Raw genomic sequence first — 56,897 nt, 5'->3', positions numbered from 1 at the left:
TGGTGCTGCTGCACGACGTTGCCGATGCTGCCCACCAGCGCAGTGTCGGCCAGGCGCAGGCTGGCGTGCGCATCACCGCGCAGGGCTCCGGCCTGCTGTGCGATTACGTCGCGATCAGCGAACTGCAGTGCACCGAGCAGCGACTTCAGGCCTTTGTCCTGGCGATCGGAGGCGGTTGCCAATGCGCGGCCCAGGCCATCGCCCGAAGTGCCGTTGGCGAACAGACCCACCTGGTCGAAGCCGGGGTTGGCGGTCAACCACAGACCATCGGCGGTCTGCTTCACATTGAAGCTCAACAGCGAGTTGTGACGCGGGCGGAACACATCACCACCAGTGATGCTGGCACTGTAGCCGGTATCCCCCAAGCGCACGGCTTCTTCGAAACCACCTTGGTAGATCGGTCCTTCCACCAGATCGCGACGGAAGTCCTGGCCGTAGTAGCCCTGTGCCACGTTCAGTTCGAGGAAGGCGCCCTTGGAGATCACCAGCGCGCCGTCGGTCTGTTCGTCATCGAAGAAGGTGCCCACGCGCAGGCGGCCAGTGGCCGTGCCGCCGCCCTCGGTCACATCGAACAGCACCTTGCCGCCCGGCATGATATTGACGTAACCATGGGTGACCAGATCGCCACCGCGCGGCATCAGTGTGCCGAACACGCGCAGGCGATTGAAGCCGTCTTCACGGTAGGAAGGGCCAGTGCCTTCGCCCAGTGCATTGAGATCCATCGCCGTGCCGGCAACGTCGCCGTGGCCAACCAGCATGCCAGCCCCGAGCACGCGCACTTCCGAGGCGCGCAGGGCACCGCCTTCCAGGGCGATGGTGCCGTTGTCCACCAGCATGAAGTCCGCACCCGTGGTAGCGGACGTGCGCCAGGTGGCGCCATTGGTCACGCGGATCACACCCATGGCGTTGTCCAGCGTAGAGGCATCCAGATCCGCCAGACGCAGTTTGGACAGCAGCAGGTCCTGGATATCCGGGTCATTCAGGTAACCCTGCACCGACAGCGGGCCGATGCCCTGCGGGCCGCGGCTCGAGGCGTTGTAGATGCTCTGCGCAAGGTTGATGTAGGTGGATTGCCAGTCGGTATTCCAGCGCGCGAAATCATCATCGACGAAGGCTTGCAGCTGGCGTCCGGTACGCAGGTAGCCTGGATTGATATCGCCGCTCACGTTCGCGCTCACATTCAACGTGTCGCCCGGATCGCGGTACCCGTTGGCGCTGATGATCCTGTTGCTGTAGATGTCCTGGCCCGGGAATGATTCCAGCTTGCTGCCGCTGCCATCCGGATCAAAGGTGATGGAGGCCCCCGTGCTGCGGGCTGGATCGCGGAACACCAGCAGCCCGTTCGGCTGTACCACTTCATACATGGCCTTGTGCAGCAGGCCGGCATCCATGCCGCCGCCATAGTTGCCGGTGTAGATCTGGGTCATGCGCGGCGACGGCGTGTAGATCACCTTGCCACCGCTGCTGGCCGCGTGGATCTGCACCGAGTCGATGATCGGCAGGTCGCCGGCCAGATAGCGCTCGACACCACCGGACTGCATGATCGAGCAGGATGAAATGCAGTTGCCGGACACGATGGTGTTGAGGCCGGATGTGCGGATCACTCCCTGCAGCCACTCGCCGGCGATCAACGCGCCACCATTGGAGGTGCGCAATACCACTTCGCGGATCGGCCGGCCTTCGGCCTGCGCTTTGGCCAGCAGTGCCGGCAGGGACACCACGTCGGCGTAGGTCACATCGCCACTCAGGAAGATGCGATCGCCCAGCACGTGATAATTCATTGCCATGACGTCATCAGCCACGGACATGGTGGCGACACCCATCAGCCCGGCCAGGGCCAGGCTCAACTTCGAATACTTCATGTGTTCTCTCTCCACCCGCAACACGCGGGTAGAACGATCAACGCCGCAGCGGGGCGATCTCCCCCAGTGGATCCGGCGCCGAAAGATGAATATATTCACAATGAGAATTCGATCGATGCACACTCTTCCCCATCCGGTCATCGTCGCGTAAAACTCGATGACGCATCTGCCACCGACACGCGAGGCCTGCCCTGTCCACCCCGTCCCCCCTGCTCCATCGCGCGCCGCAGCTGCCCGCGCCTGCGGATGCCTTCATCGCGTTCGTACGCGAAGAACGCGCGCCGCTGTGCGCGTTCCTGCGCACGCGAGGGGTCGGGCCGGAAGATGCGGAGGACATCGCACAGGACTGCATGGAGCGGTTGATCCGCTATCGCGCGCAGGGCCCGGACGAACTGCGCCTGCTGCTGTATCGTATCGCCCGCAACCGCCTGGCAGACCGCGGCCGTTCGCCGCAGTCGCGGCCGCACCTGCCGCTGGCCGAGCACGATGGCAGCGACGAGCCTTCCAGTACCTCGCCCGATCCATTGCGCCAGGCCGAGTCCGGGCAGATGCTTTCCCTGCTGCGGCAGGCCCTGTTCAAACTGCCCGAGCGCGCGCGCGAGGTGTACCTGCTCAACCGGATCACCGGCATGAGCTATACACAGATTGCGCGGCACTGTGGAATCACTGCCAAGACCGTGGAAAAACATATTGCCCGCGCCCTGCAGGGCCTGCGCCAGGAACTGGGGCCGGATCCACTGCACAACGACAGGGACGCTGAATGAGCCGCCACCGGCACATGGAAGACGCCTCGGTGTTCGAACGCGCCAGCACCTGGGTGGCGCGGCTGGAAGCCCCGGACTGCACAGCGGACGAGCGTGAAGCGTTCGAAGACTGGCTGGCTGAGGACCCTGCCCATGTCAAAGCCTGGGTACAGGCCGAGACCCTGTTCCAGCAGGGCGAAGGGCTGGCCACCGACCCCTGGTTGCGGACCGCCGCAGCGCGCGCCGCGCGACCTGCCCGCCGTCGCCTGCTGCCCGGCCTGGCCGCGGCCGCCGGCATCTGCCTGGCCATCGGCATCGGCTGGATGGTTGCGGTGGATGGCAATCCGACACCGCAGCTGTACGCCAATGACACCCGCCTGCCGCGCCAGTTGACCCTGGCCGATGGCAGCGTGGCCACGCTTGATGCTGGCACCACGCTGCGCGCCAGCTTTGGCTGGCGACATCGCGAACTGGATCTGGAGCGCGGACGCCTGCAGCTGCAGGTGGCGCCATCGAGCAAGGCACTGCGGCTGCAGGCTGGCAACAGCACGATCCGCGACATCGGCACCACCTTCCAGGTCGAGCGCCTGCACGATGGCCTGGTCGAGGTCGCACTGCTGGAGGGCGCAGTGGAAGTCAGCAGCGGCACGGCCCAGCACATGCTGGCACCTGGCCAGCAGCTGCAGGTGCTGCCCTCCGGGCGCATCCAGCCTGGCCCGGCGCTGTCATCCAACGCGGCCGCCGAAGGGTGGCTGCACGGGCAACTGGTCTTTGATGCCACGCCACTGTCCATCGTGGTCGAGCGCATGAACCGCTATGGCCGCACGCCGCTGGTGATCGCCGATCCGGAGATCGCCGATCTGGCGGTAAGTGGCACGTTCCGCGCGGGGGATGCACAGGAGCTGCTGTCCGCACTGGAACTGGGCTGGTCCGTTGCTGGCCAGACGCGCCCGGATGGCGCGCTGGAACTGCGCCGCACGTACTGAGGAGGCCGGCAGTGAAGGCAGGTCCGGGTGCGCTGCAGTGGGGGCTGCTCCGCGCCTTGCTTTATCTGGCAGTGGGTATAGCGGCATTACCGGTGGCCGATGCCAGCGAGCCTGCCGGCACGCTGGAGATCGATGTGGGCGCCGGACCATTGGTCCCGGCGTTGCAGCAATGGGCACGGCAGAGCGGTACCGCCCTGCTGTTCGACGCACGTGAGCTGGAGGGGCTGCGCACCAACGGTAGCCATGGCCAGCGTGATACGGCAACCGCGCTGAAACAGCTGGTCGGCGGCCTGCCGGTGAACATCCTGCGCACATCCTCAGGCGCCTTTGTCATCCGCCGCGTTCACGCCGAACTACCGGCCAAGGTATCGAAAGCCCCGGCAGCGGCCCACGCCATACGCACCGTGCCCAACGCGCCCGATGCAGCACCGCAGGTGGAACTGGCACCGATCCACGTCACCGGCAGCCGCCTGCCGCGCACCTCGGTGCAGACAACGCTGCCGGTCACCACCATCGACCGCGACGACATCCTGCGCAGCGGCTACGGCAACCTGTTCGACCTGTTGCGGCACCTGCCGGGCATGAACGGCCATCCGGCCATGAGCACCTCGCGCAGCGGCGATTCGCAGTACCTGCCAGTAGGAGCGGCCGCGACAACCAGTCTCGACGGCATGGGACCGCGAGCGACGCTGTTCCTGGTCAATGGCCGGCGCCTGCCCCGCTATCCAATGGTGTCGCTGGAACAAGGCGGACTGACCGATCTGGGCGGCATTCCGCTGAGCTTCGTCGATCGCATCGAACTGGTCCGCGGTGGTGCCTCCGCCATCTACGGTGCCGACGCGATGTCCGGCGTGGTCAACATCATCCTGCGCGACCAGGCCGATGGTCCCGAAGCCATGCTGCAGACCGGGCTCAGCAGCCGCGGCGATGCCGGGCAGTACCGGGTGCAGGCAGCCACCGGTAGCCTGCGCGAGAACGGCGACCGCTGGTTTGCGGGCCTTGACCTGCATCGTGTCGAACATGTGGCCGGTGATCGCCGCGACTGGCATGCGGAAACCTCGCTGTATCCGATCGGCGCGATCTTCGGCAACTGGTACGTGCCGGCCCGGCGCTGCGAGCCCCCGTTGAAGCGCCGCGAGGATGGCTGCTGGTTCGACAGTGCCCGCCCGCGCTCGCTGCAACCGGCCTCGGATACCGCATCGGCCTACCTGCATTACCGGCACGAACGCGGTGAAGGACGCTATGCCTATGTCGAAGCACGCGCCAGCCACAACCGGCAGCGCTTCGACCTGGGTCCAACCGCCATCGCCGTGGTCGCGCGCGGAATCACCTTCAACAGCGTCATGCATGAAGCCGGCAATGTGCGCCCCAGCGTTCGCGCCACCGATACGGATGTCACCTTCGGCATCGGCCGCGACCAGGGCCGGCGCAGCTGGGAAGCGGGAATCAGCGGCCAACGCAGCGGAGTCACGCTGTCCACCGCAGGCACCGTACGTGCGACCCGGTTGCTGGAAGCCACGCAGTCGCGACGGTTCCTGCCCGGCTTCGACGCACCACCTGCCGCCGAAGCAGAGACATTGTTCCCATCGATCCGCAACCGCGGCAGTACCGAACAATGGCAGGGCTGGTGGGGTATGCAGCGCGAACTGATGCCGCTGCCCGGTGGCCCTGCGCAGCTGGCCACCGGCATCGACCTGCGCCATGAGCGCTGGACATCGCGTCCCGACGCGCTGCTCAGCCAGGGTGACCTCGCATTGGGGCTGCCACAGCAGCAACGTCGCCTGTCGCGGCAGAGCAGCGGCGTCTACGCCGAGCTCGGCCTGCCGCTTGCGCCCACGCTGCGCGCGGATCTGGCCGCTCGCTGGGATCGTGATGGCGGTTTCATGGCGTTCTCGCCCCGGGCCGGCCTGCGCTGGAGCCCGACGCCGCAGTGGTCGTTCCTGCTGGCCAGCGGACGCGGCTATCGCGCTCCCAGCCTGTTTGAACAGCGGCGACCGCCCGGCTACTTCGGCTCGATCACGCTGCCCGCCTCCAGCGCGCTGCCGGAATGCGCGATGACCATCAGTGATGGTCGTTGCAGCGTCACCGCCGAGGTGGTGGAGAACGACGCGCTGAAAGCCGAGCGCTCGCGCAGTCATTCGCTGGCCGCCACCTGGACACCCAACGACACCTTCTCACTGTCGCTGACCCACAACATCGTCGAGCTGCGCAACGAGATCCTGGCCCTGCAGCCATCCGACGCAGTCTGGAACCGCAGCACCTGGCAGCTGGACGAAGACGGCCAGCTGCGCAGCCTGCGCCTGTCCTTCGACAACATCGGGCGCACCACGTCCCGCAACTGGGTGCTGCGCGGCGAGTACCGTATCGATGCAGGCAGCAACGGCCAGTGGCTGTTCTCGCTCGATGCATTGAAGCAGCAGGAACTGCGTCGGCGCCGCGACCATGAGCCTGCGGTGGACCTGCGCGGCCATGTGACGCCGGAGATCGCCGCCGTACTGAACGTGCAATGGCAGAACAGCAATTGGGATATCGCGCTGCGTGGCAACCAGACCGGACGCACGCGTGCGTGGCTGCCCGGTGCCGAGTGCCCGCAGGAGCAGATCGAACTGAGCCACTGCATGAACCCGCGGCAGCTGCGCTGGAACCTGCACCTCGCACGCCGGTTGGGCCCCCGCATTGTCGCCGCGATGGATGTGCACAACGTGCTCGACACGCAGCCGGTGAACTATCTGGTCGGCAACGGCGGACAGATGCCGGGGCTGGACGACCCACTCGGCCGATACTATCTGCTGACCCTGCAATTCCGCTGAAGCGTAGTAACCTACGCGCCCTGTTCCACCGGTCTGCCACCTCCACCCCATGAAGGCCTATCTCTGGTTCTGGGGCGCGTTCCTGCTGTTCTTCGCGTTGCCTTTTCCCTGCATCCTCTATTTCGGCACGTCATGGCCGGTGGCGCTGGCTGATCGCAGTGCACCGTGGCTGGCAGTGCTGCTGCTGGCGTTGTCGCTGGCCTTGTGGCTGGTCCTGCTGCTCGCCTTCCTGCACTACCTGCTGCTCGGCCCACCACGTGCCCTGCATCGGGTGCGCTCGATCCTCGCCAACGGTGAGCCACGCACTACACTGATCAAGCAGGCCGAACAGACCGGCGTGCATGTGCGTGGCTTCGCGCAGTGGAAGCTGCAGTTGGCCTTCCAGAACCTGTCCGGCACGCCGATCAGCGAGCAGATGCTGGTGGTCGACAGCAAACCCCAGCTGCAGCGCTTCGTCGTCGGCAATCACCTCGATGCACGCCTGAGCCGCACGCCAGGCGAATTCCCCAACATGGTGCTCGACGGCGCCCATGCCGAGCTGGATGTTGCCAGCCTGTGGCGGCGTGGGATCGGCGGTGGCATCGCCATCGTGGTGGTTGCCAGTGCCTATGTATTCACCTACCGGCTGCAGAGCGAAGGCCTGGGCTGGACCTTCCTGTCGTTCGGCCACCCGTTGCTGGTGTGCCCGCTGGTGCTGTGCGGCTACGCACTGGGCCTGCGCCTGCTCGGCCGACTGCTGCACGCCGATGCACGTGGCGATGCGCTGAAGTACCGTGGCATCGGTGTGGAGGCCAGGGTGCTGAAGGTGCGCCAGACCGGCACCTATCTCAACGAACAGCCGCAGGTGGAATTCCAGCTGGAGTACACCGACCGCGAAGGCGCTGTGCGGCAGGCCAGCGTGCGTCGCTTCATCCCGCTGATCGAACTGGCCAACATCCCGCGCGAACAGGTGACGCTGCTGTACGACCCGGATGATCGTGGAAACGTGCGCATGGAGGAGGTATGAAACAGCCTCCCTCCACCCGCCTGGTGTTCTCGCTGGTGCTGCTGGTACTGGCGGGCGCGGCCGTTGCTGGCGGCGGATTGCAGACGATCAGCGAAACGCTGGGGTATTCGGTGCAGCGCGACCGGTTGCCAGCCCCCACCGGTACGCAGCCGTCGCGCGAGAATCCCGCATCGCTTGCGCCGATTCCCGATCCACGGCCGATTTCCATTCCCGAACGCAACAACCGGCTGTTCGATGCGGACTACCTGCAGGCCGCACGCCAGGCACTGGAGCAGCTGCCGTCGCTGGCCGGACAGCGATTGACCGTGTTCCACAGCATCCACTTCTACGACGACGGGCGCATCAACCTCGATCTGGTCGACCCCCAACAGCCAACCCACGTCGACAGCTACCATTTCGAACGCGGCCAGTGGCGCAAGGGCAATCCCGTGAACCCACAACAGTTCGCTCCCACCATCAGCCTGCAGCGCAGCAGCACGCCTCTGGCCAACATCGATTTCGATGCCGTGCCACGCGTGGCCAAAGCGCTGCAGGAACAGCGCAATGCGCTGCAGAACCCCACATCCCAAGTCGGCCACGTCTACGTGATCGTGCGCAAAGCCGGCAAACTGGTATGGCTGCCGGACGAAGTGGCCGGTGATCGCGAATCGGTGCGACTGCAGTTCGATACGCAGGGTGCTCTGCGCGATGTGATCCGCCGGTAGCCGACGCAAAAAAAGGGGACGGAGGGGATTAAGTCGCATACGACCTGATGCCACATACGACTTAATCCCCTCCGTCCCCTTTCTGCTACTTCACCGAGCGCGCGATGGCGTACTGCGCGCCGTAGTACGTGGACAACACCAGCAGGCTGGCCAGCGGCAGGCCGCCGGCGAAGCGGTCCCAGGCCAGCAGTGAATCGCTGGCCACGAACAGCAATGCACCTGCCGCGGCCCAGCGGGCGCTTCGGGCTTCCACAGCATCGGGCTGCGGGCTGCGCCACTGCCGTGCCAGGGCCAGCACCGCCATCGACGCCAGCACCACCACATACGCCAGTACCGGAATGCGCATCGGCGCCGGCAGGTGCGGCCACAGGCCCAGCACGTTGAGCACGGCAAACGCACCGAGCAGTGCACTGGCGCCGACCAGCCCACGCCCGGCACGCAGGCCATCGCGGAAGGCGACGATGTAGCAGAGGTGCGCCAGCAGGAACGCGACCAGCCCCGGCACGAACGCGTCCATCGGCAGCATCAGCGCGATATCGCCCACGCACGAGAGCAGCATGCCGGCCAGCACCGCGCGGCGGTAGAACGGCTGTGCGGGATCGTGCACGCGCCAGGCGATGGCAGCGATCAGCAGCGTGGTGGCCGGCTTGGCCAGCCAGTGCAGCCAGCGCCCGTCACCGTGCAGGAACGCGCCGATGATGGCGAGGATCGCCATCAGCAGGATCAGACCATCGCGGGCGCGCGGTTTCATCGCGCCTTCCACAGCTCTGCGAGGCGGTCAGGCTTGCCGGCAATGCGCTCCAGCACCGGGTACTGCAGGCCACCGTGGTAGGCGATGCTCATCGTTTCGATGCGATCGAACTGCTTCACCAGCAACACGATCGGCGCCTTGTCCTTTGCTGCGGCCGCCACTGCATCCTTCAAGCGCTGGCTGCTGTATTCGCGGCCACCAACCGCGATCACCTTCATGCCGGGTGCAAGACCGGCGTTGAACGCCGGGCTGTCCCAGATCACGTCACCGACCGTGCCGTTGTCGAGCACGGTCGCGCCCAGCGAATAGGCCAGCAACGCGGCCTTGGCGCGCTTCTCCTGCGCCTTGTAGGCATCGTTCGGGGCATCGCGATAGACCAGCTTCCAGCCCGCCAGTTCGAGGCCGCCGGTCAACGAACCATGGCCGTCCAGGCGCCCGCGCAGGAACGTGGCCCAGTCATACGGCGCGATGCCGTTCAAGGTCGCGACCACATCATCGAAGGTGTACGGATTGACGTCCCAATCGCCATTACCGACGCCGAAAAACGCACGTGCGAAGTCGTCCAGGCTGCGCCGGTTGCCACTCAGTTCGCGCAGCTTGCCCTCCACTTCCAGCCACAGCATCTGGCCGCCGGAGTAGTAGTCCTCGCTCATCTGGTAGTTGCGATAAGGCAGCGTACGGCGCTGAGCAATGGTCGGGTCGTTGGTGGTGTCCTGCAGCGGGCGCCAGGCCAGGCCCGGACGGCCACGGTCGTAGGTCGCGGCCACGTTGGCCAGCATGTCGCGTGCCTGGTCGGTTGACCACAGCCCCGAGCGTGCGGCCAGCACCTGTCCCCAGAACTGGGTCTGCCCCTCATACACCCACAGCAGGCTGTCGCCCATCGGCACGTTGAAGTTGGCAGTGGCCAAGTCCGCGCCGCGGCGGTACTTGCCGTTCCAGGAGTGGGTGTATTCGTGCGGCAGCAGATCGCGCATCCACGCGCTCTTTTCCCACTCGGTGAAGTAGCCCGGCTCGGCGCTGTTTTCGCTGGAACGGTGGTGTTCCAGACCGATGCCGCCGAGGCGGTCGGTCAACGCCAGCAGGAACTCGTAGTGGTTGTAATGGCGCGCGCCATAGAGCTTGTCGGCCTGCTGCACCAGCGCGCGGTGCAGCTTGATCTGTTCGTCGGTCGGCTTCAGCGACTTGGCGTCGTCGGCGAACACGTTCAGATGCACCGGCACCTTCGCGCCGGGGTCGAGGTCGATGCGCTGGTGGTGCTCGCCGGCAAACAGCGGCGAATCGACCAGGTGGTCATAGGAGATCGGCTTGAACACCACGGTGTCACCGTCGCGGCGCGCGGTCTCCAACGCGGTGGCGAACGACCAGCCCTTGGGCAGGGTCACGCTGGCCTGCGCCTGCAGCTGCCGCGCATCGACACCGGCCGGATACAGCGAGTTGGCGTTCCACTGCAGGTTGAGCATTTCCGGGGTCATCACCACCCGGCCCTGGCTGCCGCCCTGCGAGGACAGGAAATCGAAGTGGGCGACAATCTCGCTCACGCCCTCGGGCACGTTCACCTTGAACGCATAGACGTTGAACTGGTCGCGCTGCCAGGCCAGCGGCTTGCCGTTGGCAGTCACACGCAGGCCGGCCAGCTTGTCGATCGGGCCGGTCGGCGAATGGTTGCCTGGAATCCACTGCGGGTACAGCAGGGTCATCGGGCCGGGCTTGGCCGGCACCGTGGCAGTCACCTTGAAGATGCGCCGGGCCAGATCGCGCGCGTCCACATCGATGCGCAGCAGGCCGGGGGCCGCGGCATCGCCCGGCGGCGAGGTCTGCGCCAGCGCAGGCGTGGCCGCCAGCGCGAACAGCACGGACATCACCAGGGCACGGGTCTTCATCGGGCAGGTTCCAGCAGCGGTAGAACCTTTGATGCTAGGCCTGTCGAGCGCGCGGCCCCATGGCCGAAGGTCATGGTCGGTGGCGCTCCGGCCTGATGTGGCAAAACGCCATCCGGCAGTGCGAACCAAGGTTCGCACCCACCAGAGTCAGGCCCGGTCAGTCGACCAGGCGCAGGCGCAGTTCCTTCGGCAGTGCGAACACCATCGATTCCGGCTCGCCATCCAGCTCACCGACGCCGTTGGCACCCAGCTCGGCCAGCCGCGCCAGCACGCCATCGACCAGCACCTGCGGCGCCGAGGCACCAGCGGTCACGCCGATGTGCTGCTTGCCCACCACCCACGCCGGGTCGATCTCGTGCGCACCGTCGATCAGGTACGACTCCACGCCTTCGCGGCGGGCCAGCTCACTCAGGCGGTTGGAGTTGGAGCTGTTCGGCGAACCGACCACCAGCACCAAATCGCAGCGCTTGGCCAGGTCGCGCACGGCATCCTGGCGGTTCTGGGTGGCGTAGCAGATATCGTCGTTCTTCGGCCCTTGCATTGCCGGGAAGCGCTCGCGCAGCGCATCGATGATGCCGCGCGTGTCGTCCACCGACAACGTGGTCTGGGTGGTGTAGGCGAAGTTTTCCGGCTGCTTGATCTGCAGCGTGGCAACCTGCTCCACGTCTTCCACCAGATAGATCTGGCCGGTACCGGCTTCGCGGTTCCACTGGCCCATGGTGCCTTCCACTTCGGGGTGACCGGCGTGGCCGATCAGCACCACGTCACGGCCAGCACGGCAGTGGCGGGCAACTTCGAAGTGGACCTTCGTCACCAGCGGGCAGGTGGCGTCGAACACCTTCAGGCCACGGCGTTCGGCTTCCTGGCGCACGGCCTGGGACACGCCGTGCGCACTGAAGATGACCGTGTTGTTGTCCGGCACTTCATCCAGTTCCTCGACGAAGATCGCGCCGCGCTGCTTCAGGTCATCGACCACGAAGCGGTTGTGCACCACCTCATGGCGGACATAGATGGGCGCGCCCAGCGTTTCGATCGCGCGCTTGACGATCTCGATCGCACGATCGACGCCGGCACAGAATCCACGCGGGTTGGCGAGCAGCACATCCATCAGTTCAGTCTCCCGGCAGCGGCCGGCTTACGGTTTCGGATTGGCATTATCCCGCCTTTTTGGCGGACTTGCCGTCGAACAGGCCGAACAGGGCGATGCCGACGGCACCGACCACGATGGCCGAATCGGCGATGTTGAACGAGGGCCAGGTGTAGCTGCCCACGTACCACTGGATGAAATCGACCACGTGGCCGTGCACCTGGCGGTCGATCACGTTTCCGATGGCGCCGCCGATGATCAGCGCATACGGCACCGCCGCCTTCCAGTTGCCACGGGCGGTGCCGCGCAGCCACCAGGCCATCAGGCCACTGATGGCGATCGCCAGCACGGTGAAGAAGTGCTTCTGCCAGCCACCGGCGTCGCTCAGGAAACTGAACGCCGCACCGGTGTTGTAGGTGCGGTACCAGTTCCAGAAGCCGTCGATGACCACCACCGGCTGGAACTCCGGCAGGCTCGACAGGACCCACGCCTTGGACCACTGGTCCAGGCCGATGATGGCCGCCGACAGCAGCAGCCAGACCAGGGCGTTCGGATGCGGACGGGGCGCGGCCATCAGAACCAGCTCCGCACTTCACCGGCGCCGGTGATGTTGCTCACGCAGCGGCCGCACAGTTCCGGATGGTCGGCGTTGCTGCCGACGTCGGCGCGGTGGTGCCAGCAGCGCACGCACTTGGCCTTGGTGGTCGGCTGGGCACTGACGAATACCTCGTCGGTGGTTGCCGGGCGCACCTGCACGTCGCCGCTGATGAACAGGAAACGCAGTTCATCGGCCAGCGGCTGCCAGCGCGCGGCCTGCTCTTCGCTGGCGGCGATGGTGATCTCCGCTTCCAGCGCGGCACCGATGGCGCCGTTGGCACGCATCGGCTCGAGCACCTTGGCCACCTGCTCGCGCACGGCCAGCAGCTGGTCGAAGTCGGCGGCGTTGAGCTGGGCATCGGCCGGCAGCGGCGCCAGGCCGTCGTACCAGGTGGTGAACAGCACATGCTCGGCGCGTTCGCCCGGCAGGTAGCCCCACAGCTCGTCGGCGGTGAAGGTCAGGATCGGCGCGACCCAGCGGGTGAATGCTTCGGCGATGTGGTACATCGCGCTCTGTGCCGAACGGCGACCGCTGGAATCGGTCGGCATCGTGTACAGGCGATCCTTGGTCACGTCCAGGTACAGCGAGCCCAGGTCCACGCTGCAGAAGTTCAGCAGCAGCTGCACGATCTCGGCCATGTTGTAGCCGTCGTAGGCCGCCTTGATCTTCTCCTGCAGCTCCCACGCGCGATGCACGATCCAGCGGTCCAGCGCGACCATCTGGTCCAGCGGTTGCAGGTGCTGGGCCGGATCGAAACCGTCCAGGTTGCCGAGCAGGAAGCGCGCGGTGTTGCGCAGGCGGCGGTAGGCGTCGGCGTTGCGCTTGAGGATTTCCTGCGACAGCGACATCTCGTTGCTGTAGTCGGCCGAGGCGATCCACAGGCGCAGGATGTCCGCGCCCAGCTTGTTCATGATGTCCTGCGGCTCGATGCCGTTGCCCAGCGACTTGGACATCTTGCGGCCGTGCTCGTCCACGGTGAAGCCGTGGGTCAGGCACTGCTTGTACGGCGCGCGTTTGTCGATCGCCACGCCGGTCAGCAGCGAGGACTGGAACCAGCCGCGGTGCTGGTCGGAACCTTCAAGGTACAGGTCGGCCGGCTTGCCGAAGCCACGCGCCGCAAGCACGCCTTCATGGGTCACGCCCGAGTCGAACCAGACATCGAGGATGTCGGTGACCTTCTCGTAGTCGGCCGCTTCAGCGCCCAGCAGTTCGGCGGCATCCAGCGAATACCACACGTCGATGCCCTCGGCTTCGACGCGGTCGGCGACCTGCTGCATCAGCTCCACCGAACGCGGGTGGATCTCGCCGGTCTGGCGATGAGTGAACAGTGCGATCGGCACGCCCCAAGTGCGCTGGCGCGAGATGGTCCAGTCCGGGCGGCCATCGACCATGCTCTGGATGCGTGCCTTGCCCCAGCTCGGGAACCAGCCCACGTTGTCGATGGCGGCCAGCGCATCGTTGCGCAGGTTGGCCTTGTCCATCGAGATGAACCACTGCGGGGTGGCGCGGAACACCACCGGCGTCTTGTGGCGCCAGCAATGCGGGTAGCTGTGGCGGATCGGGTGGAAGGCCAGCAGCGCGCCGTTGTCGCGCAGCACGCCGACGATGGCCTCCTGCGCCTTCCACAGGTGCTGGCCGGCCAGCACCACGTCACCGGCCGGCGGGGTCGATTCCAGGTACACGCCACGGCCATCGATCGGGGTCACCTGGCCGGCGTTGTACTTGTCCAGCAGGCCGTACTTCTGGCTGACCACGTAATCTTCCTGGCCGTGGCCGGGGGCGGTGTGCACCGCACCGGTACCGTCCTCATCGGACACATGCTCGCCGTTGAGCACCAGGATCCCGCGCTCCGGGTAGAACGGGTGCGCCAGCAGCTGGTTTTCCAGCGCCGAACCGTCCGCCTCACCGTGCAGCACCACCGCTTCCACGCCGTAGCGCTGCAGTGCGCGCTCGGCCAGGGCGGCAGCCAGCACCAGCCAGCGGCGCTTGCCGTTGTTGGCCGGGCCTTCGGCCAGCACGTAGCGGATGTCCGCGCCCAGCGAAACGGCCAGCGAAGCCGGCAGCGTCCACGGCGTGGTGGTCCAGATCGGCACAGCCACTTCGACATCGGCCGGCACGCTCACGCCGAACGCCTGGCCGATGGCCTGCGCGTCGCGCGCGGTGTAGGCCACGTCGATCGCCGGCGATTCCTTTTCCTGGTACTCGATCTCGGCCTCGGCCAGCGCCGAGCCACAGTCGAAGCACCAGTACACCGGCTTCGCACCACGCAGCAGGTGGCCGTTGGCCACGACCTTGGCCAGCGCACGGATCTCGTTGGCTTCGAAGTCGAAGCTCAGGGTCTTGTACGGGTTGTCCCAGTCACCGGTCACGCCCAGGCGCTTGAAGTCCACGCGCTGGATGTTGATCTGCTCTTCGGCGAACTCACGGCACTTCTGCCGGAACTCGACGGCGTCGAGCTTGGTGCCGACCTTGCCCCACTTCTTCTCGACCGCGATCTCGATCGGCAGGCCGTGGCAGTCCCAACCCGGCACGTAGGGCGCATCGAAGCCGGCCAGGTAGCGCGACTTGACGATGATGTCCTTCAGGATCTTGTTGACCGCGTGGCCCAGGTGGATGCGGCCGTTGGCGTACGGCGGGCCGTCGTGCAGCACGAACAGCGGGCGGCCGGCGGCGTTGTCGCGCAGCTGCTGGTAGAGCCCCTGCTCTTCCCACCGCGCCAGAATGCCCGGCTCGCGCTTGGGCAGGTCGCCGCGCATCGGGAATTCGGTGGCTGGCAGGTTCAGGGTGGTCTTGTAGTCCTGGCTCACGCAGTGGCTCGCAATCTATGTTCGGAAAGGATGGCGCGCGCCTGTTCGGCGTCACGGTGCATCTGGTCGGTCAGCGCCGCCAGATCATTGAATTTTTCTTCGTCGCGCAGCTTGGCGACGAATTCGACTTCGATGTGGCGCCCGTACAGATCGCCCTGGAAATCGAACAGGTGGGCTTCCAGCAACGGCTCCACACCCTCCACTGTCGGCCGCGTGCCGAAGCTGGATACCGAAGGCCACGGCTGGTCGAACACGCCGTGCACCCAGGTTGCGTAGATGCCCGACAACGCCGGGGTCTTCGGGAAACGCAGGTTGGCAGTGGGGAAGCCCAGCGTACGGCCAAGCTGGCGCCCACGCACCACCCGGCCGCTGATCGCATACGGGCGGCCGAGCAGGTCGCCCGCACGGGCGAAGTCGCCGTCCTGCAGCAGCTGGCGGATGCGGGTGCTGGAAATGCGCTCGCCATGCAGGTCGACCGCTTCGATCTCGCCAGCGCTGAAACCGAGCTCGGCGCCGAGCTTCTGCAGCAGGGCCAGGTCGCCGCGACGGCGGTTGCCGAAACAGAACTCCGGACCGATCCAGACCTCACGCGCACTCAGGCGATTGACCAGCAGCTGGCGCACGAACGTCTCGGCCGGCATCGCCGCCATCGCTGCGTCGAAACGCAGCAGGCCGATCGCATCGACGCCGAGCTCGCGCAGGATCTCGACCTTGCTGCGCGCCAGGGTCAGCCGCGGCGGCGGCGTGCCCTGGGCGAAGAATTCACGCGGCAACGGCTCGAACGCCACGGCAACCGCGGCCACGCCCAAGGCGCGCGCGCGGGCAACCGCGTGGCGGACCAGCGCACGATGGCCCAGATGGAGGCCGTCGAATGCACCGATACAGACCACGCTTCCGTTGGGGAACAGCTCCCCGCCCTCGACGCTTCTGAACAGCCTGCTCATCAACTCTCGTTCCGGCCCAACCGGGGCCGCCGCTTCAATGGTGTAACCCTGAAGTATAGCCGCCACGGGCCGTGATCAATGCCCGCGCAGGTCGCGCGGGCGGAAGCCCATCGCCACCATGGCCACCGCATAGGTCGCGCCACCGCCACCGACCAGCAGTGCCAGTGCGCCGATCCGCTCCCATGCACCCATTGCCGAGAAGCCCGGCAGCCAGTACAGCAGGGCCAGCAGTACGCCGACCATGGCCGCGCAGGCCAGCAGCAGGCGTACCAGATAGCCGCCCCAACCCGGCCGACGCTGGTAGACATCGGTCTTGCCCAGCCAGTACCAGAGCAGGCCAAGGTTCAGGTAACTGGACAGCGCGCTGGCAATGCCCAGCGCCAGGTGCAGGCCCGGCTGCTTGCCGATGGCGGCCATCACGCCCTGCGCCTTCAGTTCGTCGGGCACCATCACCTGGTACAGCACCGCCAGCAGGGCGAAGTTGAACACCATGTTGGCCACCAGTGCGACCACGCCGGCGCGCACCGGGGTCTTGGTGTCCTGGCGCGCATAGAACGCCGGCAGCACCACCTTCAGCAAGGCGAACGCCGGCAGGCCGAAGCTCAAGCCGTACACCGACAGCGCGGTCATGCGGGTATCGAAGGCGCTGAACTGGCCGTGCTGGAAGATGGTCGCGATCAGCGGTTCAGCCAGCAGCAGCAGGCCCAGCATGGCTGGCACCGAAATCAGCAGGGTCATGCGCAGGCCCCAGTCCAGCGAGCGCGAGAAGCCCTCGCGGTCGGTGCTCACGTGATGACGAGCCAGCGCCGGCAGGATCACCGTACCCAGCGCCACGCCGAACACGCCCAGCGGCAGCTCCAGGAAGCGATCGGCCAGCGACAGCCAGGACTGCGAGCCGTCGGTCAGCTTGGCGGCGATGACGGTGTCCAGCAGCAGGTTGATCTGTGCCACCGAGGAACCAAACAGGGTCGGCACCATCAGCGTCATCACCTTGCGCACGCCCGGATGGGTCCATCCCCAGCGCGGCAGGGTCAGCAGGTTGATGCCTTTCAGCGAGGGCAGCTGGAACAGCAGCTGCAGGATGCCTGCGGCCAGCACCGCCCAGCCCAGGGCCAGAATCTGCTTTTCCGGGGTACCGCCCAACCGCGGGGCCAGCCACAGCGCACCGGCGATCATGCACAGGTTGAGGATGACCGGGGTCAGCGCCGGCATGGCGAAGCGCTGGAAGCTGTTCAGCGCACCACCGGCCAGTGCGGTCAGCGAGACAAACAGCAGGAACGGGAAGGTCAGGCGGAACAGGTCGACCAGCAGGCCCTGCTTCACCGGGTCGGTATCAACGCCACTTGAGAAGACCGAGGCCAGCTGCGGGGCGAAGATCAGCGCCAGCGCGGTCACCAGCATCAGGATGCCGCCCAGGGTACCTGCGGTGCGGGCCATCAGTTCGCGCAGCTCGGCGTGGCTGCGGGTTTCCTTCACTTCCGTGAACACCGGCACGAATGCGGTGGCGAAGGAGCCCTCGGCGAACAATCGCCGCAGGAAATTGGGTACCCTGAAGGCAACCCAGAACGCATCGGTGACCGCATTGGTGCCGAACGTGGTGGTGATCACCTGGTCACGGACAAGTCCGAGCACCCGCGAGACCATGGTCATGCTGCTGAACGACAGCAGGCCTCGCAACATCTTCGGTGAACTCACTCAGCGTCCCTCTTGACAATCGACTTGACGTGCATTTCTCGGGCCATCATACTAGCTAGCTAGCTGTTCCCATAACACCGATTTTTTCAGGAAACCACCACCGTGGCCAATATCAAGTCCGCCAAGAAGCGCGCCAAGCAGACCGTCGTGCGCAACGCGCGCAACGTGGCTCAGCGCTCGATGCTGCGCACCGCTGTCAAGAAAGTGATCAAGGCGCTGGACGCCAACGATGCCGCCGGCGCCCAAGCCGCCTTCGCCGTTGCCCAGCCGATCCTGGATCGCTTCAGCGCGCGTGGCCTGATCCACAAGAACAAGGCTGCCCGCCACAAGAGCCGCCTGAATGACCGCATCAAGGCCCTCGCGGCCGCCTGATCCGGTTGGTTGCCGGGGCTTCGGTTCCGGCAGCACGCAAAAGCCCGGCTTCGGCCGGGTTTTTTGTTGCCTGCACGCCCGGGGCCAGATCCCTTTTCCAGCGGAAAAGGGATCCGACCCCAACAACAAAAAAAACCCGGCCGAAGCCGGGTTTTTCACGCGGAACCACAACGTCATCGTTACGCGTTGCGGGCAGCTTCCAGCTCATCTTCCTTCTGGCGATCAAAGAACGCCATGATCCGGCTCATGATCGGGAAGGTGCCTTCGCGACCCAGCGCGGAAACCAGGAACCACGGCTCCTTCCAGCCCAGCTCAGCGACGATCTGCTCGGCCGCAGCCTTGGCCTCGTCCTCGAACATCAGGTCAGCCTTGTTCAGCACCAGCCAGCGCGGCTTCTGCAGCAGCTCCGGGTCATGCTTCTCCAGCTCACGCTCGATGGCACGTACCTGCTCGACCGGGGAAATGCCTTCCACGCCGCCTTCCATGGGGGAAATGTCCACCAGGTGCAGCAGCAGGCGGGTGCGCTGCAGATGGCGCAGGAACTGCGCGCCCAGGCCGGCACCGTCGGCGGCGCCTTCGATCAGGCCCGGAATGTCGGCAATCACGAAGCTGCGGTAGTTCTCAACCTTCACCACACCCAGGTTCGGGTACAGCGTGGTGAACGGGTAATCGGCCACCTTAGGCGTCGCCGCCGAAACGGCACGGATCAGGGTGCTCTTGCCAGCGTTGGGGAAGCCGAGCAGGCCGACATCGGCCAGCAGCTTCAGCTCCAGCTTCAGCGTGCGCTCTTCGCCCGGCTCGCCCGGCAGCGCCTGGCGCGGCGAGCGATTGGTCGAGCTCTTGAAGTGCATGTTGCCGAGGCCACCACGACCGCCCTGCGCCACCAGCATGCGATCGCCATGCTGGGTCAGGTCGCCGATGACTTCGTCGGTGGCCACATTGATGATCACGGTGCCAACCGGCACGGTGATGGTCAGGTCTTCGCCACCCTTGCCATAGGCCTGGCGGCCCATGCCGTTCTCGCCGCGCTGCGCCTTGAAGATGCGGTCATGGCGGAAGTCGACCAGGGTGTTCAGGTTTTCGTCGGCGCGGATGTACACGCTGCCGCCCGCACCGCCGTCGCCGCCGTCCGGGCCGCCGAGCGGAATGAACTTCTCGCGACGGAAGCCAATGCAGCCGTTGCCGCCGTTGCCGGCGAACACTTCGATTTCTGCTTCGTCTACCAGTTTCATTGTTTCGATGCCTGCGATGGGCGCGGCCTGCGTGCCGCCGCCTTGCTTGAATGTCGGGCCGGATGTGCTCCGGCTGCCGGGGCTGCGCCCCGCGATCGGGCCGTGCCCGTTGTACCACTGATTCCAACGAAAAGCCCCGCCGAAGCGGGGCTCTTCATGCAGCGTGCGATTCGACCAGCAACACCATGCCGGGGCATGGCAGCCAGCCAAGCCTTATCAGGCTTCGACCGACACGACGCTGACGGTGCGACGCTTCTTGGCGCCCTTGACCGAGAACTCCACCTTGCCGTCCACGAGGGCGAACAGGGTGTGGTCACGGCCCAGGCCAACGCCGGAACCCGGGTGGAACTGGGTGCCGCGCTGACGCACGATGATGTTGCCGGCTTCGATGGCCTGGCCACCGAAGATCTTGACGCCGAGGTACTTCGGGTTGGAGTCGCGACCGTTGCGCGAAGAGCCTACGCCTTTTTTATGTGCCATGACCTATCTCCTTACTTGCTGCCACCGGCAATGCCGGTGATCTCGATTTCGGTGTAGTACTGACGGTGACCCTGACGCTTCATGTGGTGCTTGCGGCGACGGAACTTGATGATCCGGACCTTGTCAGCACGACCCTGGGACAGGACGGTGGCAGTGACCGCAGCGCCGCTCAGGGCGTCGCCGATCTTGATGCCATCGCTGTCGCCGAGCAGCAGGATGTTGTCGAACTTGATCTCGCTGCCGACTTCGACTTCGAGCTTTTCAATGCGGAGCTTTTCGCCCTGCGCCACGCGGTATTGCTTACCGCCGGTGACCAGTACTGCGTACATGACCAGACTTCCTCTGTAGTTATTGTGGTCTATGGACTGCCGCCATCGAGGGCGGACAGGAGCGGAATTGTACGTGGACCACCGGGGACGGGTCAAGTCAACCCCTGAACGGCTCTGGAGGCCGGGCCGGAACGGGGTCAGATCCCTTTTCACCGTGTGAAAAGGGATCTGACCCCCGCCTGTCGGGCGGTCTCAGCAGGTGAGACTCCGGGCTGGCATTGTCGCCCATTGCCCCCATCTGGTCACCTCGGTAGGCTGACCGATTGCCGTTCCCTGCTGGCCCGGCATCCAGCCAACGCCCCCACAACCGGATCCCCCATGGCGATGGATTTCATCCGCATCCGCGGCGCGCGGACGCACAACCTGAAGAACCTCGACCTCGACCTGCCCCGCGACAAGCTGATCGTGATCACCGGCCTGTCCGGTTCGGGCAAGTCCTCGCTGGCGTTCGACACCATCTATGCAGAAGGCCAGCGCCGCTACGTCGAGTCGCTGTCGGCCTATGCGCGCCAGTTCCTGAGCGTGATGGAAAAGCCAGACCTGGACCACATCGAAGGCCTGTCCCCGGCCATCTCGATCGAGCAGAAGTCGACCTCGCACAACCCGCGTTCGACGGTCGGCACGATCACCGAGATCTACGATTACCTGCGCCTGCTGTATGCCCGCGTCGGCACTCCGCGCTGCCCGGACCATGGCTACCCGCTGGAAGCGCAGACGGTCAGCCAGATGGTCGACCACGTGCTGACGCTGGATCCGGAGCAGCGCTACATGCTGCTGGCGCCGGTGATCCGCGACCGCAAGGGCGAGCACGCCCAGGTGTTCGACCAGCTGCGCGCGCAGGGCTTCGTGCGCGTGCGCGTGGATGGCGAGCTGTACGAGATCGACGAGGTGCCAGCGCTGGCACTGCGCCAGAAACACACCATCGAAGCGGTGATCGACCGCTTCCGCCCGCGCGAGGACATCAAGCAGCGCCTGGCCGAGAGCTTCGAGACTGCGCTGAAGCTGGGCGACGGCATGGCCTCGGTGCAGAGCCTGGACACCGCCGACAGCACGCCGACGCTGTTCTCCTCCAAGTATTCCTGCCCGGTCTGCGATTACTCGCTGCCTGAGCTGGAACCGCGCCTGTTCTCGTTCAATGCGCCGATGGGCGCCTGCCCCGGCTGCGATGGCCTGGGCATGGCCGAGTTCTTCGATCCCTCGCGCGTGGTCGTGCACCCGGAGCTGTCGCTGGCCGCCGGCGCCGTGCGTGGCTGGGACCGTCGCAACGCCTATTACTTCCAGCTGATCGCCTCGCTGGCCAAGCACTACAAGTTCGATGTCGACGCGGCGTGGAATTCGTTGCCGGACAGCGTGCAGCAAGCCGTGCTGTATGGCAGCGGCGATGAAGCGATCACCTTCACCTACTTCACCGAAGCCGGTGGCCGTACCCAGCGCAAGCACCGCTTCGAGGGCATCATTCCCAACCTCGAACGCCGCTACAAGGAAACCGAGTCGCCGGCGGTGCGCGAGGAGCTGTCCAAGTACATCAGCGAACGGCCGTGCCCGGAATGCAACGGCGCGCGCCTGAACAAGGCCGCGCGCAACGTGTTCGTGGCCGACCGCCCGCTGCCCGAGCTGGTGGTGCTGCCGATCGACGAGGCACTGAAGTTCTTCAGTGAACTGAGCCTGCCGGGCTGGCGTGGCGAGATCGCCGCGAAGATCGTCAAGGAGATCGGCGAACGCCTCGGCTTCCTGGTCGATGTCGGCCTGGATTACCTGACCCTGGAGCGCAAGGCCGACACCCTGTCCGGTGGCGAGGCACAGCGCATCCGCCTGGCCAGCCAGATCGGTGCCGGCCTGGTCGGCGTGATGTACGTGCTCGACGAGCCATCGATCGGCCTGCACCAGCGCGACAACGAACGCCTGCTCGGTACGCTCACCCGCCTGCGCGACCTGGGCAACACGGTGATCGTGGTCGAGCATGACGAGGACGCGATCCGCCTGGCGGACTACGTGCTGGACATCGGTCCGGGCGCGGGCGTGCACGGTGGTGAGATCGTCGGCCAGGGCACCCTGCAGGACATCCTGGAGGCACCGCGCTCGCTGACCGGCCAGTACCTGTCCGGCAAGCGTGCGATCGAGATCCCCGCGCGCCGGCACAAGCCGAACCCGAAGATGACGCTGCACCTGCGCGGCGCCAGCGGCAACAACCTGAAGGGCGTGGACCTGGCGATTCCGTCGGGCCTGCTGACCTGCGTGACCGGCGTGTCCGGCTCGGGCAAGTCGACCCTGATCAACGACACCCTGTTCTCGCTGGCTGCCAACGAGATCAACGGTGCCTCGCACCCGATCGCCCCCTACAAGGAGATCGATGGCCTGGATCTGTTCGACAAGGTGGTGGACATCGACCAGTCGCCGATCGGCCGCACCCCGCGCTCGAACCCGGCCACCTACACCGGTCTGTTCACCCCCCTGCGCGAACTGTTCGCCCAGGTGCCCGAAGCACGTGCACGCGGCTACTCGCCGGGCCGCTTCAGCTTCAACGTGCGCGGTGGCCGCTGCGAGGCCTGCCAGGGCGATGGTCTGATCAAGGTCGAGATGCACTTCCTGCCGGACGTGTATGTGCCCTGCGATGTCTGCCACGGCAAGCGCTACAACCGCGAGACGCTGGAGATCGTCTACAAGGGCTTCAACATCAGCGACGTGCTGGAAATGACCGTCGAGGATGCACTGAAGCTGTTCGAGCCCGTGCCATCGATCGCGCGCAAGCTGGAGACACTGGTCGACGTCGGCCTGAGCTACATCAAGCTGGGCCAGAGCGCGACCACGCTGTCCGGCGGTGAAGCGCAGCGCGTGAAGCTGTCCAAGGAACTGTCGCGCCGCGATACCGGCCGCACCCTGTACATCCTCGACGAGCCGACCACCGGCCTGCACTTCCACGACATCGAAGCGCTGCTGGGCGTGTTGCACAAGCTGCGCGACGAAGGCAACACGGTGGTGGTGATCGAGCACAACCTGGACGTGATCAAGACCGCCGACTGGATCGTCGATCTCGGTCCGGAAGGTGGCCATCGCGGTGGCACCATCCTGGTCACCGGTACGCCGGAAGACGTGGCGGCCTGCCCGCAGTCGTACACCGGCCAGTTCCTGGCCCGCATGCTGCCATCCACCAGCGCGCGCCCGGACCAGCCCGCCGCCGTGGCCAACAAGCCCGATGCGCGCCCGCCGCGCAAGGTCAAGCCGGAGAAGCCGGCGAAGAAGGCGGCCGCTGCCAAGAGCACCGGCAAGGCCAGCAAGACCGCTTCGCCCCGCAAGAAGAAGGATGCCTGATGAGCAACGAGCACAAGATCCTGGCACGCGTTCCGATCAGCGTGCGCTGGCGTGACATGGACAGCATGGGCCATGTGAACAACGCCAAGTACATCTCCTACCTGGAAGAAGCGCGCGTGCGCTGGATGCTGGGTGTGGAAGGCGTGTCGATGACCGACCGCATCGCACCGGTGGTGGCCGCGACCAACGTCAACTACCGGCTGCCGATCGTATGGCCCAACGACATCCTGGTCGAACTGTTCGTCGAGCGCCTGGGCAACAGCAGCGTGACCATCGGCCACCGCATCGTCGACCAGCAGGACGAGTCGAAGCTGTATTCGGATGGCAACGTGGTGGTGGTGTGGATGGATACGCAGACCGGCAAGAGCGCACCGTTGCCGGACGCGATCCGCAGCGCCTCCAGCTGACATGCCCTGGTAGGTGCCGACCTTGGTCGGCACGCTTCGGCGGCAATGAGGTTGCCGGCCAGCGGCCGGCGCTACCGATCCCGTTCAAAGGACTGACATGATCCACCAGACTGAACTGCGCGACCTGCTGCCCGGCATGGTCCCCTTCCCCACCGACGTCTTCACTGCCGACCAGGCCTGGCTCGGCCAGCACCTGCTGCCGCTGCTGAAGATCGACCTGGGCGTACTGCGACCGGAACTGGCCGGCCAGGTGGCAACGATGCTGTGCCCGATCGAGCCGTATGACGGCTGCATCGGCGAGACCACCGAAGAGCACCACAACGCGTTCACCGGCACCAACTGGATCGCCTTCGAGCTGACCGCTTGCAACGAGATGCGCTTCCTCGGCAACGAGGGTTATTTCATCGGCGATGCGGTGCAGGACAAGGATGCGCAGGAGCACATCGCGCAGATGCGCGAGAGCTACGCCAAGGCCCGCGATTACCATGCCACGCACGGTCGCCTCGCCTGCTACTCGCGCTACGGCAAGGGTGAGCCCAGCGAGCGCGATTATCTGGATACGCTGGGGGGACAGATTTCCTGCGGCAACTGGATCGAGACGGCTGACATCCCGAGCGCCTTCACTCTGGAATTCACCGACGCCGCCAACGACCGGCATGCGCCGGATGATGCGGAGCTGGCAATCATCCGCCGCGATGGCAACACGTTCTTCGCAGTGGCCGAAGTGGCCGGCTACAACTGGTGCGCTACTGGCGCCGATGCGATCGTGATGCTGTACGAGCCGGTAAGCCGCACGGTGCTGTTCTCGTACGACTGGTCGTAAAGCCTCACCGCGCTACGCGCTCGCCGGGCATGGCCCGGCGGAACGGGCAGCGCATCACGGGGCAGCCTTGCGCACGGTCAGCGTCGCGCTCGCTTCACTGCCGCCTTCCAGTTGCAGCCGCAGCGGCAGCGCCTGGCCTTCCTTCAACGGGCCCTTGCCCTGCATCAGCATCAGGTGCAGGCCACCGGGCTTGAGTTCGGCGCGCGCGCCCGGTGCCAGCGGCAGGCGCTCGATCGCGCGCATCCGGCTGACGCCATCGACAATCGTGGTCTCGTGCAGCGACACATCAGCGAAGCCGCTGCTGGTCGCCCCGGTGATCGCCACCGCCTTGCTGCAGCCGTTGTGGATCACGCCGTAGCCGGCGGTCATCGGCATCGCCGGGTTCGGCGGCAGCCGCGCCCAGCCCTGCTCCACCTTGACGCAGTCCGGTTCCGCCGCCGACGCCGATGCTGCGGCCGCACACAGAACCAACAGTACGCCAACGAATGGTTTGGTTATCATCGCCCAGGTTCCTTCTTCGCAACGAGACCGCAGCATGACGACGCTCATCGAGGTGATCAACCATGGCCCCATCCGCGAACTGCGCCTGGCGCGGCCGCCGGTCAACGCGCTGGACACCGAACTGTGCCGGCAGTTGATCCATGCCATCGAGCTGGCCATGGCTGAAGACGCGCACGGCATAGTGCTGTCGGGCAGCGAGCGCGTCTTCACGGGCGGCATGGACGTGCCGCACCTGCTCTCGCATGGCGATGACAAGCACAAGCTTCTGGACACCTGGAACGCTTTCTTCGGCGCCGTGCGCACGCTGGCCGAGAGCCGCATTCCTGTGGTCGCGGCGATCACCGGCCACGCGCCGGCCGGTGGCTGCGTGCTGGCCCTGTGCTGCGATTACCGGGTGATGGCGCGCAGCGCCGATCCGTCGCGCCCGTATGCGATCGGCCTGAACGAAGTGCAGGTGGGCCTGATCGCGCCGGAGGGCATCCAGCGCCTGCTGCGCCGCGCAGTCGGCGTGCACCGCGCCGGCGTCCTGCTGACCACCGGTTCGCTGGTGCCTGCCGAACAGGCCGTGCAGATCGGCCTGGTCGATGAACTGGCCGAGGGCGACCTGGTGGTGGCACGTGCGGTGGCCTGGCTGCAGAACCTGCTCAAGCAACCGCGCCAGCCGATGCTGCTGACCCGCGCGATTGCCCGTGCCGACCTGCACGTGGCGCTGCAACCGGACCTGATCCAGCTCGACCGCTTCGTCGAGGCCTGGTTCGCCCCGGATGCGCAGAACGCCCTGCAGGCGCTGGTCGCCCGGCTGGGCAAGTAACGGTCGCCCGCGCCCGGGGTGGCGCCCGGGGTCAGATCCCTTTCGCAATGCGAAAGGGATCTGACCCCTGACCGGTATAATCGGGCCTTCTTCATTGCTGTGGCCGCCCCCTTGAACGACACGCCCGAACCCGTCGTCTCCGAGCTGATCGACCTGCTCACCCTGGAGCGGCTGGAGGACAACCTGTTCCGCGGGCAGAGCCGCGACATCGGAACCAAGTACGTGTTCGGCGGGCAGGTGCTGGGCCAGGCGCTGGCTGCGGCACAGGCCACGGTCGACAACGGCCGCCACGTGCACTCGCTGCACGCCTACTTCCTGCGCGCCGGCAACATCGACCACCCGATCGTCTACGACGTGGACCGTACCCGCGACGGCGGCAGCTTCTCGGTGCGCCGGGTCACTGCGATCCAGCACGGCAAGGTGATCTTCTTCTGCGCGGCCTCGTTCCAGCAGGCCGAAACCGGTGCCGAGCATCAGCACAAGATGCCCGAAGTACCGCAGCCGGAAGACATCGAGCCGAACCGCCCGCTGCCGGCTGAAGTGCTGGAACGGCTGCCGATCAAGGTGCAGCGCTGGCTGTCGCGCGGCGGCCCGTTCGAGTTCCGCCATGTCTATCCGCGCGATGAACTCAATCCGCCCAAGCGCCCGCCCTACCACCAGGTGTGGCTGCGCCTGAGTGAGCCGGTCGGCGATGCGCCCGAGCTGCACCAGGCGCTGCTGGCCTATGCCTCGGACTTCCACCTGCTGGGCACCGCCACGTTCCCGCATGGCATCAGCTACTACCACCCGCACGTGCAGATGGCCTCGCTCGACCACGCGATCTGGTTCCACCGCCCGTTCCGCGCCGACGACTGGCTGCTGTACTCGCTGGACAGCCCCAGCGCGCAGGATTCGCGCGGTCTGGCCCGCGGCCAGTTCTTCACCCGCAACGGCGTACTCGTCGCCAGCACCGCGCAGGAAGGCCTGATCCGCGTCGTTCCCGACCAGGCAGCAGCGGCCGCCGTGCCGGCCAAGGATTGATCCGATGCGTCAGATTTTCAGCAGCCAGCGCGTGGAAACCGTCGAAGGCGTCGCCGAGCTCCTGCGCGAGCATGGCATCGAGGTCAAGGTGACCAATGGGCGCTCGTACAAGACCCGTCGACGTGGCCAGTTCAGCTATACCGAACTGGGCAACGCCAACGCCTACCCCGCTGTGTGGATCGTGCGTGCCGACGACCAGCCGCGCGCCCGCGAGATCCTGCGCGACGCACGCCTGCTCGACACCACCCGCCGCGATCATCCCACCGCCGAGTTCGCTTTCCGCGATGACGTCGCCGCCCCCAGCGGCGGCCGCGGCTGGGCCTGGCGCATCCGCATCGGCCTGCTGGTGATCATCGCCGGCGTGGCGCTGGTGATCGGCCTGCGCCATCGGGGCGCCCCGGCGCCGGTCGCACCGGCCGCTGCCCCGCAGGCCCAGCCGCAGCCGACGCAACCGGCCCCGCAGGCGGCACCGGAAGAGGAAGAAGTGCGGGTCCGGATCCAGCCCGCAAAGTAACCGGGTGCGGTAGCGCCGGGCCATGCCCGGCGAGCGCAGCGGCCTGCATCAGCAGCCGTGTCGCCCTGTAGAAGGGCCGCCGGCATGGCCCGGCGCTACCGTGACAAATGACCGGTCACAAACCGGCACGCGGCTCCGTCATGGGACACAATCCCAGCAGGAGAGCCGCCGCCATGACGACCTTCGCCGCATCGATCGACCAGACCCTGGAACGCGAACTGCCTGCGGCCGCTGGCGGCTGCCAGCATGCCTATGGCCGCATCGTGCTGGCCTGCCAGAACACGGTCACCGCCATCGCGCTGGCCATTACCCGCGACCGCCAGGCCAGTGAGGACATCGCCCAGGAAGCGTTCGTGAAGGGCTGGCAGCAGCTGCATCAGCTGCGCAGCTCGACCAGCTTCCTGCCCTGGCTGCGGCAGATCACCCGCAACCTGGCCCGCGACTGGCTGCGCGCGCAGCGCGGCCGGCCACTGACCGGCGAGGCGGCCGAAGTGGCGATGGGCATGGCCGCCGACCCGTCGCCGGGCGCGGCCGACCGCCTGCAGCGGGTGGAGGAAGAGATCGCCGCCGAGGACATCATTTCCGCCTTGCCCGCCGACAGCCGCGAAGTGCTGTTGCTGTACTACCGCGAAGGCCAGCGCTCGCAGCAGGTGGCCGACCTGCTTGGGCTCAGTGACGCCGCCGTGCGCAAGCGCCTGTCGCGCGCCCGCGCGCTGGTGCGCGATGGCCTGCTGCAGCGCTTCGGCGAATTCGCCCGCAACAGTGCGCCGAGCGCGGCATTCGCCACCGCCGTGGTGTCGATGGTGCTGGTGGCCGCGCCCGGCACGGCCAGCGCCGCGATCCTGCTCGGCACCGGCGTCGGCATCGGCGGCAGCAAGCTTGGCCTCGGCGGCGCCAGCGCTGCGGGCGGAACCGCGATGGGCTCGTTGACCGCCACGCTGGGCCAACTGCACGTGCTGCCGGCCGAAAGCTGGGGGGCGGTCATTGGCGGCGTGGTCGGTGGTGCGATCGGCAGCTATCTGGGCGGACGCTTCCTGATGTCGTACACCGAAACGGCGTCCGAGCGCGCCGACGTGCGCCGCTTCCTCTACCTCAACATCATCACGGGCATGTTCTGGTGCCTGGCGATCCTGCTTGCGGTACTGCTGCAGACACCGGTCTGGGCACAGCTGACGGTACTGGCCGTGGGCCTGGGGGTGGTCAACTACCAGTGCCTGGTGCCGCTGCAACGGGTGATGGCACCGATGATCGCGCGCGATTCGGCACGGCGCGGGCGCACCGGGACCAACTGGAAGTACGAATCCATGTATGGCCGCACCGGCATCATCGCGATGAACCTGATGGTCATCGCGCTGGTGCTGTATTCGCTGGCACGCAGCGGCCGCCTGTAGCGGACAACGCCGGCAGTGCGCCGGCGTTGTCGTCGATCATTGCAATGAAACTCAGCGCTGCGGCTTCGGCGCGGCACCGTCACGCGGACCGCCATGGCGCGGGCCACCGTGCATCGGGCCCTTGGCGGCATCGAACTCGGCCTTGCTCAGCTGGCCATCCTTGTTGGTGTCGGCGGCGGCGAACCAGGCATCACGATGCTGCTTCATGCGCAGCTCGCGGTCAGCCTTGTCCAGGTAACCGTCCTTGTTGAGGTCGAGCTGATCGAAGCGCGCGGCCAGGCGCGGATCGGCCTTGGCTTCCTCGCGGCTGATGCGGCCGTCCTTGTTGACGTCCAGCTTGGCCCAGCGCTCACCGCCGTGGCCACCGCGGCGACCATGCTGCCAGCGCGGCAGCTCATCGCGCGAGAGCTTGCCGTCCTTGTTCTTGTCCAGCTCGTCGAACTTCGCGGCCAGGCGCGGGTTGGCAGCGGCCTCGCTGCGGTCGATGACGCCGTCGCCGTTGGTGTCCAGCTTGGCCGGGCGCTGCGCCGGCGTGGTCGGGGTGTCGGCCGCGAGCGCGATACCGGTAGCGGAAGTGCCGAGCAGCAGGGCCAGCAGCAGGGGGGTACGGATCATGGGGTCACTCCTGGGTATGGGGATTGCGTCGGGGTGATCACTTCACCCTCGGGAGACAACAACGCCCGGGCGCGACATCGGTTGACGCCGCTGCCGATTCCATTCATCCGGCGGACAGTCGCCGCCACTGCGACAGGCTGGGGCTATGCTGTGCCCATGGCGATTCACGGCGACAGAGACGACGAACTGCGACTTTTCCAGACCGGCGAGCACCCCTGCGGGTACTGGTCGGACCGGGCGGCACGCGACCTGGTGCTGGACCCGCACGACCGTCGTCTCGGCGGCCTGTACCCGCTGGCATTGAGCTGGGGCTTCCGCCGCAGCGGCGACCTGGTCTACCGCCCGCACTGCGCACACTGCCAGGCCTGCGTGGCGGTGCGTATTCCGGTGGCTCGCTTCGCCCCCGACCGCAGCCAGCGCCGCTGTGCCGCCCGCAATGAAGACCTGGAAGTGCGGATCACCGCCGCCACCGCCCGCGACGACCTGTTCGCGCTGTATCACCGCTACCTCACCCATCGCCACGCCAATGGCGGCATGGATGACCACGGCCCGCACGAGTTCGAGCAGTTCCTGATCGGCAGCTGGTCACACACCCGCTTCATGGAAATGCGCCTGCCGGGCCAAGATGGCCAGCCCAGCCAGCTGCTGGGTGTGGCGGTGACCGACGTCACCGAGCATGGCCTGTCGGCGGTCTACACCTTCTTCGACCCGGACCATGCCGCGCGTGGGCTGGGCACCTTCGCGATCCTGCAGCAGATCGAATGGGCCCGCCGCGAGGGCCTGCCGCACGTGTACCTGGGCTACTGGATCCGCGGGCATCAGAAGATGGACTACAAACGGCGCTATCGACCGCTGGAAGCCTACGACGGCCGCCGCTGGCACGATTTCGACGACGAACTGGACGGACGCTGACAAACCACTGACACCGGGCCGGGTGCACAATACGGCGCATGAACCTCCGACCCCAGATCCTCGCCCTGGCCCTGCTCTGCGGCGCCACCGCCCCCGCCTTCGCCACTTCCCCTGCGATGACCGAAAAGCCGTCCGCTGCGCTGCGCCTGGCCACCTACAACACCTCGCTGTACTCCGATGAGACCGGTGGCCTGATCAAGGAGCTGGAAGGCGACAGCGAGCACGCGCGCAAGATCGCCGCGGTGCTGCAGCAGGCGCGCCCGGACCTGGTGCTGCTGAACGAATTCGATTTCGACGACGCCCACCGCGCCGCCGACCTGTTCCAGAAACGCTACCTGGAAGTGGCCCAGCCCGGCGGCGGCAAGCCGCTGCACTTCGCCTACCGCTACCTGGCCCCGGTCAACACCGGCGTGCCCAGCGGCCTGGACCTGGACAACAACGGCGTGGTCGGCGGCGAAGGCCGAGGCCGCGGCAACGACGCGTGGGGCTACGGCCTGCATCCAGGCCAATACGGCATGCTGGTGCTGTCGCGCTACCCGATCGATGAAGCCAAGGTGCGCAGCTTCCAGCTGCTGAGGTGGAGTGCGATGCCAGGCGCGATCCGCCCGGTCGATCCGCGCACCGGCAAGAGTTTCTACAACGACCACGTGTGGTCGCAGCTGCGGCTGTCGTCGAAGTCGCATTGGGACGTGCCGGTGAAGACCCCGGCCGGCGTGGTGCACGCGCTGGTCTCGCACCCGACGCCGCCAGTGTTCGATGGCCCGGAAAAGCGCAATGCCGCGCGCAACCACGACGAACTGCGCCTGTGGCAGGAATACCTGTCCAAGGGTGACAAGCCGTGGCTGTGCGACGACAAGGGCCAGTGCGGCGGCCTGGCGCAGGACGCGCGCTTCGTGATCCTCGGCGACCTCAACAACGACCCGGTGGATGGTGATGGCCGCCATGAGGCGATCGTCGAACTGATCGAGAACGCCCGCGTGCTGCGCTACCCCACCCCGCGCAGCGTCGGTGCCGAACAGACCAGCCTGGCCTATGCGGCCAAGGGCATCGAGCGCAAGGGCGCACCGTTCCACGCCACCGGCGATTTCGGCCCGAAGTCCGGCACCATGCGCCTGGACTACGTGCTTCCCTCGACCGGTTTCGAGTACATCGGCAGCGGCGTGTTCTGGCCGGCCAATGAAAGCCCGGAAGCGAAGATCGCCGACGGCAGCGACCACCACCTGGTGTGGGTGGATGTGAAGCCGTAACCGGTGTCGGTGGGTACCGACCAACGGTCGGTACCCACCGAAATGCGGTCGCCGGGCATGGCCCGGCGCTACCGGTTTACGGGCGCAGTTCGACGCCGATGGCGTCGGCAGCATCACGCGCGATGGCGCGCGCTTCGTCGATGGTTTCCGCGCGCGCCAGGGTCACGCCCACGCGGCGGTGACCATGCACGCTCGGCTTGCCGAACAGGCGCACGGCGGTATCCGGCACCTGCAGTGCGGCGGCGACGTTGTTGAAGTACGGCACGCCCTCACCATGCGCCAGCAGCGCGCACGAGGCCGACGGTCCGCTCTGGCGGATCACCGGAATCGGCAGGCCGAGGATGGCGCGCGCGTGCAGCGCGAACTCGCTCAGTTCCTGCGATACCAGCGTCACCAGGCCGGTGTCGTGCGGGCGCGGCGACACTTCGCTGAACCACACCTCGTCGCCCTTCACGAACAACTCGACGCCGAACAGGCCCCAGCCGCCGAGGTCATCGGTGATCGCACGCGAGATCTCTTCGGCACGCGCCAGCGCCTTGCTCGACATCGGCTGCGGCTGCCAGCTCTCGCGGTAGTCGCCGTCCTTCTGCAGATGGCCGATCGGCGCACAGAACGAGGTGCCACCGGCATGGCGCACGGTCAGCAGGGTGATCTCGTAATCGAAGTCGATGAAGCCCTCGACGATGCAGCGACCGGCACCGGCACGACCACCGGTCTGTGCGTACTCCCACGCTGGGGCGATGTCCGCCTCGCTGCGCAGGGTGCTCTGGCCCTTGCCCGAGGACGACATCACCGGCTTGACCACGCACGGCAGGCCGATGGCAGCCACGGCTGCACGGTACTCGGCTTCGGTATCGACGAAGCGGTACGGCGAGGTCGGCAGGCCCAGGGTTTCGGCGGCGAGGCGGCGGATGCCCTCGCGGTCCATGGTCAGGCGTGCGGCGCGTGCGGTCGGGATCACCCGCAGGCCCTGCTCCTGTTCCAGCTGCACCAGGGTCTCGGTGTGGATGGCCTCGATCTCCGGCACCACCAGGTGTGGCTGCTCTTGGGCGATCAGCGCACGCAGGGCCATCGCATCCAGCATGTCGATCACGTGCGAGCGGTGCGCCACCTGCATGGCCGGGGCATCGGCATAGCGGTCGGCGGCGATCACTTCCACGCCCAGCCGCTGCAGCTCGATGGCCACCTCCTTGCCGAGTTCGCCCGAGCCCAGCAGCAGCACGCGGGTGGCAGAGGGGGACAACGGAGTTCCAAGCTTGGCCATGGCGGTTCCAGCAGCAATGTGAAGGCGGGGGGGCATTCTAGCTGGCCGGGCACCCAGGCCATGGCATCCGACGAACGGTCGCCCTTATGTGATATCACTTTGATATCTTCATTTCGAACCCTCAAGGACGTACCGCCATGAAAGAGAAGTCGCTGTCTTCCCTCAACGGCCTCGGCACGCTGGCCGGCGCCCTGCTTGTCGCCCTCGCCGGCGGCGCCCTGTTCGTACTGGGGGTGGCAGCCAAGGCCAGCACCGGCTCCCCGAACCTGCTGCTGATGCTGGTCGGCATCCTGGTGGCGGCGCTGGCGATCTTCGCTCTGGCCGGCCTGTACACGGTCCAGCCCAACCAGGCGGCCGTGCTGAGCCTGTTCGGCAAATACGTGGGCACGGTGAAGGACAACGGCCTGCGCTGGAACAACCCCTTCTACAGCAAGCGCCGGGTCAGCCAGCGCGTGCGCAATTTCGAGAGCGGCAAGCTGAAGGTCAACGAGCTCGATGGCAGCCCGATCGAGATCGCTGCGGTGATCGTGTGGCAGGTGGTCGATGCGTCTGAAGCGGTCTACAACGTGGACGACTACGAGAGCTTCGTGCACATCCAGTCCGAATCGGCGCTGCGTGCGATGGCCACCAGTTACCCCTACGACCAGCACGAAGAAGGCCAGCTCGCGCTGCGCAGCCACGCCAGCGAGATCTCCCAGCACCTGAAGAACGAACTGGCCGAGCGCCTGGCCGATGCCGGCGTGCAGGTGATCGACGCACGCATCAGCCACCTCGCCTACGCCGCCGAAATCGCCCAGGCGATGCTGCAGCGCCAGCAGGCCAATGCGGTGATCGCCGCACGTACGCGCATCGTTGCCGGTGCGGTCGGCATGGTGGAGATGGCACTGGCCGAACTGCAGAAGAATGGCGTGGTGCAGCTGGATGAGGAACGCAAGGCGCACATGGTCAGCAACCTGTTGACCGTGCTGTGCTCGGACCGCGGCACCCAGCCGATCGTCAACGCCGGCTCGCTGTACTGAGCCACCCTCGCAACGGGGCGCCCCACCGCCCCGCCAGGAGCCCCCATGAGTGAGAAGAAAGCCTATCCGCTGCGCATCAATGCCGAGGTCCTGGCCGCGGCGCAGCGCTGGGCTGATGACGAACTGCGCAGCCTCAACGCTCAGATCGAATACGTGCTGCGCGACGCGCTGCGCAAGGCAGGACGCCTGCCCAAACCCAAGGCATCGCCGGAGGACAAGGAATGAGCAAGCGCTGGAGCTACCAGACGATCGAGGTCAAGACCTCCATGATGGGCGTACTCAAGGCCGAGGATGTCCAGGCCGAGCTGGGCCGGCAGGGCCAGCTGGGCTGGGAACTGGTCAACATCATCATCCCCGCGCCGATGCGCCCGGCCATGCTGGTGTTCAAGAAGGAATCCTGAGCCATGAGCGGCAGCGATCCGAAACCGTTTGAAGTGGCCGAGAGCTCGCCGCTGCGCGTGCTCTGGGTGGTCCTTCCATTGCTTGCGGCGTTCGTGGCCTGCGTGTATGCGCAGTTGTACAAGGCACCGGCCACTGCACCCTGGATCGAAGTGACGCTCTCCCCGCCCTGGTTCCGGATGGGTGGCAGCGCAGCGTGGAGCCTGGTGGTGATCGCGCTGATGGGCATCGGGCTGGGCACGGCCTTCTTCCGGCGCCGGGTGGAACTGGCCGGTGACGTGCTGGATGTGCGCTCGACGATGTACCGTCGGCGTGTGCCGGTGGCACAGCTGCGGCTGGACCAGGCCGAGGTGGTCGATCTCAGCCGTGATCGTCGCTATGGCATCCGCTTCAAGACCAACGGCTATTCGATGCCCGGCTTCCATTCCGGCCATTTCCGCCTGCAGGGCGGTGGCAAGGGTTTCGCGCTGGTCACCGACCGTGCACGTGTTCTCGCTCTTCCGGTCAGCGATGGCAGCACGCTGCTGCTCAGCCTGGACCGGCCGCAGGCGCTGCTCGATGCCCTGCGCAAGGTGGCCGCCACCGCGCTGCCGCAGTAAGCTGGATCGATGCACCGCACCACGCCGCTGTTGATCAATACCGAAGCCATCGAGTTGTGGCCCGCCAACCTGCTGCGCGCGCGCAGCAACCTCGATGCACGCCTGCTGGCGCGTGCGCGCTGGGTGCTGCGACGCAAACGCGATGGCCGCTACCTTGCGGCGGTACTGGCGCATGGCGTGCACTCGCTGGTACCGAGCCTGCCGCGCGAGCCCGGGGTCGAGGAAGCGCTGGCGCTGCTGGACGCGGCAGTGGCACGCCCGTTCGGCGCTGCGTTGGAAGAGCAATGGCTGCCGCTGGCCGGGCTGCAGCATCGCCTGCAGCAGCTGGGTCTGGATGCACAGCGCTATGCAGACGACAGCGGCCTTCCACTGGAACCCGAGCCCTGCCTGTTGCACTTCGCCGGCCGTGATCGTTTCGCCCGCCCGTTGTGGCTGCGCCGCGGTGCCGCGCAGGGTTGGCGCCGCATGCGCCTGCACGCCGCGCGGGACGGCATTGCGCTGGACGCGATCTCCGGCTTCCGCAGCCATGCTTACCAGCTGGGCATCTTCGAACGGAAGCTGGCGCGCGGCTTGAGCGTGGCGGAGATTCTGAAGGTCAACGCCGCGCCGGGTTTCAGCGAACACCACAGCGGCCACGCGCTGGACATCGGCACACCGGGCGATGCGCCGGCCGAAGAATCGTTCGAAGCCACCGACGCGTTCGCGTGGCTGCAGGCACATGCCGGCGAGCATGGTTTCCACTTGAGCTACACGCGCGACAACCCACACGGGATCGTCTACGAACCGTGGCATTGGTGCTGGGGACCGGCCAACGGCTGAGCCCCTCGTGGCGGCCGCAAGGCGAACTCCATGGAGCTGTCCGGGCGAATGGGCTGCGCAGGAGACGCAGTCAATACGTCCCTGTAGGCTCGGGCGCCCCATCCATGGCGCTTGCGCTCCTGCGCAACCCACCCGCCCGGCCACGGACAGATTCCGCGTGCGTCCGCCACGGAATGGAACAAGAGAGCACAGGCAGAAGCGGGTCGCCTTGCTCGAAGCCTCTATAACGGATCAGCACGCGGCTGTTGGGTCCGCCTTCAAGCGAGCCGAGCACCGCAGGTCCGGCGAGGGCGAAGAGGTGCGGGTGTCTGAGCGCAGCGAGTTCCCGCACCGCCCCTCGACGGGCCGAGGAGCACAGGGCACCGGTGCGCAGCACCGGCTCGCCGCCGGCGGCGCGTTTCTTTTGGTTACTTTTCTTTTCGCGCGAAAAGAAAAGTAACGCCCATGAACGGTGCAGATCGCATCAGCATGGATTGAAGCGACAATCTCGACTCAGTTACCGCCTCAACGCATTGATCGCCAGCAGCACCCATCCGGCCATCATGCTGGTGCCACCGATCGGCGCCAGCCGCGTCGGCCACTGCCACAACGCGCCGCCCACCAGGCTGCCGGAAAACAGCAGCACGCCCAGCAGCAGCACGTACAGCGCCAGGTGCGCGATCGCGCCCTGCGCACGTGGCCCCAGCGCCACCAGCACCGCGCCATGCGCGAACGCATACAACGCCGCCATGTTCAGATGCTGCTGCGCCAGCGGATCGGCAACACCGTGCGAAGCATAGGCGGACAGACCGATCGAAGCCGCCGCCAGCAACGCCCCCAGACAGGCCAGCAGCGAGGGCTTACGTGCGCGTCGTTCAACATTGAACATGACTGCTCCTTGCGCAGCGCCCGATGCCGGGCGCGGGATGAAAAAAAACGCGCCGCAGGAAGCGGCGCGTTTTCGTGTCCAGCACTACATGGGTCAGCCGAGGCTTACTTGACGGCCCAGTAGATGTCGTACGTGGCTTCCGGAGTGAACGACTTGTCGAGGCCGTCCTTCCAGGTTTCGTACGGACGGTCGATGACTTCGTTGCCCGAGGTCACGGCCCAGGCACGCAGGCCGCTGCGCGCCACGTCCAGACCCGCCATGTGGCCGGTGTAGGCCGCATGTGCCGAACGGTGCGGAGCAACGTGCACGTACTTGACCGGAGCACCGCCGTCGATCTTGACGGTCAGGGCTTCAGCAGTTGCACCTTCAGCACCCTTCTTCTTCACCGGCTGGGCGATGTCGAAGGCGTACTTCTCAGCACCGAAGTCGGTGGTGATGATGCGGAACGGGCCGGCGGCTTCGAGGCCATTGGCCTCCATCACGCGCTTGATCCACTCCTGGTTGTCCTTGATGGACTTGGTGATGCTGTCCTGGCCGCGGTCCACGTTACCGGCGTTGACGACCAGCAGGTCTTCAGCCGGCACATCGACGATGGCCAGATCGGTCAGCGGGGCTTCCGGGGTGCGGTAGTCCACGTTCGGAACGCTGGCCAGCATGTTGGCCATGCGCGACAGGCCCATCTTGATGTCGTCGCCGATCTGGCGGCTGACATAAAGACCGGCGTAACGGCCGAACAGGTCGAAGCCGTACTTCACCGAGTAGTCCTGGGTGATCTTGACGTTGCGACCGCCCTTGCCGGTCGGCTCCAGGGTGAAGGTGGTGACCTTGTCGTGACCCTTGGTGGCGTCGTCGATGTTGATCACAACACGCTTGTTTTCCTCGGCTTCGGTGATCTTCCAGGAACCGGTGCCCAGGTCCTTGGAGGTGAAGTCGAGGGTGGCACCGGTACCGGAGACCGGGCCGGACAGCTTCAGTTCAACGGCGGGATCGCGCAGTACCAGCGGGTTCCAGTCCTTGAAGCGGCGCAGACTGCTGACCGTGTCGTACACGATCGTCATCTTGCGGTTGGTCTCGATGCTTTCGGTGATGTGACGCTCGCCCGGCAGACATACGCCAATGATGACGAACAGGCCAGCCACGATCCCCAAGGCGATCAGGAACTCGATAATACGGGTCATTCAGAGAGTCTCCGGGGCCGATCCCACGGCCGGGTTGATTGAAGCGAAGCGCCAATCCTAGCAGGCTTCGCGGGCATTGTTTATCGGGATTGGCGCACCGGTTTCCCTGCCGGCTGCGTATTTGTATGGACAAAGAATTCGAAGGGTAACGCATACCGGTGCCCGGCATGTAGGGGTCAACCCCGGCCAGGGTCCGGGGTTGCGGTCCAAGTCGTTGTCCGGGAACGATTTTCCTCAGACCAGCTGCAGTTCGAACGCCTTCAGTACGGCACGCGTACGGTCGCGGACGCCCAGCTTGGAGAGAATGTTGGACACGTGGTTCTTGATCGTGCCTTCGGCCACGCCCAGCGAATTGGCGATCTCCTTGTTGGAGAAACCACTGGCCATCAGCCGCAGGATCTCGGTCTCGCGGTCGGTCAACGGATCCGGGCGATCCAGGCTGACGAAGTCGTTGCGCATGTGCTCCAGGCCGGACAACAGGCGCTGGGTCACCGCCGGCTGCACCAGCGAGCCCCCGTCGGCCACCGTGCGGATGGCGCCGACCAGCTGTGCCAGGGTCACGTCCTTGAGCAGGTAGCCCTTGGCACCGGCCTTGAGCCCGGCCAGCACCAGCTGATCGTCATCGAAGGTGGTGAGGATGATGGTCGGCGGCAGTTGTTCCTGCCGGGACAGCATCTGCAGCGCCTCCAGCCCGGACATCACCGGCATGCGCATGTCCATCAGCACCACGTCCGGGCGCACCTGCGGGATCAGCTCAACCGCCTGCCGGCCATCGCCGGCTTCGGCCACCACTTCGATACCGTCGTCGAGCGCCAGCAGGGAGCGGATTCCCTGCCGCACCAGGGTTTGGTCGTCGACCAGGCAGACGCGAATCATCAACGCACTCCTTCAGGAACCTTGGTAAGGGCGGCCACCAGCACCGTTGCCGGCACCGTCGCCCGCAGGCGGAAGCCTTCGCCGGGACGGGTCTCGACCTGCAGCTGGCCACCACATTGTTGCAGGCGCTCGCGCATGCCGCGCAAGCCATTGCCGACATTGATCATTTCCGCGCCGACACCGTCGTCGCGGGCCTCGATCACGACCCGGTCGGGGGCTTCACGGTACACCTTGATCCACAGGTGGCGCGCACCGGCATGGCGCACGGCGTTGGTGATGATCTCCTGGGTGCAGCGCAGCAGTACGTGGGCCCGCTGCGGGTCCTCCACGTTCAGCGAGTCCTCGATCTCCAGCTGGATGTCCAGCGAGGGCACGTTCTCGGTCAGCGGCCGCAGCGCGGCAGCCAGGTCGATGGCACCGGTCTCGCGCAGTTGGCTGACCACCTCGCGGACGTTGCCCAGCAGCAGCTTGGCCAGGCCATGCGAACGCTTTACATGCTCCAGTGCCTGGCCCTCGGCCAGGTGGCTGGCCACTTCCAGGTTCAGGGTCAGCGCGGTCAACTGGTGGCCGAGCAGGTCGTGCAGCTCGCGCGAAATGCGGGTGCGTTCGTTGACCCGGGCACTTTCAGCCAGCAGGGCGCGGGTCGCGCGCAGCTCCGCGTTCAGCCGGCGCTGCTCGTCGCGGGCCTCGGTCTGCTGGCGGGCGACCAGGCTGGTCACGAAGATGAACATGGAGAAGCCGCCGTACAGCAGCGACTGCATCACCGCCTCGAACAGCGGGAAGCGCAGCAGCATGTAGTAGACCGGGGCCACCGCCAGCTGGCTGACCAGCAGCCACAGCACGCCCAGCCGCACCGACAGCATCCAGGGAATGACCCCGGCGGCGACCATCATCAGGATGCTGCCCAGGCCCGAGCCACTGAGGAAGCTCACCGCCAGCGCCGAGACGGTCAACAGCAGTAGCAGCCCGCGGTCCAGCCAGGTGGTATGGCTGTCGCTGCGCAGAATGCGGGTCAGCCAGTAGTAGGCGGTGCCGAAGGACAGATAGGCGACGAACAGCAGGATCGCCCAACCGCCCATGTCGTTGCGGCTGTGCAGGTTCTCGAACTGCGAATACGCCAGCGGCAGTCCGACCATGACCCAGGTGAACAGGCCGGCCAGGCGGAGGACGCGTGTATGGCTGAGGACTCCCAACATGCCAGCACTCTACGGGCCCAGCCTGCGTCCCGCACCCCACGGAAGTCATGCCCGCCCGGTCGCCTGTTCATGCCGCAGCCCACCCCGGGCATGCAATAATCGTGCGCAGGGTCCTTTGATGGACCAACCGCGTTACCCCACGGAGTCACAATGTCGATTGTCATCCGCGACGTGCGCGAGCACGAGCTCGATTCCGTCCTGGCTTTGAACAACAACGCTGGCCTGGCCATCCTTCCCCTGGATGCGGCACGCCTGCGCCTGTTCTATGAAACCGCTGAATATTTCCGCGTCGCCGAGCGCGACGGCAACCTGGCCGGCTTCCTGATCGGCTTCGGCAGCGACAGCCAGCACGACAGCAGCAACTTCGCCTGGTTCAAGCAGCAACTGGACACCCCGTTCTTCTATATCGACCGCATCGTGGTCGCCAGCCGCCGTCGCGGCGGTGGCGTCGGCCGTGCGTTCTATGCCGACGCGCAGAGCTTCGCCGAGCTGCGCTATCCGCAGATGACCTGCGAGGTCTTCCTCGACCACGGCGCCGATGCCGCCCTGCTCTTCCACGGCAGCTTCGGCTTCCGCGAGCTGGGCCAGAACACCATGCCGCACGTCGATGTGCGCGCCAGCATGCTGGCCAAGGAACTGTGCAGCTACCCGTGGGTCCAGGAGACCTACGGTGACAAGCTGCCGGATGTGGCATGGACACGTGCCCGGCAGCTGCCGGCACAGGCACAGCGGCCGACGGGGACCTGAGCGTGGCGGTGAATTTCGATTACGAACAGGCCGGTGAACTGAAGATCGGCCAGGTGGGCATCGCCAACCTGCGCATCCGCACCCTTGATGTCGAGCGCCTCGTACAGGAAATGCACGAGCGCGTGACCCGCGCGCCGAAGCTGTTCGGCCGCGCGGCGGTGATCCTCGACTTCGGCGGCCTCAGCCAGGTGCCGGACGTGGCCACCGCGCAGGCGCTGGTCGATGGCCTGCGCAGTGCCGGCGTGCTGCCGGTGGCACTGGCCTATGGCACCAGCGCGGTCGACCTGCTCTCGCAGCAGCTCGGACTGCCGCTGCTGGCCAAGTTCCGCGCCCAGTACGAACGTGCCGAGGCCGAACCGGCTCCGCCACCGCCCGCACCGGAACCGCGCCGGGCCGCGCGCGCCGAACCGAAGCCGGCACCGGCCACGCCGGTAGCCAAGGTCGCCGATGCGGCCGCACCGCAACCGGGCCGCATGCAGCTGGGCAACGTGCGCTCGGGCCAGCAGCTGTACGCGGAAAACTGCGACCTGACCGTGATGGCCACCGTCGGCGCTGGCGCCGAAGTCATCGCCGACGGCAGCATCCATATCTACGGGACCCTGCGCGGCCGCGCGCTGGCAGGGGCCCAGGGCAACACCGCGGCACGCATCTTCTGCCGTGATTTCCATGCGGAACTGGTCGCCATTGCAGGCCACTACAAGGTACTGGACGATGTCCCGGACACCCTGCGCGGCAAGGCCGTGCAGGTGTGGCTGGAACAGGACCAGATCAAGATCGCTGCGCTGGACTGACGCAGCACCCAAACAGAATCATCAGGAGAAGTCCTTTGGCTGAAATCATCGTAGTCACCTCCGGCAAGGGCGGCGTCGGCAAGACCACTTCCAGCGCAAGCCTGGCCTGCGGCCTGGCACGGCGCGGCAAGAAGGTGGCGGTGATCGACTTCGACGTCGGCCTGCGCAACCTCGATCTGATCATGGGCTGCGAACGCCGCGTGGTGTACGACTTCGTCAACGTCGTGCACGGCGAAGCGACCCTCAAGCAGGCCCTGATCAAGGACAAGCGCTTCGACAATCTGTACGTGCTGGCTGCCTCGCAGACCCGCGACAAGGATGCGCTGACCCAGGAAGGCGTGGGCAAGGTCCTGAAGGACCTGGCCGCCGACGGCTTCGACTACATCATCTGCGACTCCCCGGCCGGCATCGAGAAGGGCGCCTTCCTGGCGATGTACTTCGCCGACCGCGCCGTGGTCGTGGTGAACCCGGAAGTGTCCTCGGTACGCGACTCGGACCGCATCATCGGCCTGCTCGACTCGAAGACCCACAAGGCCGAGTCCGGCCAGGACGTGCCGGCCTTCCTGCTGCTGACCCGCTACACCCCGGTGCGCGTGGAAAGCGGCGAGATGCTCAGCATCGCCGACGTCGAGGAAGTGCTTGGACTGAAGGCGATCGGCGTGATCCCCGAGTCGGGTGACGTGCTCAACGCCTCCAACAAAGGCGAGCCGGTCATCCTGGATGTCGAGTCCGCTGCCGGCCAGGCCTACGACGACGCCGTCGCGCGCATCCTCGGCGAAGAACGCCCGATGCGCTTCACCAACGTCGAGAAGAAGGGCTTCTTCAGCAAGCTGTTCGGAGGGTAAGCATGGGCCTGTTTGATTTCCTCAAAGCGAAGAAGACCACCGCCGAAACCGCCAAGAACCGCCTGCAGATCATCATCGCGCAGGAACGCAGCAACCGCGGCGGTCCCGATTACCTGCCGCTGCTGCAGCGCGAGCTGCTGGAAGTGATCAAGAAGTACGTCAACATCGACGTCGATGCGGTGAAGGTCGACCTGGTCAAGGATGGCCAGCACGATGTGCTGGACATCTCCGTGGCGCTGCCGGAAGGCCCGGACAAACCCTGACCCCTGCCCCGCCCGTGCCTGCATGGGCGGGGCTGCATGACCTGCATGACCGACACCACGCCCGAACCGAACGTCACCCGCGTCGGCGATATCGCCTTCGCCGATGCGCAGCGCCTGCTCGCCGCACACGACCTGCGGCTGCACCACGTCGCCGCCGGCGCGCCGATTCCCGGCAGCTACTGGGGCGAGCCCGAGGCCGGCATCATCGCCAGCGACGTGTACGTGCGCGATGACACCCCCGTGCACTCGATGCTGCACGAGGCCTGCCACCTGATCGTGCTGCCGCCCGAGCGCCGCGCGCAGGTGCATACCGATGCCACCGACTCGGTGCCCGAAGAGGACGCCACCTGCTACCTGCAGATCGTGCTGGCCGGCCACCTGCCCGGTGTCGGCAGCGAACAGCTGATGGCTGACATGGATGCGTGGGGGTATACGTATCGGTTGGGATCTACGAAGGCGTGGTTCGAGCAGGACGCGGAAGACGCGAAAGCATGGTTGATCGAACGCGGGTTGCCGGTAGCGTGAACCACCGTGAACCGGGGTCAGATCCCTTCGTCCTGAATCATCGGTAGTGCCGGCCGCTGGCCGGCAACCTCATGAACCAGTGAAGCATCACCTGGTTGCCGGCCAGCGGCCGGCACTACCCATCAACCCTGCCCCGCCAGCGCGCGCAGGGTGATGCCGACGATGTAGGCCAGGTAGGTGCCGGTGGCATAGCCCATCGTGCCCAGCAGCACACCCACCGGTGCCAACGCCGGATGGAACGCGGCCGCCACCACTGGCGCCGACGCGGGTCCGCCGATATTCGATTGCGAACCGATGGCAAAGTAGAAGAACGGCACTTTCAGCAGCTTGCCCAGGCACCACAGCAGCACGATGTGCACGCTGATCCAGATGATGCCAAGCAGGAACAGCCACGGGCGGTCCAGCAACGCCAGCAGATCCATCTGCATCCCGATGCAGGCGATCAGGAAATACAGCAGCAGCGAGCCCAGCCGCGAGGCACCCGCGCCTTCCAGCGTGCGTGCGCGGGTGAAGCTCAGGCTCAGGCCCAGCGTGGTCGACAGTACCACCACCCAGACAAACGGTGCGTCCAGGCTGAACTGCGAGGCCCAGCTGACGTTGAGCTTGAACCATGCCGCCAACGGCGCACCGATCGCATGCGAGAGGCCGACGCCGCCGAAAGCCACCGCCACGATCAGCATCAGGTCGGTCAGGCTGGGAATGCGCTCGTGTTCGGCCTGGAAGCGCGCGATGCGCTCCTTCAGCTCATCGATCGCCGAGGTATCGGCACCACTGCGCGCGTCGATCTTCGCCGCGCGCCCAGCAAGGAAAATGAGCGCCGCCATCCACACATAGCCCACGCCGACATCGACCACCGCGAACTGACCAAACGTGGTGGCGTTGACGTCGAACACTTCGCGCATCGCCAGCATGTTGGCACCGCCGCCGATCCAGCTGCCCGCCAACGCGGCCATGCCGGCCCAGGTATCGCCGGCCACGGTTTCCGGATGCACGGCGCGCATCAGCAGGAAGGCCACCACCGCACCGAGCATGATGCTGGCCGAAGCGCCCAGATACATCAGTACCAGCTTCGGGCCGAGCCGCAGGATGCCCTTGATGTCCACCGCCAGGGTCAGCAGGATCAGCGCCGCCGGCAACAGGATGTCGCGCGCGATCGGGTTGTAGAGTTTGGTGTTCTGGCCGTCGATCAGGCCGACGGTGTTGTAGATGCCGGGAATCAGGTAGCACAGCAGCAGTGCCGGCACGAAGGTGTAGAAACGCTTCCACAGCCCCTGCTCGCGCGAGGCGGTCCAGAACACGGCGCCGAGGGTGGCGGCGATCAAACCGAAGACGACGATGTCGTTCTGGATCATGCAGGTGCTCTGGGTAGTGCCGGTCGCTGGCCGGCAATCTCGTTCAGGTGGGAAGCAGCAAGCGGTTGCCGGCCAGCGGCCGGCACTACCAGAAAGCAGAGCGCCGCCCCGGAGGGCGGCGCTGCAGTCATCAGTTGCCGATGTGCTGCTTCAGCCAGGCATTGACGGTGTCATGCCACAGGATGCTGTTGTTCGGCTTCAGCACCCAGTGGTTTTCATCCGGGAAGTACAGGAACTTCGATTCGATGCCCTGGCGCTGGGCGGCGGTGAACGCGGCCAGGCCCTGCTCGACCGGGATGCGGAAGTCCTGCTGGCCGTGGATGACCAGGATCGGCTTCTTCCAGTCCGCCACGTGGTTGACCGGGTTGAACTTCTCGTAGTTCGCGGCCTTCTGGTACGGCGTGCCGCCCTGCTCCCACTCGGTGAACCACAGTTCTTCGGTGGCGTAGCCCATCATGCGCTGGTCGAACACGCCGTCATGGTTGACCAGGCACTTGAACGGGCTGTTCCAGTTGCCGGCGATCCAGTTGACCATGAAGCCGCCGTAGCTGGCGCCCAGTGCACAGGCCTTGTCGCCGTTGAGGAAGGAGTACTTCTTCAGCGCGGCGTCCCAGCCCTTCTGCAGATCTTCCAGCGGGCGGTCGCCCCAATGCTGGCTGATCGCATCGGTGAACGCCTGGCCGTAGCCGGTGGAACCGTGGAAGTCGATCATCACCACGGCGTAGCCCTGGCCGGCGTAGGTCTGCGGGTTCCAGCGGTAGCTCCAGCCGTTGCCGAAGCTGCCCTGCGGGCCGCCGTGGATCAGGAACGCAACCGGGTAGGACTTGCCTTCCTGGTAGTTGTGCGGCTTGACCACATAGCCGTGGACGGTGTCGTTGTTCCAGCCCTTGAACTCGAACTGCTCGTAGTCGCCGAAGGACACGTCCTTCAGCACCTCGCCGGCGGCGGGGGTCAGCGCGCGCAGTTCACCGATGGCTTCGCCTGCGGTCGGCAGCAGACCCACCAGCACCTGGTCGTTGCTCTTCAGACTGTTGCGGGTGATCGCCACGCTGGTGCCGGCCACGTCCACCGAGGTCACGCTGCCGTCGCCGATCAGCTTGGTGGCCTTGCCGCTGGCCACGTCGATCTGGAACAGCGGGTGTTCGCCGAGGTCATCGGCGGTGGTGTAGATGCTGCTGCCATCGGCGGACAGGGTGATGCCGCCCGCCGAACGATCCCACTGCGGCGCGATCTCGCGGGTCTTGCCGCTGGACACGTCCATCGCCATCAGGCCGAAACGGTCGGCCTCGAAGCCCGGGCGCTTCATCGCACGGTAGAACAGCGTCTTGCCGTCGGCGCTGAACACCGGGCCGGCATCCCAGGCGGGGTTGGAGGCGGTCAGGTTGACCGGTGCCTGCTTGCCCGCAGCGTCGAAGCGGTACAGGTCGAAGTTGGTCGACCACGGCTCCTGCTTGCCGGCCACGCGGATGCTGGCCACCACGCTGGCGCCATCCGGCGACCACGCGAAATCATCGTTGCCACCAAACGGCTTGGACGGCGCATCACCATCGATGGTCGCGCTCAGCGCCGAGGCGCCCTTGACCGCACCGGCCTTGCCTGCCGGCAGCGGCGCCACGAACAGCGTGTTGCGGCGGCCGTCGTTCCAGGTATCCCAATGGCGCACGAACAGCGAATCCCACACCTGGCCGCTGGCCTTGGCGTCCTTCTTTTCCTTCAGCTTCTTTTCGGTGCAGGCCAGGTCCGAGGCGCAGGCCTGGAACACGCCGGCACTGAACAGCACGCGGTCGTCCTGCGGCGACACGTGGTAGCTGTCCACGTCCACCGGGAAGTCAGTCAGCTGGCGCGGGGTGCCGCCGCTGATCGGCTGCGCGTACAGCTGCTGGCTGCCGTTCTTGGCGCTGAGGAAGTACACGGTCTGGCCATCGGCCGACAGCGACGCCGAGTTGACGTTCCAGCCGGCCGGGGTGATCTGCTTCGGCGGCGCTGCATCGCGGGTACGCAGGTTGCGCGCGAACAGTGCGGTAGAGGCCTTCAGGTTGGCGTCCACGCTGCGCTTGGCGAACACCACGGTGCCGCCGTCTGCGGTCAGTACCGGCGCGGAAACGCGGTCCATGGCCACCATGTCGCGGACTTCCAGGCCACGGGCAGCGGCAACGCTGGGCAGGGCAGCCAGCAGGCTCAGTGGCAGCAGGGCATGACGCAGTTTCATCGGGGTCTCCGCAGGACGGCAAAAAACCGATGTTAGGCCCGTGCGGGCGGGCCTGCCAAGGCCATCGGTCATGGCCGCGGCTGAGCTGCCGCCAGAAAAAGCAAACCGCGCCGTAGCGCGGTTTGTCGGAGGTCGGGGTCGGATCCGATTCCATGGGAATCGGCTCTGACCCCAGACGCTGCCAGCATGGGGTCAGAGCCCTTCCCTGCGGGAAGGGATCCGACCCCATGGCCCTTACGCCACGGCGCGCTTGCCGGTGCGGTAGATCAGCCAGCCGACCAGGAACAGCACGGCCAGGCCGATCCACTGCGCGGCCGGCAGGTGGAACGGCACGGCCAGCACGTCGGCGCGACTGCTGACCACGATCGGCACGGCGATGGCGATACCCATCAGTGCCTCGCCGGTGATCAGGCCGGCAGCGAACAGCACGCCCGGCTTGTGCACGCGGTCGCGGCCTTCTTCATCATCGGCACGCACCTTGTGGAAACGCTCGACCAGGTAGGAGATCAGGCCGCCGAGGAAGATCGGCACCATCAGCTCCAGCGGCAGGTAGATACCGATCGCGGCGGCCAGCACCGGCACGCGGAAGCGCGCGTTGCGCGACTTGAGCCAGCTGTCGAAGGCGATGATGGCCGCACCGACCACTGCACCGATGCCGATGAAGGTCCACGGCAGTTCACCACCGAACAGGCCCTTTGCGACCGAGGCCATCAGGTTGGCCTGCGGCGCGGCCAGCGCGTTCGGGTGCAGCTCGGACTTGACGCCGATGCCATAGGCGGTGGCCAGCAGGTTCAGCACCGGGGCCATGATCAGCGCGCACGAGAATGCGCCGATGCCCAGCATCAACTGCTGTTTCCAAGGGGTCGCGCCGACGATGTAACCAGCCTTCAGATCCTGCAGGTTGTCGCCACCGACGGCGGCGGCGCAGCACACCACCGCGCCGATCATGATCGCGGCCACCGCACCCAGCGGCGCACCGAAGGCACCGACCGGCTGCAGGCCATCCTTGCCCAGCAGCAGCACCAGCACCGCCGAAGCAAACAGGATGGTGGAGATGGTGATGCCCGAGACCGGGTTGTTGGACGAACCGATGAGGCCGGCCAGATAGGCCGACACCGACACGAACAGGAAGCCGGCGACGATCATGATCAGGGTCATCGGGATCGACACGTGCCACTGGCCGACGATGGCCTGGTACAGCGCCAGCAGCGGCAGGGTGAACACCACCAGGGCCACCAGCATCCACTTCATTGGCAGGTCGCGTTCGGTGTGCGCCAGTACCGGACCACCGCTCTTGCGGGCAGCGGCAAAGCCACTCTTGACCCCGTTGAGCAGCGACTTGCGCAGCGAGATAAGGGTCCAGATGCCGCCGATCAGCATCGCGCCGACACCCAGGTAGCGCATCTTCGCGCCCCAGATGGCGAACGCCGCCTCGGTGGAGGATGCGGTAGCGACCGAGGCGGCCAGGCCCGGATCGGTGTTCATGAAGAACGCCTGGTAGATCGGAATGGCGATGTGCCAGGTCAGGATCGAGCCGGACACCACCACGATGCCGACGTTCAGGCCGACGATGTAGCCCACGCCCAGCAGCGCCGGCGACAGGTTGGTGCCGATGAAGGCGGTGACCTTGGAGCTGCCGACGTAGGCCGAGGTAGCCCAGGCATCGGGAATCAGGCGCATGCCGCTTTCCGCGGCCAGCTTGACGAAGGCACCGATCACCGCCGACAGGCCGAGGATCTTCAGGCCCGGGCCCGGGTTCTCACCGGCCTTGAGCACTTCGGCCGCGGCCTTGCCTTCCGGGAACGGAAGCGGGTCTTCAACGATCATCGAGCGCCGCAGCGGCACCGAGAACAGCACGCCCAGCAGGCCACCGAGACCGGCGATGCCCAGCACCCACCAGTACTTGAAGTCCGGCCAGTAGCCCATGATCACCAGCGCGGGGATGGTGAAGATGACACCGGCGGCGATCGACGAGCCAGCCGAGGCACCGGTCTGCACGATGTTGTTTTCAAGGATGGAACCGCCACCCAGCAGGCGCAGCACGCCCATGGAAATGACCGCGGCGGGAATCGCGGTGGCGATGGTCAGGCCTGCGAACAGACCGAGGTAGGCGTTTGCGGCCGACAGCACCACCGCCAGCACGATGGCAAGGACCACCGCGCGGAAAGTGAGCTGCTTGGGCGCAGCGTCATGGTTCATGAAAGCCCCTGCTGGCAAAAAATCCCTGCCACGCTAGCGTTCAGGCTCCGGCAAGTCCAGCGTGCCAAAGGATGGGGCCCGATGCTGCGGTGCGATGGACCCGCACATGCACGGGCAACCGACCGATGCAGCAAAGCCGGAGTGGGCATGAACTCAATTGATATGTTATATCTTTCTGTTGCCCCTTCACATCCTGCATCGCATGCCCCCTTCCCCCGCCCCGCGCCTGGCCTCCATCGACCAGCTGCGCGGCACCGTGATGCTGCTGATGCTGCTCGACCACGTCCGCGAGACCTTCTTCCTGCAGTACCAGGTCAGCGACCCGATGGATGCGTCCACGGTCTCTCCCGCCCTGTTCGCCTGCCGCCTGCTGGCCCACCTGTGCGCGCCAGCGTTCGTGCTGCTCACCGGCCTGTCGGCCTGGCTGTACGGCCAGCGCCAGCCGGATCCACGACGGGCCACGGCCGCCTTCCTGCTCAAGCGCGGCCTGTTCCTGGTGGTGCTGGAACTGACCCTGGTCAACTTCGCCTGGACCTTCCAGCTGCCGCCGGACACGTTGTACCTGCAGGTGATCTGGGCTATCGGCCTCAGCATGATCGCGCTGGCCGGCCTGCTATGGCTGCCGCGCCCGGCCTTGCTGGTGCTGGCAATTGCGCTGGTGGCCGGCCATGACCTGCTCGACGGCGTGCGCGTGGAAGGCAATGGCGCGCTGGCAGTACTGTGGAAGGTGCTGCACCAGCGCGACTGGATCGAGGCCGGGACACTGCGATTGCGCACCTCCTACCCGGTGCTGCCGTGGATCGGAGTGATCGCCCTGGGTTACCTGATGGGACCGTGGTTCGCCCGCGAGCGCGCGCCGGAGCAGCGGCGGCGCTGGCTGTTCAGGGCCGGTGCGGGGGCGCTGGCCCTGTTCGCATTGCTGCGCTTCGCCAACGAATACGGCGATTCCCCCTGGCAGTACCAGACCACCGCGCTGCGTACCTGGCTGAGCATCTTCAACCTCACCAAGTACCCGCCGTCGCTGCAGTTCCTGCTGTTGACGCTGGGCGTGGGCCTGCTGCTGTTGCGCCTGTACGAATGGCCGCCGTTGGCACGTGCGCTGCAGCCATTGGCCGATATTGGTGCAGCACCGATGTTCTTCTACCTGCTGCACCTGTATGTGCTGAAGGGGCTGTATCTGGCGGCGCTGGCGGCCTGGGGCCCGACCCACGGCGAGCTGTATGCGCTGGATTCGGTCAGCGGCCTGCTGCTGGTGGCCTGTGCACTGGCGGTGGTGATGTATCCGCCGACGCGGGCGTTCGCGCGGTTCAAGGCACGAAGGCGCGATCTGGCGTGGCTGCGGTACCTGTGACTCCGTTCGCCGGGCATGGCCCGGCGCTACCGGGTGCGGCGCCGGTTACGGGCCTATAATCGCGCCCTTTCCTGCTGTCCCTGCCGTCGATGACCGTTGCCGCTACTGCTTCCAACGACTTCCTGGGCCATCCCAAGGGCGTCTACGTCTGCTTCTTCACCGAAATGTGGGAGCGCTTCTCCTTCTACGGCATGAAGGCGCTGCTGCTGCTGTATCTGACCAAGTACCACCTGTTCGGCGACAAGGCCGGCCTGGACCTGCTCGGTGCTTATGGCGGCCTGGTGTACTGCATTCCGGTGTTCGGCGGCATGCTGGCCGACCGCTGGCTGGGCATGCGCCGGGCAGTGCTGTTCGGCGGCATCCTGCTGGTGCTCGGCCATCTGGGCATGGCCTTCGAGGGTCACGCCGCCTATCGGGTCAACGGCGAAGTGGTGCGCGATACCTCGGCACTGGCGGTGACCTACCTGTCGCTGGCGCTGATCATCATGGGCGTCGGCTTCCTCAAGCCGAACATCTCCACCATCGTCGGCAAGCTGTACGCCAAGGACGACCCGCGCCGTGATTCGGGCTTCTCGCTGTTCTACGCCGGCATCAACCTTGGCGCGCTGTTCTCGTCGCTGGTGTGTGGCTTCCTCGGCGAGGCCTACGGCTGGAAGTACGGTTTCGGTGCCGCCGGCATCGGCATGCTGGCCGGCCTGGCAATGTTCCTGTGGGGCCAGAAGTACCTGCAGGGCCATGCCGAACCGCCGCAGCCGGCCGCGCTGAAGCAGAAGGTGCTGGGCCTGCCGCGCGAATGGCTCATCTATCTGTGCGCGGTGCTCGGTGTGCTGCCGGTCGCGTGGCTGATGTGGGCGGCCGGCAACGGCGCGTTCGCGCTGGGCGGTGAAATCAGCCTGGCGCTGATGCTGATGCTGGTGGTGCTGGGCGGCGTACTGGTCTGGTTCGCCTGGTTCACCGGCAGCAAGTGCACGCCGGTACAGCGCCAGCAGATGATCGCGCTGATGGTGCTGATCTTCATGGCGCTGGTGTTCTTCACCATGTACGAGCAGTCCTACGGCTCGTGGGTGACCTTCACCGACCGCCTGCTGACCAAGGACATCGTGCCCTCGCTGGTGATCACCGGCGGCACGCCGCTGCCGTGGTCGATCATCTCGCTGCTGCTGGCGCCGCTGGGCTTCGTGGTCAGCGCGCGCCTTTCCGAACGACGCCCCGGCTCGACCGCACCGCGTGCGTTCTTCATCGGCATCGTTGCGCTGATGCTGGTGCTGCTGGTGCGCGACTGCCTGGTGATTCCGCAGACCGCCGGTTCGCTGACCTACCTGGGCGGCCTGTTCCTGGTGCTGCTGGCACCGGCCTTCGCGGCGTTGTGGACCTGGATGGACCGCCGCGGCTGGGAGCCGGGCAAGCCAGTGAAATCAGCGTGGGGCCTGGTGATCGGCGCGCTGTCGTTCGTGCCACTGGCGCTGGCCGCACAGCAGGTCGGCGCCACCGGCGAGATGGCCAGCGTGTGGTGGCTGGTGCTGGCCTACTTCCTGCTGGCCAGCGGTGAGATGTGCCTGTCGCCGGTCGGCCTGTCGGCGGTGACCCAGCTGGCCGTGCCGCGGGTGATGAGCCTGATGATGGGCACCTGGTTCCTGGCCACCGCATTCTCGGAGACGCTGGCCGCGCTGTTCGGCAAGCTGGCCGCGATCGAGGTGCCAGAAGGCGAATCGCTGGACATGGTGGCCGCGGCCGGCGCCTATGCCCACCTGTTCTGGCTGCTGATGTGGATCGGCCTGGGCTGCGCGGTGCTGGCCTTCATTGCTGCGCCACTACTGAAGCGGATGATGCACGGGGTGAAATAATTTCCGCGCGTGTGGAAAGCCAGGGCGGCGGATCGAGCATCCGCCGCCCTTTGCGTCAGGGCGCCTTGTCCTTGCCGGCCGCGGGTGCGGTGGTCGCGGTCTTGCCACCCAGGCTGCGCGACAGGAAGGCCAGCAGCTTGCCGTAGTACTCGCTGCGGTGGGCCTCGGTGTAGAAGCCATGGCCCTCTGTCTTGTAGTACAGGCTTTCCACCGGGGTACCAGCGCGCTTGAGCGCTGCTTCCATGCGCTCGGTGTGCTGGATCGGCGCGCGCTTGTCTTCGCCACCCGCTGCGAGGAACACCGGTACCTTGATCCGCTCGGCCAGGTTCACCGGCGAGACCGCGCCCAGCTTGGCCGGATCTCCCAGCCATTCGCGCAGGTAGGTCACACCTGAACCGCGGTCCTGGATATCGCCGCGGGTGTACATCATCGGCAGGTCGTAGACACCGACATAGCCGGCCGCGCACTGGTACAAGCCTGGCTCGCGGGCAGCGCCCATCATCGCCGAGTAGGCCCCGTAACTGGCGCCATAGATGCAGATGCGACGGCCATCGGCGATGCCCTCGGTGATCGCCCAGCGCGTGGCATCGGTGACATCGTCCTGCATCGCCGCGCCCCACTGCTGCGCACCGGCCTGGGTATGCGCACGGCCGTAATTGCCGGAGCCACGGAAATTGACCTGCAGCACGGCATAACCGGCAGCGGCCAGCATCTGGGTTTCACGGTCGTACTGGCCCGAATCGAAGATGTCGAAGGGGCCGCCATGCGGCATCACCACCATCGGCAGGTTGCGCCCGTCACTGCCGGCCGGCAGGGTCAGGAAGCCATGCAGCGGCAGTCCGTCGCGAGCCTTCAATGCAACCGGGCGCACGCTGGCACTGCGGTCCACATCGATCCACTCACTGCGGCTGATCAGGTGCTCGGCCTTGCGTGCCACTGTATCGTACAGATAGAAATCGCCGGGGTTCGCGCCCGACCAGGTCTCCACCAGCACAACGCGACCATCGCGGGTACTGGAGGTGATGTAGACCGCGCTTCCGAATGCCGCCTCCAGACTGCGGTACAGGCGCGCCTCGGCCGAACTGTCGTCGAAGAAGCGGGTCCGCGGCTTGTCCCCGAGGTACAGCGCACCCACGGGCACATGGGTCCCGGGTCGATGGATGATCCGGTACGGATTGACCACCTCGTCGCGCAGCAGCGTCGCGCGCTCACCGGTCTGCGGATTCCAGCTGACGATCGCGTTGGGCCCTTGCGCCTGCTCGACATTGAGATAGGCCAGGCCGTCACCAGCGGAGAAACCGATGGCGGTTTCGATGCGCTTGCTGACCGCTTCGTCATTGATCAGCTTCCAGTTGTCGCCGGAACGCTCACGGAAGTAGAGCTTGTTGACGTTGTCACTGCCGGCGCCGTGCACGAAGCGGACTTCGCCGGCACCATCGGTGGTGAACTCGCCACGCCGTACTGGCGACGACGCCACCCGCGAGCGACGGCCGCTGGTCACGTCCATCCGATCGACACGGGTGAAGGGGTCTTCGGCAAGCGGCCACACGGTAACCAGCACATTGCGCTCGTCGCCTGGCAGGTCATCGGCCAGGAATGCGGCAACGGCCTCCACCTTCTTCGGCTGGATCAGGGTGCCCGGCCCCTTGCTTTCCACCCGATAGCCGACCAAGAGCTCGCCGCGGTTGCCATTGGCATTGATCGCGTACAGCTCGCCAGTCGGGTTGGGCTGGTCAAGCGAACCCCACTTCTGGGCCAGGCCGATCAGCAGGCGCTCGTCGCTGACCCAATCGAACTGGTAGGCGTGATTCTTGTCCGGTGGCCGGAAATTGCCGACCATCTGCTTGTCCTTGAGGCGCAGCACCACGATCGCGGTGGCATCCTCCAGCGGCACGGTCGCCGCGACGTACTCGCCAGTCGGTGAAATCTTGATGTCGGTGAAGGCTTCCTGCCGCACGTACTGCGACAGATCCACCGCACCCACGCTGCCCATGGCAACGCACCCCAGAGCGGCCAGTGCAGCCGCCAACATCGTCCTGCGCATCCTTCCCCCTGCTCCTTCGGACACCTTGTCCTGGTCGCCGATTCTAGGCAGGCCCCGATGCTTCCCGCCAGAGGTGGACGAAGCGGCCCCACAAAAAACGACGGCACCGTTGCCGGTGCCGTCGTTACCACTACCTTGGAGAGAGAGTCAGGACGTGGGTTCGGGGGGCGTGCGCCGGGTCAATGGACCCCGCGCACCGCCAGAGTGAGGGCCAGGATGCTGAGGATCACGGCGATGGTGCCATCCAGCACGCGCCAGGTGCTGGGCTTGGTGAACAACGGTGCCAGCAGGCGCGCGCCGAGACCCTGCGCGGTCAGCCACAGGCAGCTGGCGGTGACCACGCCGGCCGCGAAGGCCATGCGGGCATTGCCGAAGTTCTCGGCGATCGAACCGATCACCATCATGTCCAGCCAGAAGTGCGGATTGATCAGCGAGAAACCGACTGCGGCCATCAGCACCGCGCGGCGGCTGCCGTCGTCGCTGTCAGCCTCGCCCATGCCGCCGCCACCGGCGATCGCACGGCGTGCCGACTTCATCGCGTACCAGGCCAGGAACGCGACACCGGTCCACAGCACTGCGGTGGTCAGCCACGGCAGCGCCGAGGTCAGCGTGCGCAGGCCGGCCACGCTGGCGAAGATGAAGATGGCATCGATGGCCGCGCAGGTGGCGACCACCGGCACGATGTGCTTGCGCAGGATGCCCTGGCGCAGAATGAAGGCGCTCTGGGCCCCGACCACGGCGAACAAGCCGATGCCGGTGGCTGCACCAGAGAACCAGGCACCGAGGCCGGTGCTGGCGGAGATGACCGAGAACATGGGATTCACTGCCTTTACTTGCTTGGGGGACGGTGCCTCGCGAAGGCGGACAGCACCGGAACTGGCGCCATTGTCGCGCCGCAACATTAAAAAGACGAGCTAAACTTACTAATCCAACATTAGCAGAGCTTAATTCGATGCGTATCGACCATGCCCAGCTGCGCGCCTTGGCTGCAGTGATCCGCGAAGGTAGCTTCGACCGCGCCGCGCAGTCGCTGAATGTCACGCCGTCGGCCATCTCGCAGCGGGTCAAGGCACTGGAGGACAGAGTCGGCCGCCTGCTGGTCAAGCGTGGCACTCCGGCCACCGCCACCGCCGAGGGCCAGGTGCTGGTGCAGCTGGCCGAACAGACCGCCCTGCTTGAGCACGATGCGCTGCACCGGATGGGCCTGGCCGACGAGGACCTGCCGCAGGCCAGCATCCCGGTGGCGGTGAACCATGACAGCCTGGAAACCTGGTTCCCGCAGGCGGCCTTCCAGTTCGCGCAGAGCACCGGCACCACCCTGGACCTGCGCGTGGAAGATCAGGACCACACCGTCGAACTGCTGCGCCAGGGCACCGTGCTGGGTGCGGTGACCACCCTGGACGAGCCGGTGCAGGGCTGCCAGATCCATGCGCTGGGCAGCATCCGCTATGCCGCCACCTGCACCCCGGAGTTCCGCGAGCGCCATTTTGCCAAGGGTGTGACCGCCCAGGCCCTGGCCACGGCACCGGTACTGGTGTTCAACCGCAAGGACGATATGCAGTCACGCTTTGCGAGGCGCATGGCCGGCGACGACCTGCCCAGCACCGCACCGACCTGGTGGATTCCCTCCACCCGTGCCTTTGTGCAGGCCAACCTGGGCGGCATGGGCTGGACCATGAATCCGCTGCCGCTGGTGAAGCGGCATCTGGACGCCGGACGCTTGGTCTACGTTCGCCAGCGCGCGTGGGAGGACGTGCCGCTGTACTGGCAGCACTGGAAGGGCGACGTGCAGACCATGGCGCTGCTGACCCGCGCAGTGCTGGAGGCGTCGTCGGCGCTGGTGCGGCGCAAGCGTTGATGAAGAGCCACCAAAAGGGGACGGAGGGAACTAAGTCGCTTAAGACCCAAATGACATCCGGGACAAAGACGACTTAATCCCCTCCGTCCCCTTTTTGCTCCATCGGATCTCCACGAAACCTCCACACCCGGTCCATGCGTGATGCGCATACTGATCGGCCAATCACTACATGGATGTCCTGCATGCCCGTCTCCGTGCGCGATGCCCACCCCGACGATGCCGCCGCCTGCATCGACCTGCGCGGGCGTACCCGCGAGAACGCCTTCAGTGCCGCTCAACTGGCAGAACTGGGCATCACCGAGCAGAGCTGGGCCGCAGGCATCGCCGAAGGCGATTCGATCGGTCGTGTTGCCTGGGAAGGCGAGCGCATGGCCGGCTACTGTTTCGCCGACCGCGACAGCGGCGAGGTGCTGGTACTGGCCCTGCTGCCGGACTACGAAGGCCGTGGCATCGGCCGGCAGCTGCTGCAGGAAGTGGTCAGCCTGACCCGCGACGCCGGCCACCAGCGCCTGTTCCTGGCCTGTTCGGCAGACCCGCGTTCGCGCTCTCACGGCTTCTACCGCCGCCTGGGCTGGCGCCCGACCGGTGAGATCGACGACGCCGGAGACGAGATTCTGGAGCTGGTCTGATTGAAGGCGTCGCCAGGCATGGCCTGGCGCTACCGGGTGAAGGTGCCGCGAAACGCCGGATGCTGCGTTGCATCAAAAAAAGACCAGAAGCGGTTAAAATCCGCGAATGGATGGCGCAACGCCTTGTTTCTTCACGTCCTTTCGCGTTCCCTCGCGCATCCTGACCCCCTCCCCTCCGCCAACGAT

The 56,897-nt window shown here is 66.3% G+C and carries 52 protein-coding genes (1 of these 52 running past the window's edge); 29 read left to right on the top strand and 23 right to left on the bottom strand.

Annotation, left to right across the window (positions count from 1 at the left end; genetic code table 11):
- Positions 1-1,862, bottom strand: partial view of an autotransporter outer membrane beta-barrel domain-containing protein gene (locus DI041_RS08690; protein ID WP_136638347.1) — the 5' portion only. The gene continues 1,012 nt to the left of window position 1, outside the view; 1,862 of the gene's 2,874 nt are visible here — the first part of the coding sequence; it begins with the start codon at positions 1,860-1,862; the stop codon falls past the left edge of the window.
- Between the two features lie 230 nt (positions 1,863-2,092).
- On the opposite strand from DI041_RS08690, the gene DI041_RS08685 reads away from it, so the two are divergent.
- From DI041_RS08685 to DI041_RS08665, 5 genes are read left to right on the top strand one after another with little or no spacing between them, the layout of a single operon-like run.
- Positions 2,093-2,626: an RNA polymerase sigma factor gene (locus tag DI041_RS08685; RefSeq protein WP_136638348.1), complete on the top strand. Its 534-nt coding sequence runs from the start codon at positions 2,093-2,095 to the stop codon at positions 2,624-2,626.
- Positions 2,623-3,591, top strand: a complete 969-nt coding sequence (locus tag DI041_RS08680) for a FecR family protein (protein ID WP_046983294.1) — start codon at positions 2,623-2,625, stop codon at positions 3,589-3,591. Before DI041_RS08685 ends, DI041_RS08680 begins: the two co-directional genes overlap by 4 nt.
- 11 nt (positions 3,592-3,602) lie before the next feature.
- Positions 3,603-6,401 carry a TonB-dependent receptor plug domain-containing protein gene (locus DI041_RS08675; RefSeq protein ID WP_136638349.1) on the top strand — a complete coding sequence of 933 codons (2,799 nt, stop codon included), beginning with the start codon at positions 3,603-3,605 and terminating at the stop codon, positions 6,399-6,401.
- Positions 6,402-6,450: 49 nt separating this feature from the next.
- Entirely contained in the window at positions 6,451-7,407 is a 957-nt protein-coding gene (locus tag DI041_RS08670; RefSeq protein ID WP_136638350.1) for a hypothetical protein, read from the top strand.
- Positions 7,404-8,111: a hypothetical protein gene (locus DI041_RS08665; protein ID WP_136638351.1), complete on the top strand. Its 708-nt coding sequence runs from the start codon at positions 7,404-7,406 to the stop codon at positions 8,109-8,111. Before DI041_RS08670 ends, DI041_RS08665 begins: the two co-directional genes overlap by 4 nt.
- 85 nt (positions 8,112-8,196) lie before the next feature.
- Here the strand turns inward: DI041_RS08665 and DI041_RS08660 are convergent, their stop codons facing one another.
- The 7 genes from DI041_RS08660 to murJ form a co-directional block, all read right to left on the bottom strand.
- Entirely contained in the window at positions 8,197-8,862 is a 666-nt protein-coding gene (locus DI041_RS08660; RefSeq protein ID WP_136638352.1) for a lysoplasmalogenase, read from the bottom strand.
- Positions 8,859-10,742, bottom strand: coding sequence for a M61 family metallopeptidase (locus DI041_RS08655; RefSeq protein WP_136638353.1), 1,884 nt, complete (start codon positions 10,740-10,742; stop codon positions 8,859-8,861). Before DI041_RS08655 ends, DI041_RS08660 begins: the two co-directional genes overlap by 4 nt.
- A gap of 157 nt (positions 10,743-10,899) precedes the next feature.
- Positions 10,900-11,850: a 4-hydroxy-3-methylbut-2-enyl diphosphate reductase gene (ispH, locus tag DI041_RS08650; RefSeq protein ID WP_004148461.1), complete on the bottom strand. Its 951-nt coding sequence runs from the start codon at positions 11,848-11,850 to the stop codon at positions 10,900-10,902.
- Positions 11,851-11,896: 46 nt separating this feature from the next.
- Complete coding sequence (lspA, locus tag DI041_RS08645) at positions 11,897-12,403, bottom strand: signal peptidase II (RefSeq protein ID WP_136638354.1); 507 nt, start codon at positions 12,401-12,403, stop codon at positions 11,897-11,899.
- The gene (gene ileS, locus DI041_RS08640; RefSeq protein ID WP_046983301.1) at positions 12,403-15,234 is read right to left on the bottom strand and encodes an isoleucine--tRNA ligase; all 2,832 of its coding nucleotides are present in this window, start codon (positions 15,232-15,234) and stop codon (positions 12,403-12,405) included. The genes lspA and ileS overlap by 1 nt, the downstream gene beginning before the upstream one ends.
- Positions 15,231-16,178 (bottom strand): bifunctional riboflavin kinase/FAD synthetase, encoded by a 948-nt coding sequence (locus DI041_RS08635; RefSeq protein ID WP_046983302.1) that lies wholly within the window; start codon positions 16,176-16,178, stop codon positions 15,231-15,233. The genes ileS and DI041_RS08635 overlap by 4 nt, the downstream gene beginning before the upstream one ends.
- A 75-nt stretch (positions 16,179-16,253) precedes the next feature.
- Complete coding sequence (gene murJ, locus DI041_RS08630) at positions 16,254-17,858, bottom strand: murein biosynthesis integral membrane protein MurJ (RefSeq protein ID WP_046983303.1); 1,605 nt, start codon at positions 17,856-17,858, stop codon at positions 16,254-16,256.
- A gap of 117 nt (positions 17,859-17,975) precedes the next feature.
- Here murJ and rpsT point away from each other — a divergent pair, with 117 nt between their 5' ends.
- A complete protein-coding gene (gene rpsT / locus DI041_RS08625; protein WP_004148449.1) occupies positions 17,976-18,245 on the top strand; it encodes a 30S ribosomal protein S20 in 270 nt (89 codons plus the stop codon).
- Positions 18,246-18,424: 179 nt separating this feature from the next.
- Here the strand turns inward: rpsT and cgtA are convergent, their stop codons facing one another.
- The 3 genes from cgtA to rplU all read right to left on the bottom strand — a co-directional run bounded on the left by cgtA (position 18,425) and on the right by rplU (position 20,286).
- On the bottom strand, positions 18,425-19,477 hold the full coding sequence (gene cgtA, locus DI041_RS08620; RefSeq protein WP_136638355.1) for an Obg family GTPase CgtA: 1,053 nt from the start codon (positions 19,475-19,477) through the stop codon (positions 18,425-18,427).
- A gap of 216 nt (positions 19,478-19,693) precedes the next feature.
- Complete coding sequence (gene rpmA / locus DI041_RS08615) at positions 19,694-19,957, bottom strand: 50S ribosomal protein L27 (protein WP_004148333.1); 264 nt, start codon at positions 19,955-19,957, stop codon at positions 19,694-19,696.
- A gap of 11 nt (positions 19,958-19,968) precedes the next feature.
- Positions 19,969-20,286 (bottom strand): 50S ribosomal protein L21, encoded by a 318-nt coding sequence (gene rplU / locus DI041_RS08610; protein ID WP_004148331.1) that lies wholly within the window; start codon positions 20,284-20,286, stop codon positions 19,969-19,971.
- Positions 20,287-20,604: 318 nt separating this feature from the next.
- Here rplU and uvrA point away from each other — a divergent pair, with 318 nt between their 5' ends.
- The 3 genes from uvrA (at position 20,605) to DI041_RS08595 (ending at position 24,825) form a co-directional block, all read left to right on the top strand.
- Positions 20,605-23,595: an excinuclease ABC subunit UvrA gene (uvrA, locus tag DI041_RS08605; RefSeq protein WP_136638356.1), complete on the top strand. Its 2,991-nt coding sequence runs from the start codon at positions 20,605-20,607 to the stop codon at positions 23,593-23,595.
- Positions 23,595-24,002 carry an acyl-CoA thioesterase gene (locus DI041_RS08600; protein WP_136638357.1) on the top strand — a complete coding sequence of 136 codons (408 nt, stop codon included), beginning with the start codon at positions 23,595-23,597 and terminating at the stop codon, positions 24,000-24,002. Before uvrA ends, DI041_RS08600 begins: the two co-directional genes overlap by 1 nt.
- Positions 24,003-24,099: 97 nt before the next feature.
- Positions 24,100-24,825 carry an enolase gene (locus DI041_RS08595; RefSeq protein ID WP_136638358.1) on the top strand — a complete coding sequence of 242 codons (726 nt, stop codon included), beginning with the start codon at positions 24,100-24,102 and terminating at the stop codon, positions 24,823-24,825.
- A 54-nt stretch (positions 24,826-24,879) separates the two neighbouring features.
- Here the strand turns inward: DI041_RS08595 and DI041_RS08590 are convergent, their stop codons facing one another.
- Positions 24,880-25,326, bottom strand: coding sequence for a copper chaperone PCu(A)C (locus DI041_RS08590; RefSeq protein ID WP_136638359.1), 447 nt, complete (start codon positions 25,324-25,326; stop codon positions 24,880-24,882).
- A 34-nt stretch (positions 25,327-25,360) separates the two neighbouring features.
- On the opposite strand from DI041_RS08590, the gene DI041_RS08585 reads away from it, so the two are divergent.
- From DI041_RS08585 to DI041_RS08570, 4 genes are all read left to right on the top strand, one after another.
- Complete coding sequence (locus tag DI041_RS08585; RefSeq protein ID WP_012510409.1) at positions 25,361-26,137, top strand: enoyl-CoA hydratase/isomerase family protein; 777 nt, start codon at positions 25,361-25,363, stop codon at positions 26,135-26,137.
- Positions 26,138-26,236: 99 nt separating this feature from the next.
- Entirely contained in the window at positions 26,237-27,157 is a 921-nt protein-coding gene (gene tesB, locus DI041_RS08580; RefSeq protein ID WP_004148214.1) for an acyl-CoA thioesterase II, read from the top strand.
- A 4-nt stretch (positions 27,158-27,161) separates the two neighbouring features.
- Positions 27,162-27,671, top strand: a complete 510-nt coding sequence (locus DI041_RS08575; RefSeq protein ID WP_046988009.1) for a pathogenicity-like protein — start codon at positions 27,162-27,164, stop codon at positions 27,669-27,671.
- A gap of 173 nt (positions 27,672-27,844) precedes the next feature.
- A complete protein-coding gene (locus DI041_RS08570) occupies positions 27,845-29,062 on the top strand; it encodes an RNA polymerase sigma factor (RefSeq protein WP_136638360.1) in 1,218 nt (405 codons plus the stop codon).
- 51 nt (positions 29,063-29,113) lie between these two features.
- Here DI041_RS08570 and DI041_RS08565 read toward each other — a convergent pair whose 3' ends face one another.
- Positions 29,114-29,677, bottom strand: a complete 564-nt coding sequence (locus tag DI041_RS08565) for an EF-hand domain-containing protein (protein ID WP_136638361.1) — start codon at positions 29,675-29,677, stop codon at positions 29,114-29,116.
- Positions 29,678-29,833: 156 nt separating this feature from the next.
- On the opposite strand from DI041_RS08565, the gene DI041_RS08560 reads away from it, so the two are divergent.
- A complete protein-coding gene (locus DI041_RS08560; protein WP_046985248.1) occupies positions 29,834-30,589 on the top strand; it encodes an arginyltransferase in 756 nt (251 codons plus the stop codon).
- Positions 30,590-30,627: 38 nt separating this feature from the next.
- A complete protein-coding gene (locus tag DI041_RS08555; protein WP_046985247.1) occupies positions 30,628-31,836 on the top strand; it encodes an endonuclease/exonuclease/phosphatase family protein in 1,209 nt (402 codons plus the stop codon).
- Between the two features lie 76 nt (positions 31,837-31,912).
- Here the strand turns inward: DI041_RS08555 and purT are convergent, their stop codons facing one another.
- Positions 31,913-33,100, bottom strand: coding sequence for a formate-dependent phosphoribosylglycinamide formyltransferase (purT, locus tag DI041_RS08550; RefSeq protein WP_046985246.1), 1,188 nt, complete (start codon positions 33,098-33,100; stop codon positions 31,913-31,915).
- Positions 33,101-33,237: 137 nt separating this feature from the next.
- Between purT and DI041_RS08545 the strand changes: the two genes are divergently transcribed.
- From DI041_RS08545 to DI041_RS08525, 5 genes are read left to right on the top strand one after another with little or no spacing between them, the layout of a single operon-like run.
- The gene (locus DI041_RS08545; protein WP_004148136.1) at positions 33,238-34,119 is read left to right on the top strand and encodes an SPFH domain-containing protein; all 882 of its coding nucleotides are present in this window, start codon (positions 33,238-33,240) and stop codon (positions 34,117-34,119) included.
- 45 nt (positions 34,120-34,164) lie between these two features.
- Complete coding sequence (locus DI041_RS08540) at positions 34,165-34,344, top strand: type II toxin-antitoxin system antitoxin (protein WP_004148134.1); 180 nt, start codon at positions 34,165-34,167, stop codon at positions 34,342-34,344.
- Positions 34,341-34,520 (top strand): DUF4177 domain-containing protein, encoded by a 180-nt coding sequence (locus DI041_RS08535; RefSeq protein ID WP_004148133.1) that lies wholly within the window; start codon positions 34,341-34,343, stop codon positions 34,518-34,520. The genes DI041_RS08540 and DI041_RS08535 overlap by 4 nt, the downstream gene beginning before the upstream one ends.
- Before the next feature lie 3 nt (positions 34,521-34,523).
- Positions 34,524-35,117: a PH domain-containing protein gene (locus DI041_RS08530; RefSeq protein ID WP_046985245.1), complete on the top strand. Its 594-nt coding sequence runs from the start codon at positions 34,524-34,526 to the stop codon at positions 35,115-35,117.
- Positions 35,118-35,126: 9 nt separating this feature from the next.
- Positions 35,127-35,936 (top strand): M15 family metallopeptidase, encoded by an 810-nt coding sequence (locus DI041_RS08525; RefSeq protein WP_136638362.1) that lies wholly within the window; start codon positions 35,127-35,129, stop codon positions 35,934-35,936.
- A gap of 496 nt (positions 35,937-36,432) precedes the next feature.
- Here the strand turns inward: DI041_RS08525 and DI041_RS08520 are convergent, their stop codons facing one another.
- The 4 genes from DI041_RS08520 to DI041_RS08505 form a co-directional block, all read right to left on the bottom strand.
- A complete protein-coding gene (locus DI041_RS08520) occupies positions 36,433-36,804 on the bottom strand; it encodes a DUF423 domain-containing protein (RefSeq protein WP_046985242.1) in 372 nt (123 codons plus the stop codon).
- A 104-nt stretch (positions 36,805-36,908) separates the two neighbouring features.
- Positions 36,909-37,982: a polyketide cyclase gene (locus DI041_RS08515; RefSeq protein ID WP_046985241.1), complete on the bottom strand. Its 1,074-nt coding sequence runs from the start codon at positions 37,980-37,982 to the stop codon at positions 36,909-36,911.
- Positions 37,983-38,216: 234 nt separating this feature from the next.
- The gene (locus DI041_RS08510; RefSeq protein WP_004148082.1) at positions 38,217-38,858 is read right to left on the bottom strand and encodes a response regulator; all 642 of its coding nucleotides are present in this window, start codon (positions 38,856-38,858) and stop codon (positions 38,217-38,219) included.
- On the bottom strand, positions 38,858-40,054 hold the full coding sequence (locus DI041_RS08505; RefSeq protein WP_136638363.1) for a sensor histidine kinase: 1,197 nt from the start codon (positions 40,052-40,054) through the stop codon (positions 38,858-38,860). Before DI041_RS08505 ends, DI041_RS08510 begins: the two co-directional genes overlap by 1 nt.
- A gap of 150 nt (positions 40,055-40,204) precedes the next feature.
- On the opposite strand from DI041_RS08505, the gene DI041_RS08500 reads away from it, so the two are divergent.
- From DI041_RS08500 to DI041_RS08480, 5 genes are read left to right on the top strand one after another with little or no spacing between them, the layout of a single operon-like run.
- Positions 40,205-40,801, top strand: a complete 597-nt coding sequence (locus DI041_RS08500; RefSeq protein ID WP_004148078.1) for a GNAT family N-acetyltransferase — start codon at positions 40,205-40,207, stop codon at positions 40,799-40,801.
- The gene (gene minC, locus DI041_RS08495; RefSeq protein WP_046985239.1) at positions 40,747-41,592 is read left to right on the top strand and encodes a septum site-determining protein MinC; all 846 of its coding nucleotides are present in this window, start codon (positions 40,747-40,749) and stop codon (positions 41,590-41,592) included. The genes DI041_RS08500 and minC overlap by 55 nt, the downstream gene beginning before the upstream one ends.
- Before the next feature lie 35 nt (positions 41,593-41,627).
- Positions 41,628-42,437: a septum site-determining protein MinD gene (gene minD, locus DI041_RS08490; RefSeq protein WP_004148075.1), complete on the top strand. Its 810-nt coding sequence runs from the start codon at positions 41,628-41,630 to the stop codon at positions 42,435-42,437.
- Between the two features lie 2 nt (positions 42,438-42,439).
- A complete protein-coding gene (minE, locus tag DI041_RS08485; RefSeq protein WP_004148073.1) occupies positions 42,440-42,700 on the top strand; it encodes a cell division topological specificity factor MinE in 261 nt (86 codons plus the stop codon).
- Between the two features lie 45 nt (positions 42,701-42,745).
- Positions 42,746-43,225 (top strand): hypothetical protein, encoded by a 480-nt coding sequence (locus tag DI041_RS08480; protein WP_032969226.1) that lies wholly within the window; start codon positions 42,746-42,748, stop codon positions 43,223-43,225.
- A gap of 122 nt (positions 43,226-43,347) precedes the next feature.
- Here DI041_RS08480 and DI041_RS08475 read toward each other — a convergent pair whose 3' ends face one another.
- From DI041_RS08475 to DI041_RS08465, 3 genes are all read right to left on the bottom strand, one after another.
- Entirely contained in the window at positions 43,348-44,577 is a 1,230-nt protein-coding gene (locus DI041_RS08475) for a DUF819 family protein (protein WP_136638364.1), read from the bottom strand.
- A 130-nt stretch (positions 44,578-44,707) separates the two neighbouring features.
- Positions 44,708-46,786, bottom strand: coding sequence for an alpha/beta hydrolase family protein (locus DI041_RS08470; protein ID WP_046985237.1), 2,079 nt, complete (start codon positions 46,784-46,786; stop codon positions 44,708-44,710).
- Between the two features lie 234 nt (positions 46,787-47,020).
- Positions 47,021-48,985 carry an OPT family oligopeptide transporter gene (locus DI041_RS08465; protein WP_004148011.1) on the bottom strand — a complete coding sequence of 655 codons (1,965 nt, stop codon included), beginning with the start codon at positions 48,983-48,985 and terminating at the stop codon, positions 47,021-47,023.
- Between the two features lie 202 nt (positions 48,986-49,187).
- Between DI041_RS08465 and DI041_RS08460 the strand changes: the two genes are divergently transcribed.
- Positions 49,188-50,336 (top strand): acetyltransferase domain-containing protein, encoded by a 1,149-nt coding sequence (locus tag DI041_RS08460; RefSeq protein WP_046985249.1) that lies wholly within the window; start codon positions 49,188-49,190, stop codon positions 50,334-50,336.
- Positions 50,337-50,425: 89 nt separating this feature from the next.
- Positions 50,426-52,180: a peptide MFS transporter gene (locus tag DI041_RS08455; RefSeq protein ID WP_046985236.1), complete on the top strand. Its 1,755-nt coding sequence runs from the start codon at positions 50,426-50,428 to the stop codon at positions 52,178-52,180.
- Between the two features lie 55 nt (positions 52,181-52,235).
- On the opposite strand, the gene DI041_RS08450 is transcribed toward DI041_RS08455, so the two are convergent.
- Positions 52,236-54,224 (bottom strand): alpha/beta hydrolase family protein, encoded by a 1,989-nt coding sequence (locus DI041_RS08450; protein WP_136638365.1) that lies wholly within the window; start codon positions 54,222-54,224, stop codon positions 52,236-52,238.
- Between the two features lie 179 nt (positions 54,225-54,403).
- Positions 54,404-55,039: a LysE/ArgO family amino acid transporter gene (locus DI041_RS08445; protein ID WP_005408523.1), complete on the bottom strand. Its 636-nt coding sequence runs from the start codon at positions 55,037-55,039 to the stop codon at positions 54,404-54,406.
- A gap of 137 nt (positions 55,040-55,176) precedes the next feature.
- Between DI041_RS08445 and DI041_RS08440 the strand changes: the two genes are divergently transcribed.
- Together DI041_RS08440 and DI041_RS08435 are read left to right on the top strand one after the other, a co-directional pair.
- The gene (locus DI041_RS08440) at positions 55,177-56,082 is read left to right on the top strand and encodes a LysR family transcriptional regulator ArgP (protein WP_046985233.1); all 906 of its coding nucleotides are present in this window, start codon (positions 55,177-55,179) and stop codon (positions 56,080-56,082) included.
- 182 nt (positions 56,083-56,264) lie between these two features.
- Entirely contained in the window at positions 56,265-56,711 is a 447-nt protein-coding gene (locus DI041_RS08435; RefSeq protein WP_046985232.1) for a GNAT family N-acetyltransferase, read from the top strand.
- Positions 56,712-56,897 lie beyond the last annotated feature (186 nt).

Origin of the sequence: Stenotrophomonas maltophilia (assembly GCF_004920835.1) — a bacterium.
In the GTDB taxonomy this organism is placed as follows: domain Bacteria; phylum Pseudomonadota; class Gammaproteobacteria; order Xanthomonadales; family Xanthomonadaceae; genus Stenotrophomonas; species Stenotrophomonas maltophilia_AQ.
This window is presented reverse-complemented; position numbering and strand designations above follow the sequence as displayed.

What these genes read in the sequence shown, in the direction of transcription:
- DI041_RS08540 (WP_004148134.1), top strand. Translation starts at nt 34,165, where the DNA reads ATGAGTGAGAAGAAAGCCTATCCGCTGCGCATCAATGCCGAGGTCCTG.
- minC (WP_046985239.1), top strand. Translation starts at nt 40,747, where the DNA reads ATGGACACGTGCCCGGCAGCTGCCGGCACAGGCACAGCGGCCGACGGG.
- DI041_RS08435 (WP_046985232.1), top strand. Translation starts at nt 56,265, where the DNA reads ATGCCCGTCTCCGTGCGCGATGCCCACCCCGACGATGCCGCCGCCTGC.
- DI041_RS08500 (WP_004148078.1), top strand. Translation starts at nt 40,205, where the DNA reads ATGTCGATTGTCATCCGCGACGTGCGCGAGCACGAGCTCGATTCCGTC.
- purT (WP_046985246.1), bottom strand. Translation starts at nt 33,100, where the DNA reads ATGGCCAAGCTTGGAACTCCGTTGTCCCCCTCTGCCACCCGCGTGCTG.
- DI041_RS08655 (WP_136638353.1), bottom strand. Translation starts at nt 10,742, where the DNA reads ATGAAGACCCGTGCCCTGGTGATGTCCGTGCTGTTCGCGCTGGCGGCC.
- DI041_RS08590 (WP_136638359.1), bottom strand. Translation starts at nt 25,326, where the DNA reads ATGATAACCAAACCATTCGTTGGCGTACTGTTGGTTCTGTGTGCGGCC.
- rplU (WP_004148331.1), bottom strand. Translation starts at nt 20,286, where the DNA reads ATGTACGCAGTACTGGTCACCGGCGGTAAGCAATACCGCGTGGCGCAG.
- DI041_RS08585 (WP_012510409.1), top strand. Translation starts at nt 25,361, where the DNA reads ATGACGACGCTCATCGAGGTGATCAACCATGGCCCCATCCGCGAACTG.
- DI041_RS08445 (WP_005408523.1), bottom strand. Translation starts at nt 55,039, where the DNA reads ATGTTCTCGGTCATCTCCGCCAGCACCGGCCTCGGTGCCTGGTTCTCT.
- DI041_RS08600 (WP_136638357.1), top strand. Translation starts at nt 23,595, where the DNA reads ATGAGCAACGAGCACAAGATCCTGGCACGCGTTCCGATCAGCGTGCGC.
- DI041_RS08635 (WP_046983302.1), bottom strand. Translation starts at nt 16,178, where the DNA reads ATGAGCAGGCTGTTCAGAAGCGTCGAGGGCGGGGAGCTGTTCCCCAAC.
- DI041_RS08455 (WP_046985236.1), top strand. Translation starts at nt 50,426, where the DNA reads ATGACCGTTGCCGCTACTGCTTCCAACGACTTCCTGGGCCATCCCAAG.
- DI041_RS08545 (WP_004148136.1), top strand. Translation starts at nt 33,238, where the DNA reads ATGAAAGAGAAGTCGCTGTCTTCCCTCAACGGCCTCGGCACGCTGGCC.
- DI041_RS08660 (WP_136638352.1), bottom strand. Translation starts at nt 8,862, where the DNA reads ATGAAACCGCGCGCCCGCGATGGTCTGATCCTGCTGATGGCGATCCTC.
- DI041_RS08565 (WP_136638361.1), bottom strand. Translation starts at nt 29,677, where the DNA reads ATGATCCGTACCCCCCTGCTGCTGGCCCTGCTGCTCGGCACTTCCGCT.
- DI041_RS08450 (WP_136638365.1), bottom strand. Translation starts at nt 54,224, where the DNA reads ATGCGCAGGACGATGTTGGCGGCTGCACTGGCCGCTCTGGGGTGCGTT.
- DI041_RS08475 (WP_136638364.1), bottom strand. Translation starts at nt 44,577, where the DNA reads ATGATCCAGAACGACATCGTCGTCTTCGGTTTGATCGCCGCCACCCTC.
- murJ (WP_046983303.1), bottom strand. Translation starts at nt 17,858, where the DNA reads ATGTTGCGAGGCCTGCTGTCGTTCAGCAGCATGACCATGGTCTCGCGG.
- DI041_RS08680 (WP_046983294.1), top strand. Translation starts at nt 2,623, where the DNA reads ATGAGCCGCCACCGGCACATGGAAGACGCCTCGGTGTTCGAACGCGCC.
- DI041_RS08440 (WP_046985233.1), top strand. Translation starts at nt 55,177, where the DNA reads ATGCGTATCGACCATGCCCAGCTGCGCGCCTTGGCTGCAGTGATCCGC.
- DI041_RS08510 (WP_004148082.1), bottom strand. Translation starts at nt 38,858, where the DNA reads ATGATTCGCGTCTGCCTGGTCGACGACCAAACCCTGGTGCGGCAGGGA.
- DI041_RS08535 (WP_004148133.1), top strand. Translation starts at nt 34,341, where the DNA reads ATGAGCAAGCGCTGGAGCTACCAGACGATCGAGGTCAAGACCTCCATG.
- DI041_RS08520 (WP_046985242.1), bottom strand. Translation starts at nt 36,804, where the DNA reads ATGTTCAATGTTGAACGACGCGCACGTAAGCCCTCGCTGCTGGCCTGT.
- DI041_RS08595 (WP_136638358.1), top strand. Translation starts at nt 24,100, where the DNA reads ATGATCCACCAGACTGAACTGCGCGACCTGCTGCCCGGCATGGTCCCC.
- ispH (WP_004148461.1), bottom strand. Translation starts at nt 11,850, where the DNA reads ATGGATGTGCTGCTCGCCAACCCGCGTGGATTCTGTGCCGGCGTCGAT.
- DI041_RS08560 (WP_046985248.1), top strand. Translation starts at nt 29,834, where the DNA reads ATGGCGATTCACGGCGACAGAGACGACGAACTGCGACTTTTCCAGACC.
- uvrA (WP_136638356.1), top strand. Translation starts at nt 20,605, where the DNA reads ATGGCGATGGATTTCATCCGCATCCGCGGCGCGCGGACGCACAACCTG.
- DI041_RS08665 (WP_136638351.1), top strand. Translation starts at nt 7,404, where the DNA reads ATGAAACAGCCTCCCTCCACCCGCCTGGTGTTCTCGCTGGTGCTGCTG.
- DI041_RS08465 (WP_004148011.1), bottom strand. Translation starts at nt 48,985, where the DNA reads ATGAACCATGACGCTGCGCCCAAGCAGCTCACTTTCCGCGCGGTGGTC.
- DI041_RS08480 (WP_032969226.1), top strand. Translation starts at nt 42,746, where the DNA reads ATGACCGACACCACGCCCGAACCGAACGTCACCCGCGTCGGCGATATC.
- DI041_RS08575 (WP_046988009.1), top strand. Translation starts at nt 27,162, where the DNA reads ATGCGTCAGATTTTCAGCAGCCAGCGCGTGGAAACCGTCGAAGGCGTC.
- DI041_RS08515 (WP_046985241.1), bottom strand. Translation starts at nt 37,982, where the DNA reads ATGACCCGTATTATCGAGTTCCTGATCGCCTTGGGGATCGTGGCTGGC.
- DI041_RS08570 (WP_136638360.1), top strand. Translation starts at nt 27,845, where the DNA reads ATGACGACCTTCGCCGCATCGATCGACCAGACCCTGGAACGCGAACTG.
- lspA (WP_136638354.1), bottom strand. Translation starts at nt 12,403, where the DNA reads ATGGCCGCGCCCCGTCCGCATCCGAACGCCCTGGTCTGGCTGCTGCTG.
- minE (WP_004148073.1), top strand. Translation starts at nt 42,440, where the DNA reads ATGGGCCTGTTTGATTTCCTCAAAGCGAAGAAGACCACCGCCGAAACC.
- DI041_RS08555 (WP_046985247.1), top strand. Translation starts at nt 30,628, where the DNA reads ATGAACCTCCGACCCCAGATCCTCGCCCTGGCCCTGCTCTGCGGCGCC.
- DI041_RS08530 (WP_046985245.1), top strand. Translation starts at nt 34,524, where the DNA reads ATGAGCGGCAGCGATCCGAAACCGTTTGAAGTGGCCGAGAGCTCGCCG.
- DI041_RS08470 (WP_046985237.1), bottom strand. Translation starts at nt 46,786, where the DNA reads ATGAAACTGCGTCATGCCCTGCTGCCACTGAGCCTGCTGGCTGCCCTG.
- DI041_RS08505 (WP_136638363.1), bottom strand. Translation starts at nt 40,054, where the DNA reads ATGTTGGGAGTCCTCAGCCATACACGCGTCCTCCGCCTGGCCGGCCTG.
- DI041_RS08525 (WP_136638362.1), top strand. Translation starts at nt 35,127, where the DNA reads ATGCACCGCACCACGCCGCTGTTGATCAATACCGAAGCCATCGAGTTG.
- cgtA (WP_136638355.1), bottom strand. Translation starts at nt 19,477, where the DNA reads ATGAAACTGGTAGACGAAGCAGAAATCGAAGTGTTCGCCGGCAACGGC.
- DI041_RS08670 (WP_136638350.1), top strand. Translation starts at nt 6,451, where the DNA reads ATGAAGGCCTATCTCTGGTTCTGGGGCGCGTTCCTGCTGTTCTTCGCG.
- DI041_RS08460 (WP_046985249.1), top strand. Translation starts at nt 49,188, where the DNA reads ATGCCCCCTTCCCCCGCCCCGCGCCTGGCCTCCATCGACCAGCTGCGC.
- rpmA (WP_004148333.1), bottom strand. Translation starts at nt 19,957, where the DNA reads ATGGCACATAAAAAAGGCGTAGGCTCTTCGCGCAACGGTCGCGACTCC.